Genomic DNA, 57671 nt, shown 5'->3' with positions numbered 1-57671 from the left:
CGAGGAAATCGTGGTGTCTGTTCCCAGTACAATCCCTTCATTATCACTGCCAGCAACGCCCCCTTGTCCCGTTCCAGTAAGGGAAATGTCACCATCAACACTGGACAGTGAAAAAAGAGCAGTTCGGATACCACGGATGATGCTAATACCGTCTCCCCCGGTTCCAGCCAGCGTGATGGTCGCAGCATTCACCCCGGTACCAGTCGAACTGATGTTGGCGTCGTAGAGATACAGGCCGTTGTGATTGTCTCCCGTTCCATCACCGCCTCCCTGGCCGGCCAGAGAGATTGCGCCATCAACGCTTTCAATTGAAGCGTCAATCAACAGGATCCCAGTTTGATAAGCAGCGGCCGTTCCTCCGGTTCCCTCCAGCGTGATCGTTCCTGCAGAGGCGCCGGTTGCAGTGGATTCGATGGAGGTTCCACCGTGCAAATAAATTCCATCCCCGTTTTCGCCATAACCGGTCAGTGAGAGATTCCCGGTCCCCGTGGACTGAATCGTCGCGTTGTTGGCATCGATGCCGATAAAGGTTCCCGCAGCGGTCCCGCCATTATTGGCCAGCAATGTGATACCCCCATCCACGGTGGTCAGGCTGCTGCCGGAATTGAGCAGGATGTTTTCACTGGCGGTCAGAGAAATCGCTCCTGTTGTAGAAGCAATCCCACTATTGACAGTGATGGTTTGCCCGCTGACGGTCAGGTCGTTGGCTCCCATGGTTGTTGTATTGGTCAGGAACGTCACATCATCGTCACTGTCGCCGGTAATGGTGAAGTCGGCTGCGTTCAGACTGTCGAGTCCGGTGACGTTAATCGCATCAGTGCCATTGCCGGAGTCGGTTAACAGGCTGACGACAGAAGCCGTGTTTGCAAACGTGATCGCAGCACCGAGAGTGGAATCAACGCTGGAGATGCCATCGCTGCTCGTGCCAGAGTCAGAGAGAGTGACCGTTTCCGCGGCACCCAGGAAATCGAACACCCGATTGGTGACATCCAGATTATCGGAGAGGGAGCTTGTGCTTGTGTAATTGATCAACTGACCGTCGATGGAAATGCTGCCGACTGTATTACTACTTAAGCTATGCGTCACGGTGGTCAGCGAACCGGCGTAGCTGCCCGATTCCAGTACAATCGAACCGCCATCGGCTTCGCCATCAAGGTTGATATCCCCTACCGGAAACGGCAGACCATTGCTGAGATCGACCGTGAATGTATCAGCGCCTGCACCACCGTTGATGTTGAGCTCTGCCACTTCCGTCAGCAGGTCGGAGAACGCGAGCGAAGCGCCGTTCCAGACTTCCAGCGTCACGCCATCTGCATTCATCTGCAACTGGAAATCATCGGCGCCTGCGGTACCGTTGATGTCAATAATTTGTGCTGTGAGAAGCGTCCGGTCTTCCAGAAGATCCACGGTTGTTGTAAGCCGGTTCTGTTGGATCGCCTGCCATTGTTTTCGCATAGCTCTACGAGTACGAGAATTGTAACGGGGACGACGACGGACACGAGAAACCAAAGCACTGAGCCAATTGGATATAAGCACGGTGAACTCCTCTCAACCGAATGTGAATCTGTTGTACCTGGTAAACAGGTTACAAATGTCTGGAAATGAGAATCAGTACATAAAAATCAGGGTCATTTACATCTGGGATGTGTTTACAGATAGCCCAATGAATTTCTGTATAATTCAAGAGGAGGAGAATACCGTACAAAACTCGGTACATCTATACAAAAATTAGAAAAACACAGAGATTTAAAAAACACAGCGAATCATCGTGGTCCCCAGTCTGTTTATGGCCCCATGGGCCTGTGGCTACCCTATACTGTGTAAGTTTCCTGTTGTGTCTGTCTCATCTTGAGAAGGTTGCGTTGCGGGGGAGAAAATAGTGCCAGGTGCGAAGGGTACATATAAAGGGGCAGTGCCATTCAGGTCAGGACTTTTAATATCGAATCCTGCGCCCTTTTAACCCAGTTGTAATCAGAGTCTCTATACGATCAGGCTGACACTTCGACGCCATCAATCATTCCATCGACTTCCACCAGCACGATGCCGAGTTCTTCGTTTTCGAGACCCACGTCGACCTGTTCAAAGAGGTCATTGGTACCATTAAGTTCGACAGTTACCTGCTGCAACGCGCGGTTGAGAAGCTGAATCTCGCCCAGGCGGACCTCCCGTGGCCTGAAAACAGAGATGTGAATGATTCGATTTTGTGAATCCACAGTGAGATGTACGTAGTCTTTGTCATAGGCATAGATCTCTTCGCTGTCCGGAAACCTCTTGAATATCTTAAATCCGCTCTGAGAAGATCGTCATAGTCTGCGGGGGTCTGCCCCAGACACAACGGACCCAGTGATTGACGGGGAGCGATCGTCCACATGAATGGTTCCAATCGGGTAAAAATATCGCTGTTTTTCATTCCTGGCAGAAAATATTTGACATCTTTGAGAACAGATCAGTAAACTTTGAATTAATCTTTTGTATATTAATAAACAAATGTTATAACTAGTGAGGTCTCTAGATTGTCTCCAATCCAGTTTATCACTGAATTCTTAGTGTGAAACGTCATTTTCCATTCTGACTATCAAATGTGATTTCTCGACGAATTCTCATTCACGGGTGTTTCACTCGTCTTAAAGGTTTAGGTATCGATACAGGTTTTTCCTCATTTTATCAAAGGATCGGGATCATGGTGCAGCAAAGAGCACGGGAACGTGGTTTTACGTTAATTGAGTTATTGGTTGTGATTGCCATTATTGCGATCTTGATTGCGCTGTTGCTGCCCGCCGTCCAGCAGGCGCGGGAAGCGGCCCGGAAAAGTGCCTGTAAGAATAACATGAAACAACTCGGTCTGGCCTTTCATAATTATCATGAAACGTTCAAACAATTTCCACTGCAACAGACCTGTTGCGGGCCGGCCGACTCTGGAACCCCTGCTCCGCAGACGTGGCGAATTCGACACAGCTGGACGGTACGGATTCTGCCTTATGTCGACCAGGCTCCTTTATACAATCAGATCAACTTCAGCACGGACGGCATGCATGGCACCAATCTTGCGCTGAAGAAAGAACGACTGAAGGTGGTTGAATGCCCGTCCGATCCGTTGATTCAGGATACCGATACCGGGGCCGATGATATCAGTGGCGAACAGAGAGGGCAGACCGACTACGCGATCTCAGCCGGTGGTCATCCCAACAATACTTCGACTACTCCGGGAACGTCTGGCGCGGCCTACGGGCAATTCGGCAGTATACCCAGGGTAAGAGATGTGCGTGGCATGTTCAGTCGCAGTGGTTACTCTGCCAGAATCAGTCAGGTGACCGACGGGACAACGAATACGATCATGATTGGTGAAGTCGTCGGCCCGCTCTGTCTCTGGCAGGATTGGGGTTATCAGAGCTGGGGCACGATGGCACACCCGATAAATTACCGAAACGAAGAATTGATTGCCGGGACAGTCAGTCGGGGTGATCACAGTGTCTGTATTGGGTTTCGCAGCCGACATGAAGGGGGCGCCTTCTTCACCATGGCCGATGGTAGTGTGCATTTTCTAAGCGAAAACATTGACGGCAATCTTTACCGGAATCTGGGAGATAAGGCCGATGGGAATCCGGTCGATGGATTTGGTGGTTAAGCAATCCGTCGCTGCAAACTGTCTACAACGAGATCGAGTTTGAAATTGAGAGGAGCAATATGACTGGTTTTTTGAACCAAATGCAGCGTTTCGTATTACTGGTATCGGGTATTCTGGTTTGCGGCTGTGGGGGAGGCGTGGATGATGCACCCGAAGTCGCACAAGTGAATGGATCAGTCATGTGGAATGGAAAACCCCTTGAAGAAGGGACGATTGCCTTTCATCCCGCTTCGGGCCGCTCTGCTTCAGGGGTGATTAAAGGGGGCGAGATTGTCGAAGTCACGACGACGACCAAAGGGGACGGCGCCCCCGTGGGTGAGAATCAAGTCACGATCTTTGCCACAAAGCCAGATCCCAAAGATCCCTCCGGGATGGGAAGCATCTCGTTGATTCCCGTGCGATACAATGATGTCAAAAAGTCCGGACTGAAAGCCACGATCAAACCGAATGAGGAAAATAAGGTTAACTTTGATCTGGTGAAGTAAGTAACGTAAGAAGAACAAAGGGGGCATGGTGATAATAAAATTCCTGCCCCTTTCAGCTTCCCTCTAAACCATCCACCTGAATGGAATGCGTGTTTTTTAGATCTTGTCCTGAAATTGCAAAACTACTAAACTTCAGTATCTCATTCAGATGAATGATCTCCTATCAAAACAGCACGTTTAAGCAGCCACCATTTTCTGATAGTGGTCAATATTAGAAGTTTCAAGGAGGGATGGCAGGCATCAACAAATTGACTTCGCAAACTCGATCGGTCCCCATTAAGTTGCCGATTGTTTTCATTTTCGGTTTCATCGTCCTCCTGCTCTCTCCGCTTTCGAAAAGTTGGGGCCAGCCGTGGAAGAACGGTCTTCGTCCGAATCAGATCATTCCTGAAAAAAAAGAGACTTCTAAGAAAACTTCGCCGGTTTCTGCGGGAAGTTCTGTGCCCACCCTGCCACGGAAAGTCAAATATGTGATGTATTCTCGGGGCAAGGTTCCCAGCGGAAACTCTGCACCCACGAAGTCGATCGATGATCTTCCACCGGAAAAAAGAAAGCGGTTTGATCAGGCTTACGAAAATTGGCAATCGGCCCTGAAATATGAGCGTGAGTTGGAGCATAAAATTCTGGAAGAGAATCAACTTCTTGGAACAGCTGTCAAGAAACTCCATCGTGAATTGTCGACGAGAGAATCTCAGCTCAGACAAGAAATAAGGAAATTGCCCTCCGGCTGGAACACAATTCTTCAGCCAAAGAATTCTCCAGAGAGACAGCGCTGGGTGATTGCCTTTCATCGAGCCAATCTAGGCAAGGTGTACCAGGAATTAGCAGAAGATGATTTATTTCGGCCCTTGCTTGCCTGGTGGGCCCAATTCGTATTCACTGATGAGAGGCTGAAATCATTTGTTTTTAAGGAAGACCTCAAAGGTTTGATTCTGGAGAATCAAAAAAACGATTCAACTCTTACAAACGAAGAATATTTAAAAGAACTTTTGGCAATGTATGAACGGCATAGCAACCGCCATGCGGAAGAGTTGCATGCTGCTCAAACAGACTTACAGGTCCCAGACGAGTTACCGAAGTTGCTGACGGATTTAACCAGAATCGATACACAGCATCTGATTTGTTCCACTTACAAACGGTTGAGTGTACCACCACCTGAGCTGGGTGTTGCCAAACAGAACACGGAACAGGTCGCTCAAACACTCACACTGATCTGGCCTCAATGGCATCTCTATCACAAAGCAGAATCACAGCGTTTATTAAAAGAACTTGACGAAAAAAATAAGCGACTTGCAAGAGAAAAATAAGAGACATAAAAAGACATAAAAAGGGGTCAGGGGTGAATGGCACTGCCGCTGTTTTTTGAGTTTGTGTTTGCGCAACGACTCCCGGGTGACGCAGTCACGGTTTTAATTTTCTGATTTTTTGCCAGTTCGCTGGAAATTGTGTTTGGCAAAACCTTTCCTGGCATTATGCTGCGTTCTGGCAAGACCTTCCTTGGGTTGGTGTGGGTAAAACATTTGACCAAGGAAGGTTCTATGCCATTTATATCAGCTTCCCATTCGAATGCAGCATCATTTTCTCTTTTCAAACGTTCGATGATGCAAAATGCTTCGCTTCCGCTATCTGATGTGATTGATGACCAGCGCTGGCAACAAACCTTTGATGAACACGAAATCAATTTTGGTTCCGGCGAGGATGACGTTTACACACCGGCAGTCACGCTCTGGGCATTAATTTCTCAGGTCTTCTTTTCCGGGGAGCAACGCAGCTGTAAAGCAGCTGTGATCCGTGTTGCCAACCTGTGTGCCGCGCTGGGCCGACAGATTTGCAGCACCAATACCGGTGCTTATTGTCGGGCACGACTCAAAATCCCGTTTATCGTCATTCGAGACATTGTCCAACAAATTGCCGCTGATGCGGAAGCGGCCTGTGATCAGAATCGTGTCCAGACCAGAGAGCAGTCGGCGGCACGCCTCAGTCCTTCCAGCATCGCTGATGTGAAATCACGGAGCACCGGCGGTCGCATTCTGCTGGTTGACGGCTTCACCATCACGGCCGCCGATACTCCTGAGAATCAGCGTGCCTATCCACAGAACCCGACTCAGAAACCGGGGCTCGGGTTCCCCGTTCTACGCTGCGTTTCTCTGATCTCGATGACAACCGGACTGCTGGTGGATCTAGTGAGCGGGCCTTACAGCGGAAAAGGCAGTGGCGAAACGGCCCTGTTCTGGCAAATGCGCGATGCACTCCGACCGGGAGATACCCTGGTGGCAGACTCGTATTACTGCACGTACTGGCTGGTGAGTGCGTGCCGTGCGCGGGGCGTGCAGATTCTGATGAAGAATCATCACCTGCGTGACGATCATCCCCAGAACGCGCGGCGGCTGAGCAAACGGGAGCGACTGGTGACCTGGTCACGACCATTGCAACGTCCTGCCTGGATGACCCGTCAGGAATTCTGGCAACAACCGCTGACGCTCACTCTGCGTCTGGTCGATGTGCAGATCAGTCAGCCGGGGTATCGCGCCAAAACGTTTACGATTGCCACCAGCATCACAGATCGGAAAGCATACCCGGCGCGCTGGATCGCCGCCGTGTATCAGAGCCGCTGGCTGATCGAACTGGATATTCGCAGCATCAAGTGTTCGCTGGGGATGGATATTCTGCGTGCGAAGTCTCCGGACATGGTGCTCACCGAACTCTGGTCGTGCCTGCTGGCGTATAATCTGATTCGGTTAAAAATGCTGCAAAGCAGTCTCTCAACAGACCGTGATCCGCGTTCCCTCTCGTTTGCCACCACGCAACAGATGCTGGCTGCCAGTTGGTTGTTGGGAGCCGTCACGAAGCTCACGGATGAGTTGGTTGCACTCGGACAACAGGTCCCCAGCAGCGAACGTGTGGGGCATCGCACTGGTCGAACAGAACCCAGAGCCAATAAACGCCGCACCAAAGTGCTGGCTTTGCTGAAGCAACCAAGATACCATTACCATCAACAACGGAAGGCAATCGTATGAACGCAAACTGTTACGCTACAATAGGCAGTGCCATTCGGTCCTGACCCCTTTTACTATTTCTAGACAGAGAGTAAGAGGGAGCAGCGACTGTTCCAGCCGGTGATTACTAAGGTCATTCTGTAGTGTACGCGTTGGATCAACTTTTGGGGGCATTCCACCGGCACAGATTCTTTTTTGCCTTTTGAATTTTCTACTATGTTGTACGGAATGTGTTGACGGTTAATCTGGTTCAGTGGGGCGAAGACTGACGATGGGGCACTTGGTCGAATTGCCGCCATGTGACCTTGGCGTAACCGTTTCAGCAAATACACGGTCTATCAATGACTGAACTGAATCGCTGCCGGGTTCAGCGTCGGCGGGTGTAGTGGGCTTCCGGGTGTTGCTTCAGCCATTGGTCTGGCAGCAGTTCTTCCAGGCGATCGGCGGCGTGATCGGTGATCCGCGTCAACACATCGCGCAGATAGGCAAACGGTTCCACTTCGTTTGCTTTGCAACTGGCCATCAGGCTGTAATGCACGGCGGCCGCCTGGCCGCCCCGGTCGCTGCCGACGAACAGATAATTCTTCCGGCCGAGGGCACAGGGACGCAAGGTGCGTTCGGCCAGGTTGTTGTCAATCGACAGGATGCCCTCGGTACAATACCGCGTAAACCCGGACCAGCGGCTTAACAGATATTGAATCGCCGCTGCCACCGGACTTTTCGGTAACAGACTGCGCGCGGTTTCCGTCAACCAGTCGCAGAACTTTTCCAGTATCGGTAGCGCCTGTTTCTGTCGCAACTGCCAGCGGCGTTTCCACCAGTGTTCGCAGTCCGCCGGCTGTGGCAGATCCGACTTCAACACGCCGGCTTCCCGTTCGATCGCGTATAACTGCTGGATAAACAATAATGCCCGGTGAGCGGCTTCCGGCTGCACCGTCCGCGCATCGTAAAACTTGCGTCGCGCATGCGCCCAGCACAAGACCTGGTGAATTCTGCCTGACCGGTACAGTTCTTCGTAGCCGGCATACGCGTCTGCCTGCAGATAACCGCAAAAGTGTTCTAAAAACGCCTGGGGACCGGCGCGTTCCCGGTTCGGGGTGAAATCATAGACCGAATACGGGTGCGCGACATCGCCACAGTAAACCCAGAACCGGCCGGTCCGCGTGCGGGAAAGCCGTTGGTCCTGGACGGGAATCGTCGTATCATCCGTATGTACGACGCTGGATTGCAAAACCCGGCTTTTCATCAGATCAATCAGCGGTTGCAGTAATTCTGCGGTTTCCAGGACCCAGCGGCTCATCGTGCTCCGCGAAAGCTGTACGCCATTCCGGCTGAGAATGGATTCATGACGATACAGGGGGAGATGATCTGAGTATTTCCCCACCAGGATCGTCGAGAGCAAGCCGGGGCCGGCGAAGCCTTTGGCAATCGGCCGGGCAGGAACTGGAGCCAGCGCCACATGCTCTTCACACTCCCGGCACGCGTATTTGAAACGTACGTGCTCGATCACTTTCAGGCTGGCAGGAATGAATTCTAACTGTTCGTGGCTGATTTCTCCGATCCGCTGCCGTGTCTGGTCGCAGCAGGGACAGCGTTTTTCCGATTCGGTCAGGTCATGCTCTACCCGTTCCCGAGGCAGATGATCGGGCAGCTTGTTACGGCCACCGCCACGACGGCGATGTGCGGAAACCGTCGTGGGAGGAGGTTCATCGTCCTCGGGCTCGGCCGCTTCCTCTGGAGTATCGGGTTCGTCAAACAGACTCATTTGATTGGGGGCGATCTTTTCAGAACGGGCGCCAAACCGCTGTCGCAGCAGCCGATCAATGAAATGTTTGAGTTGCTCGACTTCCCGCTGTTGCTCTCCCACGGTCTCACCCAACTGGTGAATCATATCATGGCAGGATTGGACGTCGTTCGGCAATGAGGATCGTTTCTGGTTCATGTTCCACGTCTTAACATAATCGTTGTCAGGCGGGAACTGTTTTTTTATGAAGTCGATACTTTTTCTGAAATCTGATAGCGTTTTCTGCGCTGCACGCTGGTCAGGTCGATGCCCTGCAGCAGGAGCCCCAGGTCGATTGAGGACAGTTGTAGGCCATGTGTGCCCTCCGGGCTGGAGAGACGCTGATATGTGCCCGCTTCCAGCCGTTTATACCAGATGGCCAGACCATCGTGGTCCCAGTACAGCAGCTTGATCCGATCCTGTTTTTTGTTGAGAAACACAAATAGTCCCCCGTCGAGTACGTTTTGCTGCAGGTAGACTTCGGTCATTCGCAGGAGGCCGTCAAAACTTTTGCGCATATCGGTGGGGACCGTGCAGAAATAAATGCGGGTGGGCAGATTCAGCATGCGCGCTGCTCCAGCGCGGCGAGCACGGTTTCGAGCGTGGTTTGATCACAGCCGTTTCCGACGCGAACCGAGGTGCCCTGTGAGAACACGATTTCAATCGGCGTGGCAGGGAGTTGGACTTCAACGGGCAGAAAGGAAGCTGCAGCGGTTGTCTCGGCATCCCGCTTTTTCAGTTCCCGTCGCCAGTAGTGGTAAGCTGGTTCGCTGAGTCCCTCACGCTGACAGAAGGCACGGATCGAGAGTCCGGACTGCAGTCGGTCAGAAAGGGTTTGTCGCCAGAACGCTTCACGGTTCGGGTTCCGTCGCTGGTCGGCACGCGGGGTTGGCTGGGATGCGGGCATCGCTTTCGCTCCTGAATATGCTGGTGGTTAAAACACATGCAGAATACGATACACGTCAAGGTGTATTTTGTGGGCCGGTTACCCTTGGCTGCGGTTCCTGTTCGGTCCGTTTATGACTGCACATCTTGAGGTGTTTTCGTTTATCAGGACGGATGCGAATTAAGAGACATCATCTGGTGTCGGGATTCCTGCGGAATGTTCATCTACGTCGGTTCTGGTGATATCGGGTAGGATTTGTGTGCTGGGTTTGTTTCTTTGATCTGGATTCTACCGGCGGCCGGGTCGCGTTTCTTAATTCGAACGGTTCTTACCAATGACGCACAACCGGGGCTAAGGCCCTGCGGCTAATTGGGCTTTCCTGTTGTCAAAGTCCTGAAGACAGGGGTAACAGCACGTCGACTCGTCCCTGTATCTGGAGAGAGTATCATGGTAGTAAAACGGATTTTTGCGAACTGCGTGGGAGAGTCAAGGGGGCGTTGCGTATTTTCTCCGGGAATGCCATTTGATCTCCTGGGATAGTCGTATCATGTTCTGGGAACGTCAAATGAAGCGTTGCGATGTCGTTTGAAAACGGAGGTGCATCGGAGCAGTGGTTGGGAAAATCGTGCTGAAACAAGTGGGTTTGATGGTGCTGATGATTTCAGTGGTTTGAAAAGGGGCACTGAACCCGTAGTGCTCACTCGCGCGCGCGACGCTATCTCCGCATGATGATCTTGATCTGCGCGATGCGGTCAAGTCGAAAATTGACAGTCGTGGGGTGGCGTCGTTTCCTGGATCAAAGCAGGGGAGTGGAGATGCTGGCGTCCTCGGGAAAGGCTGCGCCAAAAAGAAAAGCCTGCCGAGGGTAACACAGCTGGCAGGCATGGGGCACAACTCAAACCCATTTTCCGAAAGAGGGAAATAATGAAGTTTCAAACAGAAACCAACGCAGTCATTCAGATCAGCGTTGTGAAAAGAGTGTGATTCGATATCGTCACGAGAGTTTCTCTATCCATTTCTCTTGATAGGAAAAAGGGAATGCCACAAGACTGCCACAAATATTTTGGTCACTCATGAGTTTACATTTGCTATCGCAGGCCTGGATTAGTCTCTCTGACTACTATAATGCCGATAATTGTACTGGACTCACCACTTCGATCAGATGTGATATTGGGGATCTTGTTGCAAATATACATGGCGTTGCATCTCCATTTCGGGTAAAATCAGGCGGCCAGATTCAGTTTCTTGACCAGGCTCTGTGCGTATTGAAAATACACTTAAACGCTGATAGAAGCGGTTTTCAAACAACCAGACTTTCAAGAGGCCCGACTTTCAATAGGATTGTACGTTTCCCTTTGTGATTGGACAGACTGCTAATATGAACGATAAAATCAATCGCCGCCGATTCATTCTTCGGTCCTTTGCCGGATCTCTGGCTTTGCCTGGGCTGCCATCCCTGATGACGGGCTCACTGGCGGGGAATTCCGCGATTACTGAGTCTCGCGGGGCGGGTGCGGGGGCTCAACGGTTTGTCGCCGTCGGTAACTTGCTTGGTTTTCAACTGAAACATTTTTTTCCTGAGAAAACAGGCAAAGAGTATGAAGAGACGACGCTGCTCAAGCCTCTCGCAGCCAATCGAGATCAGCTGACGGTCTATCGCGGACTCGATCATGGACTTCGCGGCGGCCACTTTGCCGTGCATACGTTCCTGTCGGGCTTGCTTCATCACGAGTCCAAGAATCGGACAGACGGCAACGTTACCATCGATCAATTCATCGCGGATGAAGTCGGCAATCAGACACGCTTTCCGTCGCTCACGGTCGGGTCTGAAGGGGGGATCCATGGTGGCTGTCAGCTCTCATGGACCAAGTCAGGCGTGCGGGTTCCGCCGATCACCGGGCCTGCGGAATTGTTTGACCGATTGTTCATCGCGGATTCGAAACAGCTTCAGGCACAGAAAGTGAAAGAGAATTCACTGCAAGCGTCGATTCTTGATTCGATTCACGACGAAGCCCGCTCCCTTTCGAAACGAGTGAATAGTGAAGACAAGGCGAAACTCGATGAGTATTTCAGTTCCATTCGCGATGTCGAAAAACGTCTGAAGCTCCGCCAGGTCTGGTCTGATCAGCCCAAGCCGAAAGCACCCTTCGACAAGCCCGCCGATAAGAACACCGTTGAAGACCTGCCTATGCTCTACGAGTTGATCGCGCTGGCTTTGCAGACAGATTCAACACGGATTGCCACGCTGGAAATTGGCGGCAGCTTTTTGCCACAACACCTGGGTATCAATAAGTCCTACCATGGTCTTTCGCATCACGGTAACAACGAAGAGTCGGTTGGGCACCTGGTCACCCTTGAGCGATATCAAATCGAACAGTTTGGAAAATTCCTGACCCGTCTGGCTGGTATATCCGACGGTGAGCAGACGCTTCTCGATTCGACGGCGGTCCTGTTCGGCAGCGGCATGGGGAATGCAAATTCACACACCAACTCGGATTTACCCATCATTCTGGCTGGAGGCGGGTATGGGACTGGCGAATTTAAGAAAGCCCCCTCTAAAGGTCCGGGTAAGGTCCCATTGTGCAATCTCTTTCTGGATATCGCCCAGAGAATGGGGGTTGAGAAGGAATCGTTCGGAACGAGTACCGGAAGGTTCTCCTGAAGATGAATACACAGTTTATAGAGACTCTCAGTATGCGAGCATTTCGTGCCGTTTGCGGATTCGTTATCAGCGTTTCCGTGCTGCTGCCTTGCTCAGCAGAGGAAAAGCAGCACAAACACAATCCAACCGTCACCCGGCTTTTAAAGAAATACTGTCTTGATTGCCATGACGTCAAGACTGCGGATGGCGAGCGCGAGTTTGAAACGTTCTCGCTGCCGATCAAATCTGAGCAGCAGCTGATCACCGCTGATGGAATCATCGATCAGGTCACACTTCGGAAAATGCCACCTGAAGAATCGGACCAGCCGACCGACGAAGAGAGACTCGCTTTAATCGGTGCCTTGCGAGACAGTATTCAGGAAGCCCGTAGCCAGTTTGAAAGTACCGGGTCTCGCACCATAATGCGTCGCCTTTCCAATCGAGAATATGAAAATACTCTGGCCACTCTATTCGACCGTCGCGTCGACACTCTGGGATTAACCGCGGACTTCCCGAAAGAAGAGACCAGTCAGCATATGGACAATATCGGTGAGTCGCTGGTGACTTCCGGATTTCTGTTGGATCAGTATATTCAAGCAGCCTCCCGCCTGGTAGAAGCCCGTCTTGGAAAACCTGAAATGAAACCCAAGTCGTGGCACTTTAAAGACAACTTCAAGCAGTATGAAGAGCTGTCGGGCTCACATAAAAGTGTCTTCAAATATCGGTATCTCTGTCTCTACGAACAGCCCAACACAGACACGCGCCAAGGTGGTTATGGACACATCGAAGATTTCCTGGCGGGTGTGCCGACCTCAGGGCTGTATGACATTCAGGTTCAAGCGCAAGCGATGCACCGCGATACTCACTACGATCCAAAGATTTTTCGCATCGACTTTTCAGAACCATTTCAGTTGGCGGTTGTTCCCGGTGATGTGACGAAAGGCCATATCCATTATCCCCAGGCGATCGAACCGATCCTGGCAAGCACTGTTGTTCCGGATGACAAACCAGAGTGGTTAAAGTTTCGCGTCTGGCTGGAAGCAGGGCAGACACCGCGCTTCATTTTTCCGAACGGACCTTATGAGTCGCGGGCCTCTGTCATCGCACTTAACAAACGCTATAAAGATGAATTCAAAAATCCGGATACCGGTGTCAGACGGAAGGCGTTGCTTCGCGAGGGAAAGCTGCCTCATATCAGGATCGGCGAAATCAAAATCCATGGTCCAATTCCAGAACCAGCCGGCAGTAAAGAAGAGATCGCCGTGTTCGGGAAAGAGGGGTTTCAGGAAGACCATGCGCTGGAACAACTCTTTGCCTTTGCGAAAAAAGCCTATCGGCGTCCGTTGAACGAATCGGATCAACAACGGATCAAAGTGTTTTACGAACTGCGATTGTTCGAGTCAGCGACGCCACGCCAGGCGGCTCTCGACACACTCAAGACGATCCTTTGCTCTCCTTCGTTTTTATACCTCAGCGAGATCACTCCCGAGGATGAACGCGAGTTGCACCCGAATGATCTGGCGTCGCGACTTTCTTATGCCCTCTGGACAGCACCCCCTGATGCAGAGTTGTTCGCCGCGGCCGCCTCTGGACGCTTGAAGGAAAAGGATGAATTACAAAAGCAGATTCGACGTCTGCTGAAGGATTCGCGTTCTAATGAATTCGTCAATGGCTTTCTTGACAGCTGGCTCAATCTTCGCGCCATTGGCGACTTGCCTCCGCCGCGAAAGGCTGCGTGGGAGTACTACGCTCAGAACCTGCCTGAATCGATGAAACAGGAAGCACGATTGTTTTTTCGTTCACTGCTGGATGGGAACGGATCGGTGGAAAATTTTCTGGATGCTGACTACACCTTTGTTGACAAGAACCTGGCTAATCTCTACCGGTTACCAGAGAAAGACACGTTGCGACTGAAGGATGGTTTCAGGCGTGTCAAGCTCTCTGGCACGAAACGGCGTGGAGGGTTGTTAGGCATGGCTGGCGTGCTGACTGTCAGCGCCAATGGCGTGGATACATCTCCGGTAACGCGAGGTGTCTACGTTCTCGAAAATCTGCTTGGAACACCACCACCGCCTCCACCTGACGAAGTGCCTGCCATTGAATCTGATGTCAGTGGAGCAACGACGATTCGTGAGAGACTGGCAAAGCATAGCAAGGACAAGACGTGTTACGTGTGTCATCGAAACATCGATCCACACGGTCATGCACTTGAGTCATTTGACCCCATTGGCCGCTGGCGAGAAAAGTACCCTAAGCCCAAAGGAAAAGGAACTGGTCCAAAGGTGGATCCAACAGGCAAACTTCCTTCTGGCGAAACATTCACTGATTTTGCAAGCTTTAAGCATGTGCTGCTCGAAAGCCGTCTTGATCAGTTCACCCGCTGTCTTATTGAAAAGCTACTCACCTACTCAACCGGACGGCAGATGGAACGATCCGACCAGTACGAGATCGAAGACATACTTAAACGTGTTAAAGCCGAAGACTACGGCCTGCAGACAATCGTGCTCGAAGTCATGACTTCCCGAATCTTTCGATCGCGTTGAACTGGTTCGGCTGCAAATCGGGAATTCCTGCACAGGGTCAACAACGGGAATAGTGGGGGCACAAAAAACAAAGGCTCGCAAACTTTTTTTTACAAGAGGTTACGAGCCATCGTTCATTGGATGCGGAGAGAGGGGGATTCGAACCCCCGGTACCTTGCGGCACACCGGTTTTCGAGACCGGCACATTCGGCCACTCTGTCACCTCTCCGATGGAATCAAGTCTCTGTCTTGACTGCTTTTATTATGGTTGCCTTTCTTTATATAGACATCTGAGTCCAACGTCAAATTCGAAGGCGATGCGAATCTGGCTTTGTGATTCTTAATTCACTGGTATCAATTTCTAAAGTGGAAACAATGAATAGACATCTTTCTGCCGGTACGTGGCGTAGTAAAGTCAGTGGGGCTGCGTTATTCAATCTAGTCATTGATCCTGTCTCGAATTGAACAGTTGGAAATATCAACGATTCCCGGCATCTTTCTTGCAGAGTCCATCCCGCCGGGATATGCTGGTATTTATAGACATTTTCTGTAAAGAATGGTTCTCTCTCATCTTTGGAAAGTCACCTCTCACAGAAAATCCCAATCTGTCAGCGAACATTTAGTAAACGAAGTAGGTATAATGTATGCCGAGGTGTGTCCATTCTGTATGGCTTCTTTCGATTACGTGATTTCGTAGGTATAACTCCTTTCTTTCACGACCTTGGTTCATTCGTTCATTAGCGATGGAATTTATAATATGCGTCTATTCCATTTTGTTTCGATCGTAAGCCTGTTTACGATTCTGACTTTCGTTACTCCCACGTATGCAGAAGAGCAGTATCTCGAATTTATACAGGGGTTGCGAGACAAAAACTATCACGATATTGCTCTGGAATATCTGACTCAGATTGAATCTGACAAAGAAACGCCTAAAGAAATACGTGAACTGATTCCTTTTGAACGTGCCATGACGCTGATGATGTTCTCGCGAACTCAGAAGCTTCCGCAGGATCAGGAAGAAACGCTGAATCGGGCACTGGCACAGCTGGCACTATTCACAAAGCAGAGCCCCAATCACCCCAAGGCTGGAACGGCGAACACTGAACGGGGAAAAATTATTCTCGAGAAAGCAGAAGTTGAGATTCGTAAAGCGCAGACTTCTGATCTCGTCAAGAAAAAAGAGTATCAGGCAGCCGCCCGCAAATTAGTGGCGCAGGCACGCGCGATCTTTCAAAAAGCGTATAATCTACACGAAAAAACCTGGAAGTCGTTTCCCGCAACGTTTATTGACAAGCAGAAAGAGCCGGAAAAGTACGCGGCTCGTGCGCGAGCAGAAATACAATTCATGAGTGCCCAGCTTGATTTGGCACAATGTACCTATGAAGAAGCACAAGCCTACGATCGTGGCAGTGCTGACTTTAATCGCCTGCTCAAAAAAGCTTCAGAAGAATATGCCAAAATTCATGAACGTTATCGCAGCCAGGTGGGCGGTCTGTATGCGCGTATGTGGCAGGGAAAATGTTTTGAGGAGCAGGGAGAACTGGGACGAGCCTTGGGAATCTATAATGAACTGCTCGGTCACCCCGGAAAATCACAGCCCATCAAACAATTAAAAGACAATATTCTGCAGTTTCGACTGATCTGCCTGAATGATGACAAGAAAAAAGATTATCAACTGGTCATCAATGAAGCAGAGCAATGGTTAAAGGATAATCGTTCACGAAGTCGAACGGCAATCGGTCAGGGAATTACCTGGGAACTGGCACGTGCACAGGAAGCTCTGGCAAATACTGAGGGAGTGAAAAAAAGTGATCAGGAACGAATTCTTCGACAGGCGTTAACGAACGCTCGTTTTGTGAATGCCTTCCGCGGCAAATATCGTGATGTTTCCCGTCTGATGGTGGGGCGAATTAATGCCAGGCTGCAGGGGAACTCCGGAGGAGATCCCAAAGAATTCGAGACGGCATACGGTTTGGGGCAGGATCGCGTTAAACAGACCAAGGCATTGAAAGAGAAAGTCGCTGCAGCAAAAACTTCAGCGGATAAAAAGAAAGCACAAGTCGAACTCAATCAGTATATGGAAGAGACGGCGCGCCTTCTGAAAATTGCCCTGATACTCGCCGACGAAAAAACGGATCCGAAGGAGCTGGATCATGCACGATTTCTCTTGTGCTATACCTATTATAATTTGAGACGCAGTTATGAGTGTGCGATTCTTGGTGAATACATCGCGAATCATCATCACAAAGACAGCGCTCAGATTGCTCTGGATGCAGCGTATCTGGCTCTGGCAGGTTTTCTACAGGCTTACAACGATTCTCCCAAGGAGCAACGTTACGTTGATAACCAGCATATGGAAGCAATCTGCAATTTAATTGCCACCAAATGGCCTGACAGTGATCGTGCGAATGACGCTCGGATTCAACTGGGCAATATTTACAGCCAGACTGAACGGCCGGCGGAAGCAGCCAAATGGTATTCGCAGGTTCCCAAGACGGCACCTCAATATGTGGATGCCCAAATCAGAGCCGGTCAGGCGTACTGGAACAGTTATCTGACTGCAATGTCGCGTGCCTCAGATGCAAAACCGGAAGACGTGAATCAGTGGGAGAAGCTTGCTGAAAAGCACTTGAAGACCGGCATTGATGCGACACAAAAATCGATTCCACCCACCGCGAAGACTCCGGAAAATCTGACTGCAGCAAAAACATCGCTTGCACAAATCGCACTTAACAAAGGCAACTACCAGGAAGCGATTGATATTCTGACAAAAGATCCGCACTCTGTATTGAAGGCCATTCATCTGGCGAAAGGTAAAAAACGGCCTGCAAAAGGAGTTCAGAGCAGCGAATTTGCAAATCTGGTTTATCAGCTGCAACTGCGCGCGTATATTGGATTGCAACAGATTGATCTGGCTAGAAAAGCGATGAAACAGTTGGAAGAGTCGGCATCGGGATCGGGGGGAGAATCGATTACCGATATGTATCGCCAACTGGGTGAAAAAATTACGGAAGAAATCGAGCGTCTTAAATCAGCCGGTGATACGAAACGAATCGACGATGTTCGCAAGTCATTGGAAACGTTCCTGACGGATATCTTCAAACGTAAAGATCAGACGTATGGTTCACTGGTCTGGATTGGTGAAACCTATTATGGCATGGGCCAGGGCGCCAAGGAGAATCCGGAAGTCGCCCGAAAGTATTATGACAAAGCAGCCGCTGCATTTGAAGAAATTCAGAAACGACAAGACGCATCCGGCGATTTTATTCCGGGAAATTTCCAGGTTGGAATTACATTGCGTTTAGTGAATTGTAAAAGACAGCAAGGCGAATATGAAGAAGCTTTGAAATTGATTACGCCTGTGCTGAAAGAGAAGGATAAATCTCCAGAGGTGCAGTTTGAAGCGGCTTCTATTTTGCAGGACTGGGCCGGCAGCGGTCAGGGAGACTCACACAAAAAATACATGCAGGCGATCAATGGCATGGAGCTTGAAGGGGGCGCATTGATTCGAGGCTGGGCTTATCTGACTCGTATCCTTCAGTCTTCGATTGCTTCGACGGGACGCGATGATCTGAAGAAAATGTATTACGATACCCAGTACAATAAAATCGAGGCTCGTCGAAAATACGGAATTGCCATCAATGATTCCAAAGAACTGGAAAAAGCAAAATACGAGACCAATGTCTTTGGTCAAATTAGTGTTGATCTTCCCGACGATGTCTGGGAGCGGTTCAATAAGTTATATCGACAAATTCAGACCGACATGGGGGAAGATCCTGTTGATCTCGAACGACGTCAGACTGCTAGTGAGACTGTGGCTGCGAATGGTGCAAAGCAGCTGGATGCAGAGACACCTGCCAATACGCAGCAGAAAGTCGCACAACAGCCGGCAACGGAAGCACCGGCTCAAGGCGGCTCGAATACCATGTTATTTCTGGTTGTGATTCTATTGGGAATCGGTGGCGCTGCCGCGTTTTATTTCTTCGGGCTGAAGCCTGGGAAAAAAGCACGTCCTTCGTATCAACTTGCTTCGAACGTCACTATGCCTTCGGAGATACCCGCACCACCGGCTCCTAAACCGAGTCAGCCGGCTTCTGCGAAGTCTGCAAAGCCGAAAGCGGCTGTCGATAAGCCACGTACGAAAGCAGAACCTGAAAAAGAAAAACGGAAAAAGTCACCAGAACAAAGTGAGTCTGGTAAGGAAAAACGAAAATTAACACCGGAACAAATTGCAGCCCGTAAGGCTAAACTGGCGAAGATGTCTCCGGAAGAAATCGCGGCTCGCAAAGCAGCGATTGCCAAGAAAAAAGCCGCACAGGCGAAACAGCAAAAACAGTCACGACCTCGTCCAGATGGTGAATCCAAAGACGCCTGATTTTTAACAGGCCGTCAAAACCACCAATTATTGACGAGACTAATTATTGTTGAGGAGCAATAAACTGATGAAACGCCCGATCTGGTTAAGTTTGATTCTGCTGGCAGGTATGCAAATTCTGACAGTTTCCCATCTCGAAGCTGCCGATACGATTTATCAATATAACAGCAACAGCCCGCAGCTAGGTGATATCAAGGGATACACAAAAACCGAACTGACTTTGCAGCGGGGGTCAAAGAGCGTCAAAATTCCAGCAAACGAAGTTCAGCGTGTGCGCTGGGATGGTGAGCCTCCTCAATTGAATATTGCCCGGAATCAGGAACAGAACGGCAACTATGCCGCTGCCCTCGCAGAATATAAGAAGGCACAGTCCAGTGGCAGTGCCAACCTCAAAAAAGCTCTACAGTTTATGATTGCCCGTGCTACCGCAAAGAGTGCACAGTCAAATGCCGCTGATCTGGATAATGCAATTAAACTGCTTTCTGATTTCATCAAAGCGAATGGCGACCACTATCAGTTCTACGCGGCTACGAAATTACTGGGAGAAGCCTACCTCGCCAAGAAAGATTATGCAGCCGCTAACAAAGAGTTTGGAACCTTAGAGCGTTCTCCCTGGAAAGAGACCCAGATGAACGCCAAAAACCTGAAAGCGCGTGTTCTGTTGGCACAGGGAAATATCAAAGGTGCTTTGTCAGCCTTTGAAGCGGTTACCAAAATAGATGCCAAGTCGCCTGCAGAGCTGGCCAGTAAACGAGCCGCTCAATTAGGGAGTGCTTTGTGTCTGGAAAAAGAAGGAAAGCAAAAAGAAGCGATTACGGTTTTAGATCAGATTATTAAAACAGCCGATCCTCAGCAAACCGCACTTCTGGCAGAAACTTATTTACGCAAGGGAGACTGCTATCGGGAGTTGGGGGAGGCGAAGGAAGCATTGATTGCGTATCTGCACATTGATGTTCTTTTTCCATCTCAACCTGCGATTCACGCCGAGGCGTTATATCACTTATCCACATTATGGGGGAAGGTTCAAAAACCGGAACGTGGCGTCGAAGCACGTGCCGTCTTAGAGCAGCAATATCCCAATAGCGAATGGACCCAAAAAGCGGCAGGATCCTGAGAAATTGACGCGAATGTCAGATTGCTGGGCAGATTCGTTAAGTCTAGCCTTTACAATGCAATTTTGACCTATAAATAATAACGGGCACTTGAAAAAAGACTTCACAGTCCGAGAGCAAGAGATCCACGATTAACACTCCTTTCAGTAGACCGGAGACCACAACAATGATGATGGGGAATTCCTTGGAACGGAATCAGACTTCACTGGCATATCGTAGCCTGAGTATATTATTACTTTGCGCGGTCGTTTTTACGCCACTTGGTTTGAACACAAATAGCTGGGCTTATCAAGACGAAGCTGCACCCGCGACAGGTGAAGCACCTGCAGCCGGCGAGGCACCTCCGGCAGGCGAAGCACCAGCCGGGGAAGCGCCAGCGGGAGAGGAACCTGCAGCAGCACCTGCTGGAAATGGCGCTGCCCCACCAGCGGCGACCGAAAGTTTTCTCTCCTGGATGATCCGGGCATCTGGATTCTTCGGTTTGATTCTGCTGCTGCTCTCGTTTTTGATGGTTGCTCTGATCATGGCCAATGTACTTTCGATTCGTCGTGATAACCTGATGCCACCCGATTTGATTGGTGCCTTTGAAGAAAAGATTAACAACAAAGACTACCAGGGGGCCTACGAATTGGCAAAAAGTGATGATTCCTTTGTCGCCCGAGTTTTAGCAGCAGGACTGAGCAAGCTGAATCAAGGCTACGCAGAAGCTGTTGAAGGCATGCAGGAAGTCGGTGAAGATGAAAACATGGCGATGGAACACAAACTGAGCTATCTGGCGTTGATTGGTGCCATCGCTCCGATGATCGGTCTGATGGGAACTGTTTACGGTATGATTTTGAGTTTCCAGACTATTGCGAATTCGGCAACGTCTCCTAAGCCTTCGGAACTGGCAGACGGTATTTCCACCGCTCTGTTTACGACGTTGGAAGGTTTGACTGTTGCGATTCCCGCAATGATTTTTTATAGCCTGCTGCGAAACCGTGTTGCTCGTTTTTCACTGGAAGTCGGCATGATCAGCGAAAGTCTGATGAACCGATTCTCTTCGAGCAGTAAATAGCACATGCAACGATCAAACAGGTTTATCTCCTCAGTAGGCTGGGGGGGGAGCCTGTTTGAGAGGAGAGTATTTCAATGAAAATCAAATCTCAAAAGCCCGCAGTCGCCGATGTGGATATGACGCCGATGATTGATATTGTTTTTCAATTAATCGCGTTTTTCATGGTGATCACCAACTTTGAGCAGATCCAGGCAGACGAGCGAGTAAAGCTGCCTTCCGATTCGCTGGCTAAGCCACCAGAAGTCAAAGCCGCCGATCAACTTGTTTTGAACATTGGTTTTGAACGTAACGCCGCTGGTGAAATTATCGATCCTCAAGCGTATATTCTGTATAACGGTGAAAAAATTCCGGTCTTGAAGTTCGGGCCGAAGTTTGAACAGGAAGCACGTATTTACAAGCAGAAAAATCAGGACCCGAAAGATGTTCCTGTGATCTTGAGAGCAGATGCACTTGTAAAAACAGGGCAGATCCAGGATCTGATCAAGATTGCGCAGGAAAGTGGTTTTACAAAATTTGCCTTTAAGGCGACCCAGAAGACGCAATAGCGACGATTTTTGAAACATTCTGTAAACGTTACAGATTTCATTATTGCAGGATAGAATTCCTATGAAGTTACGCAGTTCAGGTCGAGATGCAGAAAAGATCGAGCCCCAGATGGCGCCGATGATCGATGTGGTTTTTCAGCTTTTGATCTTCTTCATGCTGACGTTGAATATTGTTGAACCGGAAGGGGATTTCAATGTCAACATGCCGATCACAGACAACTTGGCTCCTACTGAAAAAGATGATATTTTTCCATCGATTAAAGTTCGTCTGACCGCCAATGAAGATGGTTCACTGAATACGATTCGTCTAGGTCAGGTGAATCTCGGAAACGGGCCGAATGTTTTTTCTGGCTTGAACAATGAGATCCTGAAGATTATTGGCAGGCCAGGTAACCCGATTACCAAAGATATGGAGGTTGAAATCGAAGCAGATTATAACCTGCATTATGAGTATACTCTGAAGGCCGTCAGTGCCTGTACCGGCCGCCTCGACCCGTCGGGCAAACACATTATCCGTTACATCGAAAAGATCAAATTTGCTCCCCCGGTGGGTGGACCTACGGCGGGTAGCTAAAGCGAGTTTCCATTACCAAAATCAAGCTCACGGTTCTGCAGGACGGTGAGCTTTTTTTACGGGAATTGACAGAGCGATACTGGTTCTTCAAGATCCAGTAGGGTGGTAAGTGGAGTAGTCCTATGTCTACTTGCAATGAGCCCCGCCTGTTTTGCCCTGAAACATACTGTGCTTAGAATGTGTCCCAGAAGCTATTGGTATAAATACCGATGATACGACAAGCATTCCTGATTAAGTTCCAGAATCGGTTGATACCGATTCCTTTTCAGTGGCGAGAGCAATTTGGTTTGGGTATAGTGTACGATGATCCTTTTGCTCAATCAGAGCAAAGGTTTGTAATAAAAGCTGAGATTTTCAAAGTTGATTTAACTGAGAAATGAATGCTGCAATGTGTTGTGTGTTTGGGAGATCACACAATGATTTTGTTGCATCGGTACCTGTGAACGAAAGAGCCGTTGAGAAGTTGAGAACTTAAAGTTTCGGTGAAGGAATAGACGAGGTCCTGATCGAAAGTCCAATTTCTCAGAGGTATCAAATCGTAAATGGGTTGAACAAAAATGGTTCTGGAATGCACAGTTATTTCATTTTCTAATCTGTTCAATAGGTATTCTGAATTCGATCGTGGAGATCGATTCAGTCAAGCCTGAAACACCGAGATCAAAATCATTCCCAAACTCTCTGGATGTCTGACACCCTTTCCGGAGTACAGGAATGTTTCTGGATGATAAATCTGCCGAATCGGAAGATCTGTATTACGGTGAGTGTTAGCACAGTAGAGTCTATGGGAACAAATAACTAGAAGTTTTTCTTAGACTTAAAGTGTCATTTACAATGTTGTTAATCAGTATCCGAGTGCTTTACGCGTTTGTCTGCGCGGGAGCCATCGCCACCTATGTCAGTTCTAACCCGCCTAGCCCTGTTGACCAGTATCCACTGATCGCATTTGTACTGTTGATGATCTTTACTCAGGGTGTGACCTGTATGGATCTGCTCATCAGTCGCAAGCGAATTGAGGTCATGTCAGCCATTTATTTCGGGCTGTTGGTCGGTGTCCTGCTGAGTTATCTGTTGATTCAGGCACTGACGCCTGTCATCTCAAAAACACCCTGGGGTGAAGGTGTTGTGATGATTACCACGCTCACCCTGCCCTACCTGTGTATTTCTTTTCTGCTGCAAACGAAAGACGATTTCCGGTTTATCGTGCCTTACGTTGAGTTTTCGCGTGAACTGAAAGGGGGCCGACCTCTGGTACTCGATAGTAGCGCTCTCATCGATGGTCGAATTGCCGACGTCGTAGAAACCAAAATACTGGATTCTGAAATGGTCGTGCCCGACTTCATTCTGAAAGAAGTCCAGGATATCGCTGACAGTAGTGATAAAGTCCGGCGCGTTCGTGGCCGTCGTGGTCTGGATATTCTGTCTACGTTACAGAACAACCCGAATGTCGATATCTCGATGTACGATGCAAAAGAGTCTGATAAAGAGAAAGGTCTGACGGTAGACCAGCGTCTGGTGGTTGCTGCGAAGAAGCTGGGGGGGAAAGTCGTCACCAACGATTTTAACCTCAATAAAGTTGCCAGCGTACAGGGAGTGGATGTAATCAATCTGAACGATGTGGCCAACTCATTAAAGCCCCGTTATCTGCCGGGCGAGCATATCCAGTTAAAAATCATCAAGGAAGGAGAGTCGCAGGCACAAGGCGTCGGCTATCTGGATGATGGTACGATGGTCGTTTGTGAACAGGCCAATCATCTGGTCGGTCGTGATGTTGATGCGGTCGTGACCAGTGTGCTCCAGAGCAGCGCGGGACGTATGATTTTTGGTCGAGTCACTGATAGTCGGCAACTTTGATCAAAACGTTCCCGGAATAAACGGATTGGTGTTATGAATTCCCGGAAGACAAACCGAATCGGAATTGCCATTGTCGAACATCAACGGCAATTCCTGATTGGTGTTCGCCCCTCAGGCGTGGCTCTGGCTGGCTTTCACGAATTTCCCGGAGGAAAATGCCGGGCAGAAGAGACGGCTGAGGCATGTGCCGTCAGGGAGTGCAAGGAAGAGACCGGATTGGATGTTATTGCAGTCAATGAATTACTCTACGAAGAGCATGCCTATGATCATGCCGACGTGAAACTGCATTTCTGGTTATGCCGTCCCAAACAGTCTTTAACAGAACTCAAGGACTGTGACCTGAAGGGATTTCACTGGTTTCCTGTGGAATCACTGCCGGAATTGCAGTTCCCGGAAGCCAATGCGCGGCTCATTAAGCTTCTCGTAAGTTCTTACTCTGACTCTTGATTGCGTCTGGTATTGCATTCTGGCGCGTTTGGTTGTGCATGCATTCGATCACTAATATCAACCAATTTTGATTTAATTTGACATCCTTATGGAGTGGCCTAGACTTCATGAATGCTAAAGTCGGCTCTTTCTCACTTCAATCAGAATGCATGAACAGGTTCTTTCAACATGGGTTACTCAATCACTCAGGCGACCCCGAGTGACAATCAGGATGAGCTGTTGGCTTTGATTAATCGGAATTTTAAGAAGACCGATTCTCACTGGTTTAACTGGTCTCATCAGCAGAACCCGTTCGGCGAGAATTACTGCTGGTTAGCCAGAGAAGAAGCAGCCGGGCAACTGATCGGTTCTACCGGTCTATTGACTCGCCGCATGAACTATAACGGGCATCCCTTTGCTGTGGGGCAGGCCGAATCGATTAATATCGACAAAGAACATCGCTCTGCTCAGGCCGCGTTGAAACTGCAGCGCGCATTGATTTCACATTTACCCGATACGGATTTCAATTTTGTTTATGGCATGACCGATACTGCTTCAGCGATCTTCAAACGTTGCCGCTATAAAGAAGTAGGCACATTTCAACACTGGGTCAAGCCGATCCGTTGTGAGTACAAATTCAAAGAACGAATTCGTTCTACGATTTTACGGAAAAGTGTCTCGACTGTCATTGATCTGGCACTACGTGCTTATTCGTTGGAGTCACATACTTTTCTGTCTCACCGGAATATCGTCAATTATGACGCGCCCATCGATGAACGCTTTGAAACTCTATTCAATGAAAACTCCAAAGACATTGTGATGGTTGAGCGAACCCGCGAGTTTCTGGAATGGCGTTTTCGTCGAGAGCCCAGCACACGTTTTCATATCATGACTCTTGAAAATCGAGAACGGGAACTATTGGGGTACATGATTTACGTGTTGGGAGAGTCGGGACGCAGCGGTGACTACGCGGCGGGCATTCAGGACTTCTTTTATCGTGATTTGAAATCATTGAAACAAATGCTGGCTGCGTTTTGCCATCATAGTCGACAGATTGGTTTGGAATCGATCGTGATCAACTATTTTGGGCGGGAAGAGGTTTCCAGACTACTGTCACGTTTTGGATTCTTCCAACGACACTCAGACACCAAGGTATTTGTGTACGCCAATCCCAAATTCCAGGATTTCAAACTGGAATCAATTCTCGATCCGAATCGCTGGCACCTGACAAATGCCGAACTGCTTTCCTGACGCAACGGAGTCGTTTGCAGGAGGCTTCTATTGCGCTCCGTTATCCTGTCTCCGCTGCTCTCGCGTGATGATCTCAGCCGCCGACGCCGCATTGGTATGAAACTCTGCAGTGGCTAATGTCGGGATTCCGTATCCAAATCCTTTGAGCGGATTGAACCAGATTTGCTGACCCGTATAGGGATCCAGGCAATAGGTGTAACCGTCGACGGAAACAAAGAGCTGTTCATCGTCGACAAGAATTGAGACATAGTTTGAACGGCCTTTAGGGGCTTTCCAGTTCCAGAGTAACTCTCCTGTATCGCGATCCAAGGCAAGCACCCGTGAATTAAAACTGACGAACAGGAAGTCGGAAACCGAGCGTTGATCGCCTGCCTGAGATCGACCGTCTTTAAAATTTGGCTCGTCCAGAAATCCGCCACTCATTCAATACTCCTTGAACTTCAGGACTTGTGCTTTGTCAAGCTGGAAATGGAGGGTGGAGAGTGTTGTTTACGTGCTCCGTTGTCGCACTCTCGTGATATCCATTAACCCAAAATGAAAAATGACACTCCACTAGTCAATGGGGCGAATGATCGGTTTTGCAGCTGTTTTTTCTTTCTTCAGTTTGGCGGGCCCCAGCGAAGGGTCGATGGCAACAGCGCGTTCGAAATCTTTCGCTGCTTTTTTCAGTTCACCTTTTTTCTTGAACGATTTCGATCGCATCAGATATGCTTTTGCGACAATTGCATCAATACGTTTCGCCCGCTCGAAATCACGCAGTGCATGTTCCACATCGCCTCGTTTCATAAATGCATCCCCGCGAACTGAATAGGCTTCGGGGTTAGGCTCAATATTAATGGCCCGGGAGCACTCCTGGATGCAGCGATCAAGCTTATTTTCTTCCAGGTAAAGAGCACCGCGAATGTAATAGCCGTGCCCTGTATCCTGGGTCAGTTCAACAATTTTGGCGTAATCTTTCATCGCAGATTCGCGCATATCAGACTCCAGATAAAACTGAGCTCGCTCAAGAATTGCATTTGTGTCTTTCGGTGCCTTGGCAATCCGTTCGTTGATCAATGTCAGTTTTTGCAGCCAGACAATTTTTTCCGCATCTGCTTTTGCTTTTTTTGTATCTTCCAGTTTTTCGTAGGCCAGCATCCGCTGGCGATAAAATTTCAACTTCTGCGGACTCAATTCAATGGCTCTCGTAAAGTCGTCTGCTGCTTTGGCATACTCTTTTTGTTTCAGCCAGGCTAGCCCACGATTGTCATAAGCATTCAAATATTTGGGGTCCAGTTTGATGACCTGATTCAAAACCTCAAACGCTTTGTCGATTTCATTGAGATTCATCAAAGCAAATCCCAGGTTATTCATCGCATCAATGCTTTCAGGTTTGATTTGCAGTACCTGTTCGAAGTCGGCACGGGCCTCTTTCAGTTTTCCCGACGTCGCAAACAGTAAGCCCCGATTGTTATACGCCTGATGGTCTTTGGGGTTGAGTTCGATGGCTCTGGAGAAGTCCTGGATTGCCAGTTGGCCGCCGCCTCGCGTCATGAAAAAGAGTGCGCGCGTATAAAAATATTGCGCGTTCTTAGGGCTCATATCAATGGATTTGGTTAAATCTACAATGGCATTCGCGTCCTGCTTTAGATCGGCCCAGACACTGCCGCGGTGGAAATAGTATTTGGGATCTCGTGGATTCAGTTTAATAGCGGATGTAAACGCCTGTGTTGATTCCAGTAGCTTGCCTTGCTGCAGCAGTTTCATTCCCTGGTCGAAGAATTCCTCTGCCTTTTTCACAGTCGCTTCAGGAAGGGGAGCCTGATTCAAAGCGACCTGTGCTTTTGCTTCCGATGGCGCATTATTTTTTGTAGCCGTTTCGGACGCTTTCTGCTGGTCCTGTTGTTCGATGGCTGCTGTTTGCTTTGGCTTAACTTCTTTCTGAGAAGTTGGTTGCGCTTCGTTTCCGCATCCGTTTAACACACAGAAACCGAGAAGCATCCCTGCTATCAGACGATTCATTTTTCTTCCACCTACTATATGTACCCGCTAATTTTGCATAAAATGCATTAATTGCTTGAGGGCTTGTAAATCGACATCTAAATTCTGTCAATCCCAATAGACTTTTGGTGATTTTTCATGAATGGACGTTAAGCCCGGGATCTCATACAATTCGTGAGCTTCAACGCAGAGACGAACTTCATTTATTCCAGAGGAACAAACAACTTGCAGTTACCACGAAATCCAACCAGAGAAGTGAAGATTGGTGCAGTTGTCATTGGGAATGCCCACCCGATCGCCGTTCAGAGTATGACAGCGACCAAAACCAGTAATATTGATGCGACTGTGGCCCAGATCCACTCACTGGAACAGGCTGGAGCCGATATCGTGCGGATTGCCGTCGACAATAAACGGGAAGCGGCAGCATTGATCGAAATCCGCAAACAGACGAGTGTCCCTTTGACGGTTGATTTGCAGGAGAATTATCGGCTGGCAGAGGTCATCGCACCCTATGTCAATAAACTGCGCTATAATCCGGGGCACCTGTATCATCATGAACCGGAAAAACCCTGGCAGGAAAAGGTTCGCTTCATTGCTGAAGTTGCGAAAGCCAATGATTGTGCGCTACGGGTAGGCGTCAATTGTGGGTCGGTCGATCCGGCGAAACTGGAAAAGTATGATCCCGATGATTCCATTTCTCCTATGCTGGAAAGTGCGCTGGATCATTGTGAATTTCTGGAGTCTATTGACTTCACCCGTTTCTGTGTCTCTCTCAAGGATTCTGATCCCGCGAAAGTCATTGAAGTCAATACCCGTTTTGCTGCGCAACGTCCCGATATTCCACTTCACCTGGGAGTAACGGAAGCAGGCATGCCTCCTGATGGCGTCATCAAAACCAGAATGGCGTTTGAGCAATTGATCAGTAAAGGTATTGGGGATACGATTCGCGTTTCTCTGACAGTTCCCAATGATCGCAAGGGAGAGGAGATTGAAGCCGGACACACGATTCTGAATGATATTGCCGCCGGTCGCGTACGGACGGTTGTTGATTTTGACCAGAAAGGGTTGAACATCATCAGCTGTCCCAGTTGTTCGCGCGTCGAAAACGAAGTTTTCGTGGATCTGGCGGCTGATGTCAAAAAGATGACTGAGTATGCCAAAGATCATAAAATTACGATTGCCGTCATGGGCTGCCGGGTAAATGGCCCCGGAGAAACGGATGATGCCGACCTCGGCCTCTGGTGTGGCCCCAATTATGTCAATCTGAAAAAAGGGAGCGAATCGCTGGGCCGTTATTCCTATGATGAGATTCTGCCGCGGCTCAAAGGCGAACTTGATTCCCTGATCGAACAGCTGCCGACAAACGTCTAATCTCAGGCTATTTTAGAGCCACTTATTTACAGTTTTAGAGTGTCACTTTTTTAAGGCATGGATGTTAAGACATGGCCAACGCAAATTCTTCAATCGATCTGACTACGGCAACCATCCTGATTTTTGGAGCCTCAGGCGACTTAACGGCCCGCAAATTAATTCCTGCGTTGTATGATTTATGGAGTGAAGGGTTTCTGTCTGCCGACCTTCCGATCATTGGTCTCGCACGGCGTTCAAAAACGGACGAACAATTTCGTAACGAACAGCGCGATACGGTTGCGCAATTTACCCGTACCGGAACGGTGACCGATGAAAAATGGGCTACGTTTTCCAAACGGCTTTTTTATCGTGAAGTCGACATCACAGACGAAAGCGATCATGCGAAACTCAAAGATTCAATTGAAGCAGTAGAACGCGAAACCATTGGCGATATCATCACCAAACGGGTTGCCTATCTGGCGACAGCGCCCTCTTTATTTTATCCCGCGGTACAGGCATTGTCTCGGGCACAGATGGTGCCGCGTAATTCAGATGATGAGTGGTTGCGGGTTGTCATTGAAAAACCGTTTGGGCACGACCTGGAATCGGCGCAGCAGCTGAGCCAGCAGTTGAGTGAGCTGTTAACCGAAGACCAGATTTATCGCATTGATCATTATCTGGGGAAAGAAACGGTTCAGAATATTCTGTTATTCCGATTGAGCAATTCGATCTTTGAGCCGTTGCTGAATCGGAATCATGTTGATCACGTTCAGATTACAGTAGCGGAATCGCAGGGAATCGAGCACGGGCGAGGTGGCTATTATGATCGTTCGGGCGCCCTGCGGGATGTGTTACAAAATCACGTACTGCAATTGTTGTGTCTGATCGCGATGGAACCTCCCGCCTTGTTCAGCGGAGAGGAAATCCGCGACGAGAAATTGAAAGTATTGAAAACACTGGCACCCGGGACGAAAGGCCCTGTGTCTGAATGGGCGGTTGCTGGCCAGTATACCGCCGGGCAATCATTTGGGCAGGCGGTTCCCGGCTACAGAGAAGAAGAGAGAGTGCCCCCCGACTCCACACGGGAAACTTTTGTGGCGATGGAAGTCATGGTAGAGAACTGGCGTTGGGAAGGTGTGCCGTTTTATCTGCGAACAGGTAAACGCATGCCTGAACGCGTGAGCGAGATCGCCATTCAGTTTAAGCATCCGCCAATGAATCTGTTTACGACTGTGGAATGCGATGGTGATATCTGTTCGCTGGTGGAACGCAAACCGAACGAATTGATTTTCCGGATTCAGCCCAAAGAATCGATTTCCATGAAGTTCTCAACGAAACGGCCCGGCATGCAGTATCAGATCCAGCCGGTGACGATGGATTTTGCGTTTGAGGATGCCTACCATAAAAGTCTGCCTGAAGCGTACGAGCGGTTGCTGATGGATGTTTTGCGTGGCGATTCGACTCTATTTACTCGAAGCGATGAACTGGAAGCAGCCTGGAAGTTTGTCACACCAGTATTGGATGCGTGGGAAAAAGCGGATCATACTCCCGAGCCGTATTATGCCGGTACTTGGGGACCTGCCGCTGCAACCGCGCTGTTGAATAAATCAAATCGGCGCTGGCGTACGCCTGCTACCAGTAAAAAAGAATAAGACAACAATTTCGAGTTGATGTTTCTATGGCTGCTTGTCTGCATTCTGGAAGTTTTGCATGAGCCGCCGAAGCGGTTTGTGAACCAGCAGGTAAAACGCAATACCCAAGAGACCTCCCAGTGTGTCGGCCACCCAGTCATCGAGACTCGGCTCACGCTGCAGTATAGGAATTCCCTGTAGAAATTCATCCAGCATGCCGAACAGGCTGACTCCGACAAAGACGGCGATCAGCCGCTTAAGAGTCAGCTTATCCCATTTTAATGAGAGCCACCAGGTCAACAGAAAGGAAAGCCCCGCATACGCAATAAAGTGTATCGGGACGTCAGTGCCTTGGGGGAGTGTTCCCTTTTTTAGGGGGATGTGAGTCACGGTAAACAGCAAAAGCCAATACAGAATAAGCCCGGTGCGGATCAGCGTTTGATATCGATTCATAACATCCCTGAGATTCCGTTTTTCTCTCTATTCCTGTCAAGTATGAGCAGCGAACGGATCACGAGTCAGCTTTTAAACCGGATAAGGTGATTCCAGACGCGCGCCTGGGTGTGACTCAAGATAACTGGCTATACGATCTTTGCGGGAAATCGCTTCTGGAATAAAGTCGATCGCCTGTTCCAGGCGATCATTCGGTTCTGCACAACTGAAACGTAAAAATCCGTGTCCTGCGTCACCAAAACACTCACCACCCAGGCAGGCGATGCCAAACTTATCGTCGGCCCCTTCCAACAGATACAGGGCCAAGCCATGACTGGTGATGCCGAGTTCGTTGCAGACGGGCGCTACGTTGACAAACACGTAAAACGTGGCGTGGGGATCAAGGGCATGGAAGTTCTCGATCTGATTCAATTTGTTCGTTAGCAGAACCACTTTTTCGCGGAACTTCAGCATGACTTCATCGCGTTCTTTCGAATCGTTATTGAGCGCAGCCGCACCAGCTAACTGAACCAGAGGAGGTGTACAGGAAAGCGTGGTGTTGACCATTTTTCCGATGGAAGTTGCGACTTCTTCTGAAGCAACGCAGAAACCCAGACGCCAGCCACTCATGCTGTAGGATTTACTGAAGGTGTAAGCGGACACACATTGATCGATCATTCCCGGCTGTGCAAGAATCGAATGGTGTTTTCCCTGCCAGACCATATGGCAGTAGGGTTCGTCGCTGAAGACAGCAATATTTTTTCCGCGAATCAAGTCGGCGATGGCTTTCAGCTCGGACTCGGCAATGACCCCTCCCGTAGGATTGTGGGGCGAGTTCAGAAAGATTGCTTTCGGAGAGGGATCTTCGGCCAGGAATTTTTCGATGTCAGCCAGGTTTGGGCTGAAATTGTTTTCCTGTTTGAGATCGGAAAGCACCATGCGTGCGCCGCGGCGTTCGATGTTGGGTAGATAGGTCGGGAAATAGGGACTGAAAACCAGTACGCCATCACCGGGGTTCAAAAAGGCTTCACAGAAGAACTGCTCGAATACTTTGGCGCCCGGACCGACGACAATGTTTTCGGGTTTTGCGTCGACCTGAAATTCACGCGAGACAAAGTCGGCAGCCGCTTTACGGAACTCGGGAATTCCCGGGGATGCACAGTAGTGCGACTGATTATTTTGAATGGCTTCAATACCAGTAGATTTTGCGGAAGCAGTACTGTCAAACGGACTGTCTCCCACTTCGAGCTCAACAACATCTTTGCCTTCCGCTTTGAGTTGTTTGGCTACGGCCAGGACGCTGAATGCTGTTTCGACGGTAAGAGACTGAGCGAAATCGCTTAATGGTAAAGCCACGAAGGAATCCCCTTTGATGTTGAAGTTTTCTGGATGCACACTCGATGTAAACTACTTTATAAGGGCGTTCTGGTTTTGGAAACTGGACCAGCCCTCTTTCTCTAAAACACTCTTTATTTCGTGGAAATCGCCTGTGCCAGCGGACGCAAGACTTGATCAATGACATAATCTTTCATCAGCTGATCTGATCTTGCCTTCAGATCCAGCATGGTATCTTCGAGTTTTGTGTCGGCGGAAAGACTGCCATACTGTCTTAATGTGAAGAACACAGAAATCTGCTCATCCGGATAATCGTCGCGTCGTACCTGATAGGCGTTGGTGCGCGTTTCAATTTGCAATCGCGCCTGGCAACGACAGGAATCGTCCAGACTGAGTGTAATCGATGGTTCATAATTCAATGCCTGGGAGCCGGGAATCTGCAGCAGGCTGTCGATGGCCTGGTTTGATCCCAGTGCTTCAGCGACCAGCGCATCGTGATTTCCGCGATAGGAAAAGTCGAAGCCGACAATATAATCCAAAGCCTCACAGTCCAGCGGACTGACGGAGAGCATGTAGGGCACCAGTTCCAGCATCAGTTGATGTTGAGTTAAACAGTCGTCCGGATCCTTGGGATTGAAATACCCGCTGCAGACACGCTGTGATTCGAGGGACATCCATCGCTGTTGTCCGACTTCTTCTTTATCTTCTTCCAGAATGAAACCACCTTCTCCGCGGTTATAAAAATTCCGCATGGAGGGAAACGATTTTTGTACCCGTTCAAAAAAACTCAGAACGGTATCCCGAGAGGAAGGCAGTGTCATTTCCGTGCATAAATTGAGATTAGTAAAATAATCGTCAGACAACATACTGTATTCGTGCATATTCGCTCTATTAACTTGTAACCTGGTCTGTACAAATCCTAAAATGGACTGCCGTTAAATCTTCGTTTCGAGTCGAATCCATTCTATCGGAGAGTTTCAGATGGGTCAAAGAACTGTCGCTGCCCCCCAAATAATTGCAGATACAGGACATAAAGCCACTTTGGGGGACGTCTCCCCTGCAAAATTGTCCGTTTTCTCGACTGAAATTGGCTGGTGTGGGTTATTGGGCGCAAACACCAGGGTGGAACGGCTCAGCATGGGACACCCGTCTCAAGACGATGTTCGACAGACAGTCCGGCGACTCTGGGCAGAAGAACATGACGATATTGCGGATGAGATTGAAGAAGCCAACTGGTATCCAGAGTTACGTGAGCGTTTGCAGAATTATTTTCAAGGAGCGGTTGTCGACTTCCGGGACGTGAAGTTGAATCTCCCTCGGTTAACTGCATTTCAGAGTCGCGTCATCGGTGCTCTGAAGCAGATCGGTTATGGTGAACTGATTACCTATGGTGAGTTGGCTGCCAAGGCGGGCGCACCACGTGCTGCGCGTGCTGTGGGAACAGTGATGTCGTCAAATCGGATTCCCGTATTGATTCCCTGTCATCGTGTGATTGCCTCCGGGGGCAAGCTGGGGGGCTTCTCAGCACCTCAAGGGACTTCGCTCAAGCAGCATCTGTTAACAATGGAATCAGAGGCACAGCAATAACGCACGTAGCCCAGTCTACGATTTCATGAATGCTGGGTGGCTTTATTACTCAGGCAGATTTGCGCAACGCTGGTTCTGAAGTCGTAGTATGAGGCTGTGACGGTTGTGGCGTTGAAGCTCGCTTATTCTGGGATTTCTGTTGCTCAAGCATGGCTTGTTCAAACAGAAAGATTCTCTGGCCCAGCCGGTCAATACGACGGCTGACTGAGGTCGAAGCTTGTTCCATGCCGGCAGAGACGAGGGTAATTACACCTAGAAACAGCAACATCTGCCCGGCTGTGCTGATTAACCAGCCTGTGGAAGCATAGTTCGCAGGTCCGCCATAGTACCCCCACAGGACGAGCGTTGTTCCAATGGTCAGAACGGCGACACCACCATAGGCCATTAATTGGCCGACGAGCCCCAGCCAGTTCGGGCTCTGATCGTCTTCTTCAATCAGATCCTGGATATCACGGTAGTCTGAACGCAGTTGGGGAAAACTTGACGGTTGATACGCGACCGATTCCTCTGGCTCGAATGAATCATGGTGATTCGGTTCCTCTGCTGGGGCAGAAGCTTGCTCATTAACCTCAACAGGTGCGGTTCTCTGAGTTTGTTGTTCTGTGTGTGTTTCCAGGGAGGGCTGTGGAGTTGAACTCGGATGATGTTGTTCCGGCTGATCAAATAGGGATGAGCCTGTTTGTGGTCGGGGCTCCGATTTGGTGAGCGGCCCATATGGGTCCAGCATCTCACGGTTCGACCAGCGCGCCAGCAACTCGCGGGCTTCTTTGGTCTTATCGCTGATCCGCGCAGCAGATGTGCTTCCAAGGTCATTCCCACAGATTGCGCAATGAACTCGTTTTGAGTCTGTAGATACTTCTGCAGCCACATCGGACTGGCAACTTGTGCACCACATAAGGCACCTGATTTTTTTATAACTGGAGAGTAAGAGAGGACTTGAGAAATGTCGGGTAGTCTTTTTGTTTTGGAGAGAGTCCTGATTATCAATACTTGGCCAATTGATGCAATACCGGTTTATTAAGCCAGGCAGCACAATGAGCGTCTCCCAAATTTGATCTCTGTATGAGTGAAGATATGAGAAAAAGAGTGGGACTGTGAAATATACCACAGATTGAACTCAGCGATGCAGTAATACTTGACGTGTGACTCACAAGAAGCGAATTGGCAACGATCATACCGAGCTCAGTTTGGTCTTTGAGAGTCATGCGGGAAAAATGAACCAATCCCAAACCGTTAAACACAAAAATTTTTCAGGAGAAGTCGATGAAGTTAACCCGATTCGTAATGACCGCCGCCTTGCTGGCATCCCTTGCTTTTTTTAATCAGGGACTCGATGCCAAAGAAAAACAGAAGGCGAAACAAGCACCTGTTGCGCTTGATGGCAATTGTGCCGTCTGCCTGGTGAAAGGTCAGAAAGTTGTTAAAGGGAGCGCAGAACATTCCGTCGTATATGACGGCCAGACCTATCTGTTCCCTTCTGAGGAGGTTAAAAATGTGTTTGTCGCCAACCCGGCAAAGTATGTTCCCGCGTTGAACGGCGATTGCTCTGTCTGTTTTGCTCATCATGATGGCGTGCGTAATCCTGGTAAGATTGATCATGTGAGTTTTTATCAGGGACGGGTTTTCCTCTTCCCAAATACTCAGATCAAGTCTGTTTTTGATCAATCGCCACAGAAATATGCCGATGTAGATCTGGCTTGCGACGGGAAATGCATTGTGTGCAAAATCGATGGCGGGAAAGATGTTCCCGGCAAACCGGAATTCACCGCGATCTACAAAGGCAAGCGTTATCAGTTTCCTAGTGAAACTGTGATGCAGAAATTTCAGTCCAACCCTGCTAAATACGTCGGTAAAAAAGCAGGAGCTCAAAAAACAAGCAGCACAACAACTCCTGCCTCTCAACTGGTTTCTATTAAAGGGACAACCGGTTGTGCTGCCTGTGAATATGGCGTTCACCCCAAAAAAGATCCCAACACGTTAGGGCTGGCTGTAAAAAGCGGCGACGGCAAGATTTATGTGATCGAGGGGGCTCACGATTCACACCCCAGTCTTTACAAGAAGCGTTTTGAGAGTCTGAAGGTCAGCGTGAAAGGTAAGCAAATTGCACAACAAGGCAAATTTGTCTGGCTGGAACCGCAGTTCATTGAAAAGCTTCAGTAGCGGCTACAAAAAATCAGCCTGATACTCAAAATGTATCAGGCTGATTGATTGTGTTTTTAAATGACACCTGGCAGCAGTTTTGTTCCTCTCCCTTCCAACCTAAGTTGAGGAATGCTGTCAGGTGTTTGTTATTTCTGTAGCAGATAGTAGGAAGGGTTGGAAGAAAACCGATCCCGTTCTGCGGCGGAAGAGAAGAAGACCAGTTTTTCCCGATAGACGCCACCTGCATGTGGATCGCCTTCTACTGATTGGTTTTGATCCAGCTGGGATACACGGCAGTTCCCTTCAAAGGCAGGCCAATAGCGATCCGGATTGGAATCGAATTTCTGTTTGTGCTCGATCGAAGCAAAACAGATGTTACGTCCTTTAAATTCAGACGAAAATTCAGGTGCCCCTTCAACCAACTCTTGCTCGTCCAGCATGCTGACCAGGCAAATTCCCTTGAAGGCAAATTCCGTCGTCACCTTTTTTTCGCTCATCTTTTTGATAGGCTCTTTGGAACGAGGGGATGCTTCCTGTTCGTGAGTTGCCAGGCAAATTTTATTAAGATGCCCTTCCATTTCCGGAGCAGCAACATAGCCTGAAATCTTTTTCACGATCTTCAGTTGAGGAGTGATAATGGCAGTGGTAGGTAACCCGGCAACGCCGATGGCTTCGACGAGCTCGGCATTCTGATCAGCGTCAACACGAATCGGAATGAAACAGGAATTGACGTGTTTGATTACTTTTGGATCTTTGTAAGTCTCTTTTTCCATTTTGTGGCAGAACCCACACCAGGTCGCGCCAATTTGAATCAACATGGCCTTATTTTCAGCTCGTGCCTGTTGAGCTGCCTGTTTTAGATTGGTTCGCCAATGGATTTCTTCTCCCTGCACATATGAGGAGAGTGACTGTATGAAAATTAAACTGAGTGAGAAAACAAGATAGTGTCTGGCACGCATAATAATCCCTTATGAAATTGACCCAAAAGTCTTGCACGCTTTACGTATCGGTCTATTTTGATGCTATGTTCAGTTTGCAGGAATATTCTGGTTCATATTTTTGTAATTGATTTGAGGCTTGGAACGATTAGGAAAAACAGCCGATCAATTCCGCCGGCAAATTCTCCCTAAGTTCCCCGAATTGACGTGATGGTATTCAAAATGGATAGGAGGTATATCGCTCTAATGGTTTCACGCTTATTGCTGACGATTCAGCCCCCAGTTGTAATCGAGATACTTCACGGTCACATTCGGACTTTTCAAAAAAGATCGTGATGCTTCCGGGGCAAATTTAGCAATATAGCGAAGCTGTTCTGATTGCGTTGATCCGAAATCAGTCGCGAACCAGTCCAGGATGGAACTAAGATATACGGTTGTTTGAGTTGGCTTGATCTGAAAATGTTTATTGTGCTGAAAGAAATCGATGGCGTTGGCAGTTAATTGTGCATCAACTTTATCCGTTGTATAGGCTTCGTTTCTCAGCTTTGGACAGCCGATGGAAGCACAGACAATTGCAAAGTGAATACGGGGCTCATTCATCTTACGTAAAATTTCGTGTTCTATTTGGTTTAAAGAGTACTTTTTTCCGCCGACATTCAGGGGCAGATCATCCCAGATGTTAAATCCGAACACTTTCGCCGTATGGTTGCGAATGCTGGTTGTGGGATAAACCTGCATGATTCCTTCTAATGTCACGGCATTGTAGGCATTGATCCAGAAAGCGAGGCGAGCCTGTTTCGGTGCTACTGCACGCGGGTTTGCCCGACTGAGCAGCTTTAGATAATTCTGCAAGGCACGCCGATCTGTTTGCGATGCTTTCCACGCGCCATAATTAACCATGCCTTCTGTATCGACGTACTTTTTTAACAACCGGTCAAAGCTGCTGTGATCGATCTGTGACATAGAGAGCTGTTGGCCGGCAGGCCAGTGTTGCCCGATCACTTCTGCAGCTTCTCCACGATGACTTTGAGGCAGACTGAGCAACATGATTCCAAGTGCCCGCACGACTGACATTGAGAGCGATTTCAATCCTGACATGATTCCTGTGATCCTCCATGAATAAAGAATGCGGCTTGCGTCTGGATCTATTATCGAGTGTCCTGAATTTTGAATCTGTGAGTTAACGTACAACTCCTCTTGGTGCGGTTCTGTTTCAGGGGCAGCTACTATGCAAACCATAGAAAATCAAATGAGTTAACAATCGGAAATTGCTGCAAAAAGCTACGGAAATTTTGGTTGAAATTGAGAATCCGCAGTTTAAATTCTGCTGGAAATGTGAGATAACTCACAGAACACAAGGGAATCTCTGTTTAGTCTCATGCTGGAATTCAACCTTCATTAATCCTTTGATAGAAACTCTGAGGTAATCCATGAAACGGCCTGATATCAATCGACGCGATTTTAACCGACTGACCATTGCTGCGTTTGGCGGAATGGTGGCTGGTTCGATGACCGGTTGTCAAAAACCGGCCCCGCCTGCTCCCAAGACACCTGCTACAGACGCAGAAGCAGGCAGTTCGACCAAGGACGAGCATGACCATGATCATGCTGGAGATGCCGACAAGGATGTCAGCCTGCTGATGAAAGAGCCTCATGTCTGTCGTGGTCTCAATACCTGCAAAGGAACCTACGCCGGTGTGGAAAATGATTGTGCTGGTCTGGGAGCCTGTGCTACGGTGGCAGAACACGCCTGTGCCGGTTCGAATGAATGCAAAGGGCAAGGTGGCTGCGGTACAAACCCCGGCATGAACTCCTGCAAAGGAAAAGGATCTTGTCACATTCCATTGATGGAAGACGCCTGGAAACTGGCCCGCGCCGAGTTTGAAAAAGCAATGGAAAAAGCAGGCAAAAAAGTAGGTCCTGCTCCCGCTGCAAAAAAGGAATAACCTTTGATCCAAGACATCGAAGTCAGGCTCCTCTATCAACCCATTTGATAAGGAGCCTGTTTTTTCATGTCAGCCAGAATGCAATATCCCTGTGACCTTTCGGTAACCAGGTCGATCTCAGGATAGGAGTTGTCACTTATGTTGAAACCACGTCTCGGGTATGAAAATCTGGGTTTGGGAGTGGGCCTGCGAACCGTACACTTCTCTCACATTCTGGAACACCAGCCTGAAGTGGACTGGTTTGAAATTATTTCAGAGAACTTCATGGATTCGGCCGGTCGGCCCCGGAATGTGCTGGAGCAAATTGCCGAACGCTATCCGATCGTGATGCATGGCGTTTCTCTGTCGATTGGCAGCACCGATCCGTTGAACCGCGACTACTTGCAGAAGTTGAAAACACTGGCTGAGTCGGTCAAGGCGCGCTGGGTTTCCGACCATGTCTGCTGGACTGGAGTGGCGGGACGCAATACACACGATCTGTTACCCATCCCTTATAATGAGAGTACACTGGCTCATATTGTCAAACGCATTCAGACTGTGCAGGAAATACTTGAGCGACCTCTCGTTCTGGAAAATCCGAGTAGCTATCTCGAATTCCAGGATTCCACAATGAGCGAATCTGAATTTGTCTGTCGCATGGCCGAAGAAGCCGACTGCGGTTTATTGTTGGATGTGAATAACGTGTATGTTTCCAGCGTGAATCATGAATTTGATCCTGTAGAATACATCGAAGCTATCCCCGCTGAACGTATTGTGCAATGTCATCTCGCGGGGCACACGAATTGTGGGACACACTTAATTGATACACATAACGGACGGGTAATCGATCCCGTATGGAACCTGTTTCAGTTAATGCACCAGCGTACTGGTGGTGTCTCGACACTGCTTGAGTGGGACGCGGATATCCCACCGTTTCCTGACGTGCATCAGGAAGTTCTGAAAGCACGAAACTATATGGATGCGCATCTGCCGTCTAGCGAACCAGTCGCTTCAGAAGAGGTGGTTGCTGATACTTCTCCCACAGCGATTCCTCATCCGGCCTCATTTATAACGGCTGAATTCGAATGAACCGTCAATCACGCGATCTGGAACAGATTCAGCATTGGATGCAAACGGTAATCAGCTGGCCTGGCGGCGTCGAAGCCGGTATCTCCTCGGAGGCAGCACAAAGCAGTATTCCGCTGGACCCCGATGCGTTGGAAACTGTGATTACTTGTTCCAGTCAACTGACAAGTCTGGAACGAGTCGGAATCTATGCCAACGCTTACTATGCACGTCTGCTTGAATGTTTGAGCGAGGAGTATCCCGCTTTGGTGATAGCGATGGGGGCACAGGCATTCGGTGTATTTTGCATGGAGTATCTGCAGGCATATCCTTCTACCAGTTATACCCTCGGAGAGTTGGGAGCCCGGTTTCCGCAGTTTTTAAGAGAGCACAAACCTGCCGCAGAGCCAGGAGGAAACGCCGACTGGACCGATTTTCTGATTGAACTGGCAACTCTGGAACGCGTTTACAGTGAAGTCTTTGATGGCCCAGGCATCGAACAGGAAACGCTGTTGACACCAGAGACCTTAAATGCCATCGCGCCGGAAGACTGGCCTGGGCTAACGCTCAAGATGGCCCCCTGTTTTCGGCTGGTCGAATTTCAATATCCCGTCCACGAATTCATTACTGATGTCAGAAAGGGAGATACGCCAGCGATTCCTGAGCAGCAAACAACTTGTCTGGCAATTACACGCCGCAACTTTATTGTACGTCGCGAGGTGGTAACTCCCGCGGAGTATCTCCTGCTAACCCGTCTACAGGAGGGATGCCAGGTAGGAGAAGCAATCATGGATGTTGCCGAATCAGGCCTGATCGAACCGGACAAGTTAGGCCACCAGCTCCATCAGTGGTTCAAGCACTGGACCGCATCCGCCTTTTTTATTGATCTTTGCCAGGAAGGCTCCTGATTTGAGTTCCTGCTGACTCATAATTTCCTCTCTTACGTGCTTTTGCTCGTCGGCTCAAAGCGATTTCTGGATCAGGTAGATTTAAAAGTTCTGCCGTTTTCATTCAAAATCGCGCCTGTTGCGTAACATAGGATGTCCGGGTTGTATGCGTAAAAAATACATGCTGTATTTTACTCTTATTTCGAGTTTGGCAGGCGGTTTTTGTCAGAATTCTGGGGGCTTTTCCGTATTGACAGCGGCACCACTTAAACCGCCAACTCTCCCCGCATTGACACAAAATCAACTCGGAATTACAGTCCCGACTTAGAAATTGTGGTTCACGGAACAGGGGCCGTTTTTTTACTTTTTCAAATGAGTTGATCTGTTGGTTGGCTGTCAGGGAGGGCAGCGATATGAAAGGCATCATAATGTGTTGTGTCGCGATGCTGCCGGCGATTGAGATTTCAGGATGTACCCAGCAGACATCTTTACCTCCTGTTACGATCAATTCGCCCAGTCCGATGCCTGAATATCCGCCTGTGGCTGCGAAGCCTGTTCCTCCGGGAGCACCCCTGTTTACGACTCCACCGACCATTGCCATTGAACCGCAAAACCCCTGGAAACCTGAAGCAGAAGTACGTGACTGGGAATATATCGTGATTCATCATACTGCCTCCTCTAAAGGGAGTGTGGAGAGTATTCACGAATTACATAGCAAGAAAAAAGATAAATCCGGAAACTCATGGCTTGGGATTGGTTATCACTTCGTCATTGGAAATGGGAACGGGATGCCTGATGGGGCGATCGAGCCCACATTCCGCTGGCGCGAACAGATGCATGGGGCACATGCAGGAAATAATAAATACAACCAACAAGGAATCGGCGTTTGCCTGGTGGGGAATTTTGAAGAAGCCCCTCCCACGGAAGCGCAACTGGCAGCCGTCAAAAAACTGGTTGGCGTGCTCAAAGCAGAATACAAAATTACTGGTGAGAATGTACAAGGGCATCGCGATGTCAAAGCGACCGCGTGCCCTGGAAAATATTTTCCGATGAGCGAAGTAGCTGCTGCTGTAGACCTGCCTGTATACGGGGCGACCTCCCCACAAACGACAGTGCGGCCCGCAAAACTCGAGCTGGCTCAAGAATAAATCACTGTGACTCCCCCACATTTAAGACTTACCTCAGATTCAATCACTGAAAGTAAATACGACAATGGATTATACGCAGCGTCTTAAATGGATTGAAAATGGATTCAATGCCGACAGCCCGAAATTGCCTCCCTCTCTCCTGAAAGAGAGAATGACAGGAAACAGGGGCGCGTCTGAGGCTTTGATCAACTTACCGCTGAAGCATATTTCCCTGTTTCGCCCGGAGCATTATGAACCGGGATATGCCTATCCTCTCGTCATCTGGCTGCATCCTGATAGCGGTTCCGAACAGGCGCTACATGAGATCATGCCACAGATCAGTACACGCAACTATCTTGGACTTTCATTCCGTGCCCCTGCGATCAAACCACAGGCCCCATCCAAAGGCTATTACTGGCCCGACAGCCATCTCTTCGTAAAACAGTTTGCCGAACAGATCCAAGAGACCGTACAGGAGCTGTCTAAAGTTCTCCATATTCATGAGCAGCGGATTTATCTGGCAGGAACAGGCAGCGGTTGCTCGGTCGCCACGAAACTGTTGTTGCAGAAGCCTGACTTTTTTGCTGGAGCCGCCCTGTTTAAGGGATGCTTCGGTAAATCCGACTTTCAGAACGTCCCGAACGCCAATTTGAAAAACAAACGCATTCTGCTGGACCATTCCCTCGAAAATGCGTCAGCCGATGCAATCTCTGCTACCTGGGTTGCACGAATGTGGCAAAGCACAGGAGGTCAGATTCAGTCAGTCAATTCATTAAAAGCCGAGCTGAGTCAGGAAACCGAACAACTAGCGGCTCTGAATCGCTGGATTATGGAAGGCATCTCAACAGCCCGCCTTGTCTGAGTAGTTACTTTCTCGCGTAAAACAATGTACATGTACAGTGTTAGTTGCGACGATTAATCCGTTTATGCTGAAGTTTCCTGTTGTGACGCCCCTGATCAGGCCGATGAATAAAGTGGTATGCTGAATCTTTCAGAATCCATACGCTTTTAGACAGCCCAGGCTGGGCTGATCGCTTTATTCTACCGACTGGCAAGGAGAGAACTATGATGGTGCGGCGTCTCATGCTCGCAGGGTTGTTCCTGTTTGTGGTTGGGTTGGCCACGTCTACTTTTTCGCCTTCCGATGCAATGGCGGCTGGTCGAGGACAACCTACTGACTGGAAACGATTTTACTACTACCCCTACGTGTATTATCCCCAGAACTTCCAGAGACCACAGGGAAGCTACGATAATCTCTATTATCGGTATCCGGAAAATATGAGAATCCCGGTCTACAATCAGGATTGGCACAATTTCTATCCCAGTGAGCGTCCCTACCACAAAGGGAATCACTTTAAACTAGACGTATTTTAAGATCGCTTGCACAAACGTGTAAGGGACCATTTCAGAACGTACACTCTCTTTCTTTCGAAGGTGTATCTCCAATTGAGCGCGAGTTGCCTTTGAGCAACAATCAAGCCTGCGAGTCGACTCGCAGGCTTTTTTATTTTCCTCTGTCTCAATCATGAATCGTTCTCATTCGCCTTTCCACAATGGCCTCCCATTCTCTAAAATCGAGCGATCCCGATTCACCAACGTCTGCAATGCCTGTTTAATGGCTCTGCCATCCCAAGACTCTGACTTCTCATTCCAGATTGTGTGAACGCAGTATTTTTTATCTGGCAGCATCTGACCTATGTCCAATGAGAAAACGGAAGGCATTATTATCCGACTGGCTGATTTCAGCGAGTCCAGCAAAGTCATTACCTGGTTTACCCGGGATTTTGGTAAGACTGCGAGTTTGGCGAAAGGTGCGAAACGGCTGAAAAGTGCCTTCGAGGCTGCTATTGACTTGTTGGCCACTTGTCGGATAGTCTTCATCCGAAAATCTTCCGGCGGGCTCGATATTTTGACCGAAGCCCAACTCGTGAATCGTTTTCGCCCTTATCCTGGAAGTCTTTCCAACCTGTATGTGGGCTACTACATTGCCGAATTACTGGATGCTCTGACCGAGGAATACGATCCTCATCCCGAGTTATTCGATGCGGCGTATGCAGTATTGCTTGAACTACAGGAACATGATGATTTTCAGAAAGCGTTGATAAAATTTGAGTTAACCATGTTAAATGAGATCGGCCAACTTCCTCAGTTCGAGTACTGTGCTGGATGCAGTCAGGAATTAGGGCAGTCGGAATCTTATCTCTATGACGCCAATAACGGTGGATTGTATTGCCAGCATTGTGAACAACAGCGACACGGAAATGTGCGCGTCTCACGAGGCACAATGACGGTACTGCAAAAACTGTTAGACGAACATACACAACTATCCCAGCGATTGAACTTATCCCTTCAACAACAACGAGAGATTCGACAACTGCTGACCACAACCATGTCTCATATCCTGGGGCGCCGTCCCAAAATGGCACCCTACCTGCAACTATAAACACTTCATTTCCCTCAGGTGGAAGTCAGGGATGACCATGTCCACTTATAAATTACAAAATCAATGTCCCTCTGTGACTCGCAGCGCGTGCCTTTGCCTGGCTCTGGTGCTCTGCGGATTGCTGCCGGGCTGCGCGATGTTTGGCGAACGCTCTTCAGATTTCGCAGCATTGAAGCCTCCCTGGTCAAAAAAGAGCGTGACCGATGATCCTTCGATTGAAGGTGTTCACGGACCGATGCAGCGCGTCATGCAGACGGCACTCTGGAATAAGAAAAAGAACTCTACGTTTATTGAGCCAGCGGTAGGTGCAGCGGAATATAAGCAGGCCAATGAAAAATTCCAGGCGAAAGAATATAAAGCGGCTGAGAAGGAATTCAAAGCCATCGTCAAGAAATACAAAAATGATCCGATCAAAGAAGACGCTCAGTTTATGATCGCGGAATGTCAGTATGCACAGAAAAAATATTCCTGGGCTCAAGACAGCTACGATAAACTGCTGATTGATTTTCCCTCGACCCGGCATCTGGACCAGACAACCAAACGATTGTTTTCAATCGCCCGTTACTGGTTGCAGGAACCGTCGATTGTGAAAGGCAATGACATTCAACAGGTCAACCTGGAAGAACCTGGATCAGAAACACCGGAAATTCCCAGTGATGGTAAACAACGCAAATCGCGCTGGGCACTGGTTCCTAACTTTTTCGATCGTACGCGTCCTGTATTCGATACTGAGAACCGGGCACTGGAAGCACTCAAATCGATCTGGCTCCATGACCCGACTGGGCCTTTGGCAGATGATTCATTGATGCTGACTGCCAGCCACTATCTGAAAAAAGGGCGGTACATGGATGCCGACCGTACTTTCAGTCTACTGCGAGAAGAATATCCCAAAAGCCCTCATCTGGAAGACGCATTCAAGCTGGGCACACACGTGAAACTGATGTCCTATCAGGGACCCCAGTATGATGCGACCGTGCTGACGGATGCGGGAGACCTGAAAGAAACTACGATGCGTCTCTTCCCGAATGCAGAACAGGCACGACTCAAGGAAGAGCTGAAAAAAATTGAAAAGGCTAAAGCCAAGCGAGACTGGGAAACCGTTCAATATTGGATGCGTCGCGGTAAACCAAAATCAGCAGCCATTTATTGTAACCTGCTAATTGAAAATCACCCCACTTCTCAATTCTCCAATCAGGCGCGAGAATTACTGGCAGAACTGGGGGAAGAGAATACCAACCATCTTTGGGCAAATTATGCGACGCCGAAAAAGATGGTACAGCAGCAACCGGAGCCGAAACGATCATTCGTTCCAGGACTACCCGGGTTTGGAAAAGCGGATGAACCAACCCCGGCAAAAAGAAGACCAGCACCACCGGCGAGGCAGGAGCTGGAACCACCGGCTCGTTTGAAACTGGATGGATTTGGGGAGCCGATTCGTAAAATTCCGCTGGAAGAAGAATCGGAACCAGCAAGAATTAAACTATAAGTTACGTGATGACGTGGCAGAGACTCTGTTTTCTGTTGAATAAATACATGGTACGTATCGTGGTAAATTTGTTACTGCTGTTACTGCTGTCGATAGACCTGACAGGCTGTGGTTACACGGTCGGTAATTCTTATCAACAGGATGTGCAGACCGTTTACGTCCCCATTTTTGAAAATAATACTTTTCGTCGTGGATTCGAATATCAGCTGACCGAAGCCGTCCAGCAGAGAATTCAGTCTCGAACTCCCTTTCGTCTGGCGAAAGGCATCGAAGCTGATACCCGACTCAGCGGCAGGATTAAGCAGATTAATAAAAGCGTCTTAGGAACAACACAAAATAACGACCCACGAAACCTGAACCTGCAATTTGTCGTTGAGGTAACCTGGGAAGACATGCGAAGCGGACAAATTCTGTCTCAGCAGGAGGTACCGATCACTCCGGATGTGGTCAATTTAGTCTCTCAGGCTTCGTTTGCACCGGAAGTCGGGCAATCTTTGGCCACAGCGACCAAAACCGCCACAGACAGTTTAGCAAACCAGATTGTCCAATTAATGGAAGCTCCCTGGTAAACTGACATGACATAGACACAAACACGGATAGTCAGGAATTTTCTTTCCTGCTAAACTAAGACCACATGTGGTCGCAAGACATTTCAGAACGATCAATAACAAAATAACCCCCCACCTCACTAAATCAACCTATCTTCTTCAATAGCACGGATTGCTATCACATATCGGGCCTCAAGCCAGTGGATCTGGCTCGTCGATCAATCAGACCGGCAATTCAGGGAAGGATTTGGATTACAAATGAAATCGAAACTGGTTTTACAGCAAAGAGTGCTCGTTTTAACCTGCTGTACCGCATTGATGCTACTGCTGATGAACAACGAGTCACAGGCACAACTGGAACAACGGAAACCACGTCCCAATCCTGCAGATGCCGTCCTCAAGGTGCAACAGTTGCCTCCCGCGCTAGAACAGATTTTGAAGAATTGGGAAACCCATTCGAAAAAAATCGAAAAGCTGGAAGGCAACCATGTCCGGCTCTGGTATGACGATGTGTTTCAAATGGAAAAACGATCAGAAGGGAAGTTCTATTATGAACAGCCCGATAAAGGCCGCATCGATATCACCGGTATGGAAATCAAAAAAGGTGCGGTCAGTGACAAAAAGAATGCGGAAGGCAAGCCGTACCAGTTGAAGCCCGGTGAAAATGAACGCTGGATCTGTGATGGGGCGAGAATATTTTCCATCAATGAAGATGAAAAGTCTTATGAAGTTTACCCGATTCCTTTGGGCCGTCGCGGTGAGAACATCATGGAAGGCCCCCTCCCCTTCCTGTTTGGAATGCCGGCTGAGACCGCTAAAAAACGTTATTTTCTGCAGTTAGTGGCTAACTCTCCAGAACAGATCGTCATCGCCGTCAAGCCCCGTCGTCGTGCTGATGCGGCGAACTATAGAGAAGCAAAAGTGATATTAAATCCTAAGACCTATCTACCAAACGCAGTACTGCTGGTTCATCCTGGGGGAAACCAGTCTACCGTATATGTGTTTAAGAATGTGGTAGCCAATAAAAGCAGGGGAATCATCACCAAAATATGGGGCAATGATCCATTTAAACCCGACTTGGATGACTATCAACTGCAGGGGAAAGTCGCTGCGGTAGCGCAAGGGCCGAATCCCCCACAAGTGGCTTTCAAAGTACCTTCCACGATCGGCAGAGATTATAAGGCAGCGCAAAAAATATTAATTCAGATGGGTTTTAAACCAGAAGTCCATCCGGGGAATCCTGCACAAAATCCGGGAGAGCGCAAGTATCACGTCTATCGACAGAAGCCACAGCCCGGAACAGCAGCCAAAAAAGGTGACACCATTCATCTTCTGTTATATACAGATCCGAATGCAGCGAAAAATTAATTATAGCTGAATTACAGAGACGCGGGACCTTTAAGGCTCCTGGGATTCGTCCCAGGAGCCTTAATTATTTCGAGCACGCATCGCACGCTGGATATCCATGCGTGCGGAATCTTTTTTGAGCTTCTCACGTTTGTCGTGCAGCTTGCGACCTTTGGCAATTCCCAGTTTCACTTTCACTAACCCGCGCGTGAAATAGACGGTTAACGGAATCAGTGTCAGACTGGATTTTTCGCTTTGTTCTGCAAATTTCTTGATCTCAGATTTTTTCATCAACAACTTGCGGGGACGTCGGGACTGATGATTCATTGTGTTGGCCTGAGGATACAGGGCAATATCACAATTATAGAGCCAGACTTCGCCATCCTGCATTCGCGCAAAACCTTCTTCAATGGAAATCTTGTTTGCGCGAATACTTTTGACTTCGCTGCCCGCCAGCACAATGCCGCAGTCCAGCGTATCCAGAATCTCGTAGTTGTGCCGCGCTTTACGATTCTGGCAAACAGTGCGCGAATTTGGGTCTTCCTTCGACGCTTTCTTTTTTCCTTTTTTACCCATTGCCAAAATCTCCAACCGGCAATATGCCGGGACTACAGCTTCAATTCTTTAACGCTCACTGATTTGAATAAAACAGGGGCTAACACAGTTCACCGTTCAGAACCGACACGTCTTCCAGCGGGAAGGTTCAGTTGAAAAGCGACCCTAATGACTCTCTGGTCTTACCTGCACCTGAAGTGCTCCCAGCATGCGGGTAATCTGTTTTTCTTTCTTGGAAATGAAAGGTACATTGTCCAGCACTATCGCGCGAGGCTCATTGCGGGGATGCAGCACCAGCCGACCTGATCGTAACAGGATGTACTCAAAAATATCGCTGATCTCTTTATCAATTTTCAAATTCGGTGCCGAAAACCGTTCCAGATCACTTAAAAAACCATGGTGATGCAGCAACTCATTGCCTTTGACTTCCCAGTAGTCAAAACGCACACTGATTCCCACGCCGACAAAAATCAATCCCAGGATGCCGGAGAACATCCAATACATTTGGGAATTAGCCCAGGGACGTAGACTTTTCAAAAAATTAGTCAGGGCAGGCACAATGTCAGGATTGAATCGCAGTAGCATCCAGATCCCCATAAAGATCGCCACACCCAGAAAGAACAGTGTCAGTGATGTGGTGCGCGGGAAGTCAAACGCCAGCACCGTGATATTCAATCCAAACACGACCAGGAAAATCAAAGCCATGACTTCCGCCATGTGCTCGCGGTTACCGCCAATGTGGGCAGATTCTCCTGCAATCGACATGAAGATCGCAGCCACAATCGACATGATCAATGTTGGATAGAGAAAGACAATTTTGGGATACGAAATCAAATAGATACTGGATGGCGTATCATTATCAGAACCTGGATTGGTTTCCTGCTCTTTGCTTGTGTTGGAATCATCGGCCATTATCGAATCCCTTATCTGTAATCGCGTGTTGACGAAATTGTATTCCAGGCACATTCCGGACTCTGAATCTTATGAAACGGACTTCTAACGGAAATGGATCACAAAACCAGTGACAAATTTAAGAATTAGAAGTGATTTCCGCGATGGCATCGAAAGACACAAATCGTTTCTGGAATTCAGATTAACTCTTTGTCAGTCACAGCGGCCTGAACGGCAATAGTAGACGTGATCAAACAGGACTTCAAGCCTGATACCAGTCTGGAGCGTCACTTCGAACCCGGAAACAGAGCAATCCAAACGTTGCTTTCAGCCTGTGCTCACTTAACAATGGCACGGTGCGCTTGTGTCCTAAAGTAGCGAAGGTATCTGAAAATCGGTCTATTTTGTATAAAATATATAAAGAAAAATATATATAATATATGAAAATCAAAAGTAAGGACTTATCAGGCTTTCGGTTCCGTGGTAAATATTAATGTATGAGAAAACGACTATTTCAAATAATTCGTGCTACTTCCGTCTTCGGGCTTGGTTTTCTGCTGCTGATTGCTGCGCCGTTATTACCTGCCGCCGACAAGGTAGATTACTTAAAAGAGATCAAACCGATCTTTGCTGAGAAGTGTTATGCCTGTCATAGCTCGCTCAAGCAGGAAGCCGAGTTACGCCTGGAAACGCGCGAACTTATGCTGAACGGAGGCGACAGCGGTTCGGTTCTCAAGCCGGGCAAACCAGCACAGAGCCTGATACTCGAGCGGATTCTCGCCAAAGAAGACGAACAAATGCCGCCGCCGGAAGAAGGTTCCCGGCTGACGGATCATGAAATTACTTTGATCAAAGCCTGGATCGCACAAGGGGCTATCACACCAAAAGAAGAAATCCCCGGCAGTCCTAAAGATCACTGGGCGTTTCAGCCACCGGTCAAAGCAAAGATACCGGGTGATTCTACAACGCAAAATCCGATCGATGCCTTTCTGGAAGCACAGCGACAGAAACAGGGTATTGTCACTGTAAGTCCTGCATCCAAACGGGTCTTATTACGTCGTGTTTATATCGATCTGATCGGTTTGCCGCCTACCCAGGAAGAGCTACGGAATTTTGTGAATGATTCTGACAAGGACGCATATCAAAAAGTCGTACGCAAACTGTTAGCAAGTCCTCAGCATGGTGAACGTTGGGGGCGGCACTGGATGGATATCTGGAGATATACTGACTGGTACGGCTTAGGCAAACAGCTTCGCTATAGTCAGAAACATATCTGGCATTGGCGTGACTGGATTGTCGAGTCCTTAAATCGTGATAGCAGTTATGCCGAGATGGTACAGGACATGTTGGCCGCCGATGAACTCAAGCCGACCGATCATGAAGCCCTGCGTGCCACCGGATTTCTGGCGCGGCATTACTATCTGTTCAACCGCACGACCTGGCTCGACAGTACTCTGGAACATACATCCAAGGCGTTCCTGGGGCTGACTATGAATTGTGCCAAATGTCACGATCACAAATACGATCCGTTGACGCATCAGGATTATTATCAGATGCGGGCGATTTTCGAACCGTATCAGGTTCGCCTGGATGCGCTACCTGGCGAGACCAATCTGGAGAAAAACGGTTTGCCCCGCATCTTTGATGCACATGCTGACGCGAAAACCTATCTGCATATTCGCGGTAACGAAAAAGAGCCTGATGAAAGTCAGGAAATGCAGCCGGCTCCCCCTGAGCTGTTTACCTTCGATGTCTTCAAAGTCTCTCAGGTCAATTTGCCCCCCGAGGCACATCATCCCGGGATTCGGGATTTTGTACTCAAGGATCAACTCAAAGCGGCAGACGTCAAGATCGCGACTGCTGAGAAATCAGCGCAGCAGGCAAAACAACAGCTGGCGAAGCTGGAACAGGCGGCACAAACCGAACTGGTTCAGCAGAAGAATCCGATTAAAGTACTCCCGTTTCTGATAGATGATTTCAAGACTGCCCAACCAGAACTCTGGACGATGGGACCCGGTCAATGGGCCTTTCAGGAAGGGAAGCTGATTCAGACCAAAACCGGTTACGGCCGCGCCTACCTGCGTACGAAACAGGACCATCCACAAAATTTCAAAGCGACCTTCAAATTCAAAACGACGGGCGGCGACAAATGGCGTTCGGTCGGGTTGGCCTTTGATGTCACCGAGAAACGGGAGAAGATGATTTATCTGAGCGCGGTACAGCCGGGCTCGAAGTTGCAGGTTTCCTATAACGAAGGTTCCAAATCAGTTTATCCTGCCGAAGCACGGCATGGATGTGAAGTCAATCTGAACGAGCCCTACGAACTCGAAATTAAGGTTCGAGACCAACTGGTCAATGTCGCCTTGAATGGTGAGCATGCGATTTCCTATCGCCTGCCGCTCCAGCGCGAGTCCGGAAAAATTGATCTGCTGGCGTTCGATGCGGCGGCTGAATTCGAGATGATCAATGTCAGTTCGCTGTCAGCTGATGAAGAGATGATTGAAGGCAAACAGACTATGAAACCGTCGTTAGCTCTGGCGAAAGCAAAGTCCAAAGCAGCCACACTCTCATTGCAAACAGCACAGCTTTCAAAAGCGGCACTGCAAACTGCCTTCGCAGCCGATAAGGCTCAATACGCAAAACTCCCAGAAGCGAAACAGACAGAATTAACACAGGCTGCCGCTTTGGCAGCTCGGAAATATGAACTGGCACAAGCAGAAGAGAAGCTGGCGAAAGCCGAAGAGAAGTTAGAAGCAGCAACTGGTGCCGCAAAGAAAAAAGTCGAAAAAGAAATTGCGGCTGCGAAAAAACAGCTCGCAACGGCAAAGCAGGCGCTGAATAATCCGGGCGAGAAATACACGCGCGTGCGGGCATCACTCAAAGCACTTGAAGGACCGGCTGAAAAAGAGGCTTCCCGATTGCAGCCCTATCCCCAAACCAGCACGGGACGTCGTGCCGCGTTTGCCCGTTGGGTAACACATCGTCAGAATCCATTGACGGCCCGCGTCGCTGTGAATCATATCTGGTTACGGCACTTTGGTCAGCCATTGGTAGAGGATGTTACCGATTTCGGACTGCGTTCCAAACAGCCGTTGCAGCATCACTTGTTGGACTGGCTCGCAGTGGAGTTCATGGAACACAACTGGAGTATGAAACATCTGCATGAGTTGATGACCACTTCCAAGGCCTACCAACTCAGTAGTTCCACAATTGGTGCCGATCAGCGAACACAGAAGAAAGATTCGGAGAACCATTACTACTGGCGACATAATATAGTGCGGATGGAATCTGAAATCATTCGAGACAGCCTGCTCCATCTGGCTGGCGAGCTCGATCTGACCAGAGGGGGGCCGACCATTGATCCGGCGAAAAACCCCGACAGTAAACGCCGCAGTATGTATTTTACGACGTCTCGTGATGCTAAGGATAAGTTCCTCAGTATGTTTGATGCCGCAGATATCTTTGCCTGCTATCGTCGCAATGAAAGCGTGGTGCCTCAACAGGCATTAGCACTGGCCAACAGCAAGGTCTCTTTGCAGATGGCGCGGAAAATCAGCGAGCAGATTCGTAAAGCACATCCCGAACTCAGTGATCAAGAATTTGTTAAACATGCCTATGAGAAAATTCTATGTGTAGAACCCACGCCTCAGGAACTGGCAATTTGTCTGACTGCATTGACTGAAACACAGTCTGTATTGAAAACGGCAAAAAACAAGAATTCCGTTTGGCGATCCCGGGAAAACCTGGTTCACGCCTTACTCAACCATAACGATTTCATCACGATACGATGAAGGTGCGTCATGAATATACAAAATGATTTTCAGAATTCCTCCAGCGGTCTGCCACGTCGCAATTTCCTCACGAGTCTGAGCTCCGGGCTTGCTGGGATTTCACTGGCTTCGCTGTTGCAGGATGAAGAGCGTGCCCAGGGGGCAACGGCACACGTTCCCCCCAATGGAAAAGCGCATTTTCCTCCCAAAGCAAAAAGTGTGATCTGGTTGTTCATGCGGGGGGGCGTCAGTCATATGGAAAGCTTCGACCCCAAGCCAATGCTGACCAAATATGCGGGGAAATCGATCAGCGAAACCCCCTGGAAGAGCGTGCAGGAATCGGAAAAATTGAAACGGGTCCGCGTAGTCGTCGTGAACGACGCCAACGGACAGCAGCGGAACAAGGTGTATCCACTGCAGGTCGGTTATAAAAAATATGGTGAGAGCGGGATCGAAGTCAGTGATTGGTTCCCACATATCGGCGGCTGTGTAGATGACATCTCCATTGTACGTTCCATGTGGACAACCGATGATAATCACGGCGCGCAGGTTCAGTTCCATTCCGGCCGTCACATGCTGGATGGGCGAGTGCCGACGATTGGGGCCTGGGTCAATTATGGACTCGGATCACTGAATCAGAATTTGCCGCAGTTTATCAACATGGGGCCGCGTTATTTTGATGTAAGAGACGGGCATTACCTCGGCCCCGCTTACGATTCGGTTCCTTTGAAAGTGGACCCGAAGAACCCCCTGCCTTACGCTAAGCCGGAACTGGATTTGAGTGACGCAGAACAGAAAATTGAGTTCTCACTCATCAATCAGTTGAACCGTCTAAATGCGGAAAAGTATCCAAACGACAGCACGCTTCAAGCCCGAATGAAATCATACGAACTGGCTTTTCGTATGCAGACAGCGGTGCCTGAAGTCATCCAGTTCGACCAGGAAACCAAAGAGACACAGGATCTCTATGGCTTGAATAATCCCGCGACGAAGCCGTTTGGTATGCAGCTTCTGGCCGCGCGCCGGTTTGTCGAGAAAGGCGTGCGGTTCATTCAGATTATGCACGGTTCAGGAGCCGCCGGTGCTTGGGATTCGCATTCTAATCTGAAAGCAAGTCACTCCAAGCTGGCAATGCAGGTCGATCAACCGGCGGCTGGTTTGTTAAAAGACTTGAAACGCAGAGGTCTCTTGAAAGATACGATTGTTGTGTTCGCAACCGAATTCGGTCGGACCCCCGGTTCGCAAGGGAGTAACGGCCGCGATCACCATCCGTACGGCTTTTCCATCTGGATGGCCGGCGGTGGTCTTAAGGGCGGAGTTGCGCATGGCACGACCGATGAACTCGGCTTCCATGCAGAAGAAAATCCCCATTATGTGACCGATGTGCATGCCACGTTGATGAAACAGCTGGGGCTGAATGCCCGGCGTCTGGAAGTACCCGGCCATAAACGAATTGAAATGGACTTCGGTCATCCAATTGATGGTATTATCGCCTAGCCCGAATTTATTCTGAAGTGAATGTTTCGGTTTCGTTGAATGCGGTCTGCTCTGTATAATGAATCTTTGTGACACCAATTTCACAGATGGATTCTCTTTACCATACAGCAGATGCGAAAGGCTTCTCCATGTTTCGGCTCAAATGTCTTGTTCTGGCTCTGATTCCGTTCCTGTTCCTGATCGGGAAAGAATCCGCTTCGGCGAAAACGTACCGGGTCTATTTTCTGGGTGGCCAGTCCAATATGGACGGTTACGGATATGTCAAAGATCTGCCCCAGGATCTCAAGCAGCCGGATTCGGGAGTGATGATTTTTCACGCGAACCCGGCTCCCGATGGTGTGCCCGTGGATGGTCGTGGTATCTGGGCTCCTTTACAACCGGGGCATGGAGCCGGCTTTAAATCGGATGGGAAAGCGAATACTTATTCCAACCGTTTTGGTGCTGAACTGACATTTGCAAAAACACTCAAAGAACTCGCACCGGAAGAAAATTTCGCCTTGATCAAAATTTCGCGGGGCGGGACTTCCATTGCCGTCGAGGCGGCAGGGAATTTCGGTTGCTGGGATCCTGATTTCGAAAAAGGGAGCGGCAAAGGACAAGGCATCAATCAATATGATCATTTTCTGGCAGGCATGAAGCGGGCACTGCAGACGCGGGATATTGATCAGGACGGCGAAGCAGATACCCTGGTTCCCGCGGGCATTGTCTGGATGCAGGGAGAGAGTGACGCCTACTACTCCGAAGAAATTGCCCGGCAGTATGAAGCCAACCTGAAGCGGCTGATGGACTTAATTCGCGCGACGATGTTGACAGATGACCTGCCTGTGGTGATTGGCCGCATTTCGGATTCAGGCGATAATCCGGAGGGAAAGGTCTGGAAGTATGGCGAGATCGTGCGAGCCGGTCAGGCGGCGTTCGTAGAAAAAGACAAACGTGCAGCGCTCGTGACGAGTACCGATGGTTATGGTTATTCAGATCGTTGGCACTATAATTCAGAAGGTTATCTGGATTTAGGCAGGAAATTTGCCCAGGCCCTATGGAAACTCCCTCAGGAATAATACTATTCTGCAGAGAGTGATCAGTGTCTCCTTTGTGTTCTTCGATAGAAATTGTGATTTAGGTATCAAAATGAAACCGGAACTTCTTTCACCGGCCGGCACGCGCAAGGCCATGCAGTATGCGTATGCATTCGGAGCGGATGCCGTTTATGCTGGACAGCCCCGCTACAGTCTGCGTGTTCGCGAAAATGAATTCAACAAACTGGAAGTGATGGCGGAAGCCGTCGAAGAAGCACACAGGCTAGGCAAGAAGTTTTATATCGCCAGTAACATCGCGCCGCACAACTTGAAGGTGCGCAGTTACCTGAAGAACATGGAGCCGGTAATCGACATGAAACCGGATGCCTTGATCATGTCCGATCCGGGACTGATCATGATGGTCCGGGAACGTTGGCCTGACGTTCCCATCCATTTGTCCGTCCAGGCGAACGCCGTCAATTATGCCACAGTCAAGTTCTGGCAGAAATTTGGCCTGACGCGCATTATTCTTTCCCGAGAACTCTCCATCAAAGAGGTTGCTGAAATTCAGGAAGAGTGTCCTGATATGGAACTGGAAGTCTTCGTGCATGGAGCACTCTGCATTGCCTATTCCGGGCGGTGTCTACTGTCTGGGTATATGAATCATCGGGATTCGAATCAGGGAAACTGCACCAATGCGTGTCGCTGGGACTACAAAGTCAATGAAGCCGTCCAGACACTGGAAGGGGATATCGTCCTCAAAAATCCTCCCCCGCCGAAAAGTCAACAACAACTGCCGATTGTGGATCAGGTCTTTCTGCTGGAAGAACCACAGCGACCTGGCGAGTATATGCCTGCTTACGAGGATGAGCATGGTACCTACATTATGAATTCCAAAGACCTGCGCGCAGTGCAGCATGTAAAAACTTTCAGCGACATGGGCATCAGCTCGCTGAAAATTGAAGGACGTACCAAATCCTTCTTTTATGCCGCCCGCACCGCACAGGTTTATCGCAAAGCCATTGATGATGCTGCCGCGGGTATTGAATTCAATGACAATTTACTGGAGATGCTCGACAGCCTTTCTAATCGTGGTTACACGGAGGGTTTCTTCCAGCGACATGCCTCGGAAAGTATGCAGAATTATGAGCATGGTCGTTCAATGGCCAATCAGCAGCAGTTTGTCGGCGATATCATTGATCGTGACGAGGACGGTTTGATAGTGGATGTCAAAAACAAGTTCGGCCTGAACGATGAACTGGAATTGATGACCCCTGCCGGCAATACCGTCTTTCAATTGAAAGCATTGCTAGACAAGAAATCGGCGTCGGTCGATGTCGCGCCCGGAAGCGGGCATGTCGTCAAGATCCCGATTAGCGAGAATCAGCTTGAGGACAGCGCGGGACAACTCAGTGATTACGATCAGCAGTTTGCGTTACTTATGAAATCGGTCAGGACGCCCGCCCAAACCTCTCTGGCTTAGCGAATGTGCTATTTACCGGCAGTCGCAACGGTCAGTTCATTCTTGACCTTGCGCACGCCCGGTTCCAGCATCGCCAGAAACTCGACCAGTTTCTTAGCACCCGCAGT

At 49.0% G+C, this 57671-nt stretch carries 48 protein-coding genes and 1 tRNA gene (2 of these 49 cut by a window edge); 32 read left to right on the top strand and 17 right to left on the bottom strand.

Translation table 11 applies throughout. The features are described from left to right. Both Enr17x_RS25175 and Enr17x_RS25170 read right to left on the bottom strand, forming a co-directional pair. On the bottom strand, positions 1-1536 hold the start of the coding sequence (locus tag Enr17x_RS25175; protein WP_145312537.1) for a Calx-beta domain-containing protein. Its footprint begins 31926 nt before the window's first position; only the first 1536 of its 33462 coding nucleotides appear in the window; it begins with the start codon at positions 1534-1536; its stop codon lies beyond the left edge, outside the window. A 452-nt stretch (positions 1537-1988) separates the two neighbouring features. Next, on the bottom strand, positions 1989-2213 hold the full coding sequence (locus Enr17x_RS25170) for a hypothetical protein (protein ID WP_145312535.1): 225 nt from the start codon (positions 2211-2213) through the stop codon (positions 1989-1991). A 467-nt stretch (positions 2214-2680) separates the two neighbouring features. On the opposite strand from Enr17x_RS25170, the gene Enr17x_RS25165 reads away from it, so the two are divergent. The 4 genes from Enr17x_RS25165 to Enr17x_RS25150 all read left to right on the top strand — a co-directional run bounded on the left by Enr17x_RS25165 (position 2681) and on the right by Enr17x_RS25150 (position 7127). Further along, on the top strand, positions 2681-3625 hold the full coding sequence (locus Enr17x_RS25165; protein WP_145312533.1) for a DUF1559 domain-containing protein: 945 nt from the start codon (positions 2681-2683) through the stop codon (positions 3623-3625). Between the two features lie 59 nt (positions 3626-3684). Continuing rightward, positions 3685-4110 (top strand): hypothetical protein, encoded by a 426-nt coding sequence (locus tag Enr17x_RS25160; RefSeq protein WP_145312531.1) that lies wholly within the window; start codon positions 3685-3687, stop codon positions 4108-4110. A gap of 230 nt (positions 4111-4340) precedes the next feature. Next, positions 4341-5417 carry a hypothetical protein gene (locus Enr17x_RS25155; protein WP_145312529.1) on the top strand — a complete coding sequence of 359 codons (1077 nt, stop codon included), beginning with the start codon at positions 4341-4343 and terminating at the stop codon, positions 5415-5417. A 231-nt stretch (positions 5418-5648) separates the two neighbouring features. Then, positions 5649-7127 (top strand): IS4 family transposase, encoded by a 1479-nt coding sequence (locus Enr17x_RS25150; protein WP_145312527.1) that lies wholly within the window; start codon positions 5649-5651, stop codon positions 7125-7127. 346 nt (positions 7128-7473) lie between these two features. On the opposite strand, the gene tnpC is transcribed toward Enr17x_RS25150, so the two are convergent. From tnpC to tnpA, 3 genes are read right to left on the bottom strand one after another with little or no spacing between them, the layout of a single operon-like run. Next, the gene (gene tnpC / locus Enr17x_RS25145) at positions 7474-9048 is read right to left on the bottom strand and encodes an IS66 family transposase (RefSeq protein WP_232100793.1); all 1575 of its coding nucleotides are present in this window, start codon (positions 9046-9048) and stop codon (positions 7474-7476) included. Between the two features lie 44 nt (positions 9049-9092). Next, positions 9093-9455: an IS66 family insertion sequence element accessory protein TnpB gene (tnpB, locus tag Enr17x_RS25140; protein ID WP_145305628.1), complete on the bottom strand. Its 363-nt coding sequence runs from the start codon at positions 9453-9455 to the stop codon at positions 9093-9095. Further along, positions 9449-9796: an IS66 family insertion sequence element accessory protein TnpA gene (gene tnpA, locus Enr17x_RS25135; protein WP_145305627.1), complete on the bottom strand. Its 348-nt coding sequence runs from the start codon at positions 9794-9796 to the stop codon at positions 9449-9451. Before tnpA ends, tnpB begins: the two co-directional genes overlap by 7 nt. A gap of 1357 nt (positions 9797-11153) precedes the next feature. Here tnpA and Enr17x_RS25130 point away from each other — a divergent pair. Beyond that, positions 11154-12437: a DUF1552 domain-containing protein gene (locus Enr17x_RS25130; protein ID WP_145312524.1), complete on the top strand. Its 1284-nt coding sequence runs from the start codon at positions 11154-11156 to the stop codon at positions 12435-12437. A 32-nt stretch (positions 12438-12469) separates the two neighbouring features. Beyond that, complete coding sequence (locus Enr17x_RS25125; protein ID WP_232100852.1) at positions 12470-14959, top strand: DUF1592 domain-containing protein; 2490 nt, start codon at positions 12470-12472, stop codon at positions 14957-14959. Positions 14960-15082: 123 nt separating this feature from the next. Here Enr17x_RS25125 and Enr17x_RS25120 read toward each other — a convergent pair. Next, positions 15083-15167 (bottom strand) — tRNA-Ser (locus tag Enr17x_RS25120). Positions 15168-15695: 528 nt separating this feature from the next. Here Enr17x_RS25120 and Enr17x_RS25115 point away from each other — a divergent pair. From Enr17x_RS25115 to Enr17x_RS25080, 8 genes are all read left to right on the top strand, one after another. Continuing rightward, entirely contained in the window at positions 15696-19313 is a 3618-nt protein-coding gene (locus Enr17x_RS25115) for a DUF4366 domain-containing protein (RefSeq protein WP_145312520.1), read from the top strand. Positions 19314-19380: 67 nt separating this feature from the next. Further along, entirely contained in the window at positions 19381-20427 is a 1047-nt protein-coding gene (locus tag Enr17x_RS25110) for a tetratricopeptide repeat protein (protein WP_145312518.1), read from the top strand. Between the two features lie 182 nt (positions 20428-20609). Further along, positions 20610-21482: a MotA/TolQ/ExbB proton channel family protein gene (locus tag Enr17x_RS25105; protein ID WP_232100851.1), complete on the top strand. Its 873-nt coding sequence runs from the start codon at positions 20610-20612 to the stop codon at positions 21480-21482. Positions 21483-21556: 74 nt separating this feature from the next. Beyond that, complete coding sequence (locus Enr17x_RS25100; RefSeq protein ID WP_145312515.1) at positions 21557-22027, top strand: ExbD/TolR family protein; 471 nt, start codon at positions 21557-21559, stop codon at positions 22025-22027. A gap of 61 nt (positions 22028-22088) precedes the next feature. Beyond that, the gene (locus Enr17x_RS25095) at positions 22089-22601 is read left to right on the top strand and encodes an ExbD/TolR family protein (protein WP_145312513.1); all 513 of its coding nucleotides are present in this window, start codon (positions 22089-22091) and stop codon (positions 22599-22601) included. Between the two features lie 831 nt (positions 22602-23432). After that, positions 23433-24452, top strand: coding sequence for a PIN/TRAM domain-containing protein (locus Enr17x_RS25090; protein WP_145312511.1), 1020 nt, complete (start codon positions 23433-23435; stop codon positions 24450-24452). 33 nt (positions 24453-24485) lie between these two features. Beyond that, on the top strand, positions 24486-24899 hold the full coding sequence (locus tag Enr17x_RS25085; protein WP_145312509.1) for a (deoxy)nucleoside triphosphate pyrophosphohydrolase: 414 nt from the start codon (positions 24486-24488) through the stop codon (positions 24897-24899). Between the two features lie 168 nt (positions 24900-25067). Next, complete coding sequence (locus Enr17x_RS25080) at positions 25068-26129, top strand: GNAT family N-acetyltransferase (RefSeq protein ID WP_145312506.1); 1062 nt, start codon at positions 25068-25070, stop codon at positions 26127-26129. Between the two features lie 27 nt (positions 26130-26156). Here Enr17x_RS25080 and Enr17x_RS25075 read toward each other — a convergent pair whose 3' ends face one another. Both Enr17x_RS25075 and Enr17x_RS25070 read right to left on the bottom strand, forming a co-directional pair. Continuing rightward, positions 26157-26552, bottom strand: a complete 396-nt coding sequence (locus Enr17x_RS25075; protein WP_145312504.1) for an outer membrane protein assembly factor BamB family protein — start codon at positions 26550-26552, stop codon at positions 26157-26159. Positions 26553-26681: 129 nt separating this feature from the next. Then, positions 26682-28130 carry a tetratricopeptide repeat protein gene (locus Enr17x_RS25070; RefSeq protein WP_145312502.1) on the bottom strand — a complete coding sequence of 483 codons (1449 nt, stop codon included), beginning with the start codon at positions 28128-28130 and terminating at the stop codon, positions 26682-26684. A gap of 204 nt (positions 28131-28334) precedes the next feature. Here Enr17x_RS25070 and ispG point away from each other — a divergent pair, with 204 nt between their 5' ends. Then, a complete protein-coding gene (gene ispG / locus Enr17x_RS25065) occupies positions 28335-29480 on the top strand; it encodes a (E)-4-hydroxy-3-methylbut-2-enyl-diphosphate synthase (RefSeq protein WP_145312500.1) in 1146 nt (381 codons plus the stop codon). 71 nt (positions 29481-29551) lie between these two features. Next, complete coding sequence (gene zwf, locus Enr17x_RS25060; RefSeq protein WP_145312498.1) at positions 29552-31111, top strand: glucose-6-phosphate dehydrogenase; 1560 nt, start codon at positions 29552-29554, stop codon at positions 31109-31111. 24 nt (positions 31112-31135) lie between these two features. Here the strand turns inward: zwf and Enr17x_RS25055 are convergent, their stop codons facing one another. From Enr17x_RS25055 to Enr17x_RS25045, 3 genes are all read right to left on the bottom strand, one after another. After that, on the bottom strand, positions 31136-31543 hold the full coding sequence (locus Enr17x_RS25055; RefSeq protein WP_145312496.1) for a VanZ family protein: 408 nt from the start codon (positions 31541-31543) through the stop codon (positions 31136-31138). Positions 31544-31615: 72 nt separating this feature from the next. Then, complete coding sequence (locus Enr17x_RS25050; RefSeq protein WP_145312494.1) at positions 31616-32878, bottom strand: pyridoxal phosphate-dependent aminotransferase; 1263 nt, start codon at positions 32876-32878, stop codon at positions 31616-31618. Between the two features lie 113 nt (positions 32879-32991). Continuing rightward, positions 32992-33738, bottom strand: a complete 747-nt coding sequence (locus Enr17x_RS25045; RefSeq protein WP_232100850.1) for a hypothetical protein — start codon at positions 33736-33738, stop codon at positions 32992-32994. A 100-nt stretch (positions 33739-33838) separates the two neighbouring features. Here Enr17x_RS25045 and Enr17x_RS25040 point away from each other — a divergent pair, with 100 nt between their 5' ends. Continuing rightward, complete coding sequence (locus Enr17x_RS25040; RefSeq protein ID WP_145312492.1) at positions 33839-34444, top strand: methylated-DNA--[protein]-cysteine S-methyltransferase; 606 nt, start codon at positions 33839-33841, stop codon at positions 34442-34444. 49 nt (positions 34445-34493) lie between these two features. On the opposite strand, the gene Enr17x_RS25035 is transcribed toward Enr17x_RS25040, so the two are convergent. Continuing rightward, positions 34494-35339, bottom strand: a complete 846-nt coding sequence (locus Enr17x_RS25035) for a hypothetical protein (protein WP_145312490.1) — start codon at positions 35337-35339, stop codon at positions 34494-34496. A 368-nt stretch (positions 35340-35707) separates the two neighbouring features. Between Enr17x_RS25035 and Enr17x_RS25030 the strand changes: the two genes are divergently transcribed. Continuing rightward, complete coding sequence (locus Enr17x_RS25030) at positions 35708-36604, top strand: YHS domain-containing protein (RefSeq protein ID WP_145312488.1); 897 nt, start codon at positions 35708-35710, stop codon at positions 36602-36604. Between the two features lie 128 nt (positions 36605-36732). On the opposite strand, the gene Enr17x_RS25025 is transcribed toward Enr17x_RS25030, so the two are convergent. Both Enr17x_RS25025 and Enr17x_RS25020 read right to left on the bottom strand, forming a co-directional pair. Further along, entirely contained in the window at positions 36733-37545 is an 813-nt protein-coding gene (locus tag Enr17x_RS25025; protein ID WP_145312487.1) for a DUF255 domain-containing protein, read from the bottom strand. Positions 37546-37782: 237 nt separating this feature from the next. After that, positions 37783-38622 carry a DUF547 domain-containing protein gene (locus Enr17x_RS25020; RefSeq protein WP_145312485.1) on the bottom strand — a complete coding sequence of 280 codons (840 nt, stop codon included), beginning with the start codon at positions 38620-38622 and terminating at the stop codon, positions 37783-37785. Between the two features lie 332 nt (positions 38623-38954). Here Enr17x_RS25020 and Enr17x_RS25015 point away from each other — a divergent pair, with 332 nt between their 5' ends. From Enr17x_RS25015 to Enr17x_RS24970, 10 genes are all read left to right on the top strand, one after another. Next, entirely contained in the window at positions 38955-39470 is a 516-nt protein-coding gene (locus tag Enr17x_RS25015; RefSeq protein ID WP_145312483.1) for a hypothetical protein, read from the top strand. A gap of 138 nt (positions 39471-39608) precedes the next feature. Next, entirely contained in the window at positions 39609-40538 is a 930-nt protein-coding gene (gene bufB, locus Enr17x_RS25010; protein WP_145312481.1) for an MNIO family bufferin maturase, read from the top strand. Next, positions 40535-41422, top strand: coding sequence for an HvfC/BufC family peptide modification chaperone (locus tag Enr17x_RS25005; protein ID WP_145312479.1), 888 nt, complete (start codon positions 40535-40537; stop codon positions 41420-41422). The genes bufB and Enr17x_RS25005 overlap by 4 nt, the downstream gene beginning before the upstream one ends. A 392-nt stretch (positions 41423-41814) precedes the next feature. Beyond that, on the top strand, positions 41815-42549 hold the full coding sequence (locus tag Enr17x_RS25000; protein ID WP_232100849.1) for a peptidoglycan recognition protein family protein: 735 nt from the start codon (positions 41815-41817) through the stop codon (positions 42547-42549). A gap of 64 nt (positions 42550-42613) precedes the next feature. Next, positions 42614-43390, top strand: a complete 777-nt coding sequence (locus tag Enr17x_RS24995; protein WP_145312477.1) for an alpha/beta hydrolase — start codon at positions 42614-42616, stop codon at positions 43388-43390. Positions 43391-43593: 203 nt separating this feature from the next. Beyond that, a complete protein-coding gene (locus Enr17x_RS24990) occupies positions 43594-43902 on the top strand; it encodes a hypothetical protein (protein ID WP_232100848.1) in 309 nt (102 codons plus the stop codon). A 322-nt stretch (positions 43903-44224) separates the two neighbouring features. Next, positions 44225-44971, top strand: coding sequence for a DNA repair protein RecO (gene recO, locus Enr17x_RS24985; protein ID WP_145312474.1), 747 nt, complete (start codon positions 44225-44227; stop codon positions 44969-44971). Between the two features lie 37 nt (positions 44972-45008). Next, entirely contained in the window at positions 45009-46457 is a 1449-nt protein-coding gene (gene bamD, locus Enr17x_RS24980; protein ID WP_198000788.1) for an outer membrane protein assembly factor BamD, read from the top strand. 59 nt (positions 46458-46516) lie between these two features. Continuing rightward, positions 46517-47026, top strand: a complete 510-nt coding sequence (gene lptE, locus Enr17x_RS24975; RefSeq protein WP_232100847.1) for an LPS assembly lipoprotein LptE — start codon at positions 46517-46519, stop codon at positions 47024-47026. Positions 47027-47263: 237 nt separating this feature from the next. Then, positions 47264-48373, top strand: a complete 1110-nt coding sequence (locus tag Enr17x_RS24970) for a PASTA domain-containing protein (RefSeq protein ID WP_145312469.1) — start codon at positions 47264-47266, stop codon at positions 48371-48373. A 60-nt stretch (positions 48374-48433) separates the two neighbouring features. On the opposite strand, the gene smpB is transcribed toward Enr17x_RS24970, so the two are convergent. After that, on the bottom strand, positions 48434-48928 hold the full coding sequence (gene smpB, locus Enr17x_RS24965; protein WP_145312467.1) for an SsrA-binding protein SmpB: 495 nt from the start codon (positions 48926-48928) through the stop codon (positions 48434-48436). A gap of 144 nt (positions 48929-49072) precedes the next feature. Further along, complete coding sequence (locus tag Enr17x_RS24960) at positions 49073-49819, bottom strand: sulfite exporter TauE/SafE family protein (protein WP_145312465.1); 747 nt, start codon at positions 49817-49819, stop codon at positions 49073-49075. A 476-nt stretch (positions 49820-50295) separates the two neighbouring features. On the opposite strand from Enr17x_RS24960, the gene Enr17x_RS24955 reads away from it, so the two are divergent. The 4 genes from Enr17x_RS24955 to trhP all read left to right on the top strand — a co-directional run bounded on the left by Enr17x_RS24955 (position 50296) and on the right by trhP (position 57564). Further along, positions 50296-53589, top strand: coding sequence for a PSD1 and planctomycete cytochrome C domain-containing protein (locus tag Enr17x_RS24955; RefSeq protein WP_145312463.1), 3294 nt, complete (start codon positions 50296-50298; stop codon positions 53587-53589). Between the two features lie 9 nt (positions 53590-53598). After that, entirely contained in the window at positions 53599-55065 is a 1467-nt protein-coding gene (locus tag Enr17x_RS24950; RefSeq protein ID WP_145312461.1) for a DUF1501 domain-containing protein, read from the top strand. A gap of 128 nt (positions 55066-55193) precedes the next feature. Then, positions 55194-56123, top strand: a complete 930-nt coding sequence (locus tag Enr17x_RS24945; RefSeq protein WP_232100846.1) for a sialate O-acetylesterase — start codon at positions 55194-55196, stop codon at positions 56121-56123. Positions 56124-56193: 70 nt separating this feature from the next. After that, positions 56194-57564 (top strand): prephenate-dependent tRNA uridine(34) hydroxylase TrhP, encoded by a 1371-nt coding sequence (gene trhP, locus Enr17x_RS24940; protein ID WP_145312459.1) that lies wholly within the window; start codon positions 56194-56196, stop codon positions 57562-57564. An 8-nt stretch (positions 57565-57572) separates the two neighbouring features. Here trhP and Enr17x_RS24935 read toward each other — a convergent pair whose 3' ends face one another. Then, positions 57573-57671, bottom strand: partial view of a BON domain-containing protein gene (locus Enr17x_RS24935; RefSeq protein WP_198000787.1) — the final stretch only. Its footprint extends 576 nt past the window's final position; the window shows 99 of its 675 coding nt (coding positions 577-675); its start codon lies off the right edge, out of view; its stop codon occupies positions 57573-57575.

Origin of the sequence: Gimesia fumaroli, from assembly GCF_007754425.1 — a bacterium.
Classification (GTDB): domain Bacteria; phylum Planctomycetota; class Planctomycetia; order Planctomycetales; family Planctomycetaceae; genus Gimesia; species Gimesia fumaroli.
Note: the sequence above shows the minus strand (reverse complement) of the source record. Positions and strands in the feature narration are given on the sequence as shown.

What these genes read in the sequence shown, in the direction of transcription:
- Enr17x_RS25165 (WP_145312533.1), top strand. Translation starts at nt 2,681, where the DNA reads ATGGTGCAGCAAAGAGCACGGGAACGTGGTTTTACGTTAATTGAGTTA.
- Enr17x_RS25160 (WP_145312531.1), top strand. Translation starts at nt 3,685, where the DNA reads ATGACTGGTTTTTTGAACCAAATGCAGCGTTTCGTATTACTGGTATCG.
- Enr17x_RS25155 (WP_145312529.1), top strand. Translation starts at nt 4,341, where the DNA reads ATGGCAGGCATCAACAAATTGACTTCGCAAACTCGATCGGTCCCCATT.
- Enr17x_RS25150 (WP_145312527.1), top strand. Translation starts at nt 5,649, where the DNA reads ATGCCATTTATATCAGCTTCCCATTCGAATGCAGCATCATTTTCTCTT.
- tnpC (WP_232100793.1), bottom strand. Translation starts at nt 9,048, where the DNA reads ATGAACCAGAAACGATCCTCATTGCCGAACGACGTCCAATCCTGCCAT.
- tnpB (WP_145305628.1), bottom strand. Translation starts at nt 9,455, where the DNA reads ATGCTGAATCTGCCCACCCGCATTTATTTCTGCACGGTCCCCACCGAT.
- tnpA (WP_145305627.1), bottom strand. Translation starts at nt 9,796, where the DNA reads ATGCCCGCATCCCAGCCAACCCCGCGTGCCGACCAGCGACGGAACCCG.
- Enr17x_RS25130 (WP_145312524.1), top strand. Translation starts at nt 11,154, where the DNA reads ATGAACGATAAAATCAATCGCCGCCGATTCATTCTTCGGTCCTTTGCC.
- Enr17x_RS25125 (WP_232100852.1), top strand. Translation starts at nt 12,470, where the DNA reads ATGCGAGCATTTCGTGCCGTTTGCGGATTCGTTATCAGCGTTTCCGTG.
- Enr17x_RS25115 (WP_145312520.1), top strand. Translation starts at nt 15,696, where the DNA reads ATGCGTCTATTCCATTTTGTTTCGATCGTAAGCCTGTTTACGATTCTG.
- Enr17x_RS25110 (WP_145312518.1), top strand. Translation starts at nt 19,381, where the DNA reads ATGAAACGCCCGATCTGGTTAAGTTTGATTCTGCTGGCAGGTATGCAA.
- Enr17x_RS25100 (WP_145312515.1), top strand. Translation starts at nt 21,557, where the DNA reads ATGAAAATCAAATCTCAAAAGCCCGCAGTCGCCGATGTGGATATGACG.
- Enr17x_RS25095 (WP_145312513.1), top strand. Translation starts at nt 22,089, where the DNA reads ATGAAGTTACGCAGTTCAGGTCGAGATGCAGAAAAGATCGAGCCCCAG.
- Enr17x_RS25090 (WP_145312511.1), top strand. Translation starts at nt 23,433, where the DNA reads ATGTTGTTAATCAGTATCCGAGTGCTTTACGCGTTTGTCTGCGCGGGA.
- Enr17x_RS25085 (WP_145312509.1), top strand. Translation starts at nt 24,486, where the DNA reads ATGAATTCCCGGAAGACAAACCGAATCGGAATTGCCATTGTCGAACAT.
- Enr17x_RS25080 (WP_145312506.1), top strand. Translation starts at nt 25,068, where the DNA reads ATGGGTTACTCAATCACTCAGGCGACCCCGAGTGACAATCAGGATGAG.
- Enr17x_RS25075 (WP_145312504.1), bottom strand. Translation starts at nt 26,552, where the DNA reads ATGAGTGGCGGATTTCTGGACGAGCCAAATTTTAAAGACGGTCGATCT.
- Enr17x_RS25070 (WP_145312502.1), bottom strand. Translation starts at nt 28,130, where the DNA reads ATGAATCGTCTGATAGCAGGGATGCTTCTCGGTTTCTGTGTGTTAAAC.
- zwf (WP_145312498.1), top strand. Translation starts at nt 29,552, where the DNA reads ATGGCCAACGCAAATTCTTCAATCGATCTGACTACGGCAACCATCCTG.
- Enr17x_RS25055 (WP_145312496.1), bottom strand. Translation starts at nt 31,543, where the DNA reads ATGAATCGATATCAAACGCTGATCCGCACCGGGCTTATTCTGTATTGG.
- Enr17x_RS25045 (WP_232100850.1), bottom strand. Translation starts at nt 33,738, where the DNA reads ATGCACGAATACAGTATGTTGTCTGACGATTATTTTACTAATCTCAAT.
- Enr17x_RS25040 (WP_145312492.1), top strand. Translation starts at nt 33,839, where the DNA reads ATGGGTCAAAGAACTGTCGCTGCCCCCCAAATAATTGCAGATACAGGA.
- Enr17x_RS25035 (WP_145312490.1), bottom strand. Translation starts at nt 35,339, where the DNA reads ATGTGGTGCACAAGTTGCCAGTCCGATGTGGCTGCAGAAGTATCTACA.
- Enr17x_RS25030 (WP_145312488.1), top strand. Translation starts at nt 35,708, where the DNA reads ATGAAGTTAACCCGATTCGTAATGACCGCCGCCTTGCTGGCATCCCTT.
- Enr17x_RS25025 (WP_145312487.1), bottom strand. Translation starts at nt 37,545, where the DNA reads ATGCGTGCCAGACACTATCTTGTTTTCTCACTCAGTTTAATTTTCATA.
- Enr17x_RS25020 (WP_145312485.1), bottom strand. Translation starts at nt 38,622, where the DNA reads ATGTCAGGATTGAAATCGCTCTCAATGTCAGTCGTGCGGGCACTTGGA.
- Enr17x_RS25015 (WP_145312483.1), top strand. Translation starts at nt 38,955, where the DNA reads ATGAAACGGCCTGATATCAATCGACGCGATTTTAACCGACTGACCATT.
- bufB (WP_145312481.1), top strand. Translation starts at nt 39,609, where the DNA reads ATGTTGAAACCACGTCTCGGGTATGAAAATCTGGGTTTGGGAGTGGGC.
- Enr17x_RS25005 (WP_145312479.1), top strand. Translation starts at nt 40,535, where the DNA reads ATGAACCGTCAATCACGCGATCTGGAACAGATTCAGCATTGGATGCAA.
- Enr17x_RS25000 (WP_232100849.1), top strand. Translation starts at nt 41,815, where the DNA reads ATGAAAGGCATCATAATGTGTTGTGTCGCGATGCTGCCGGCGATTGAG.
- Enr17x_RS24995 (WP_145312477.1), top strand. Translation starts at nt 42,614, where the DNA reads ATGGATTATACGCAGCGTCTTAAATGGATTGAAAATGGATTCAATGCC.
- Enr17x_RS24990 (WP_232100848.1), top strand. Translation starts at nt 43,594, where the DNA reads ATGATGGTGCGGCGTCTCATGCTCGCAGGGTTGTTCCTGTTTGTGGTT.
- recO (WP_145312474.1), top strand. Translation starts at nt 44,225, where the DNA reads ATGTCCAATGAGAAAACGGAAGGCATTATTATCCGACTGGCTGATTTC.
- bamD (WP_198000788.1), top strand. Translation starts at nt 45,009, where the DNA reads ATGTCCACTTATAAATTACAAAATCAATGTCCCTCTGTGACTCGCAGC.
- Enr17x_RS24970 (WP_145312469.1), top strand. Translation starts at nt 47,264, where the DNA reads ATGAAATCGAAACTGGTTTTACAGCAAAGAGTGCTCGTTTTAACCTGC.
- smpB (WP_145312467.1), bottom strand. Translation starts at nt 48,928, where the DNA reads ATGGGTAAAAAAGGAAAAAAGAAAGCGTCGAAGGAAGACCCAAATTCG.
- Enr17x_RS24960 (WP_145312465.1), bottom strand. Translation starts at nt 49,819, where the DNA reads ATGGCCGATGATTCCAACACAAGCAAAGAGCAGGAAACCAATCCAGGT.
- Enr17x_RS24955 (WP_145312463.1), top strand. Translation starts at nt 50,296, where the DNA reads ATGAGAAAACGACTATTTCAAATAATTCGTGCTACTTCCGTCTTCGGG.
- Enr17x_RS24950 (WP_145312461.1), top strand. Translation starts at nt 53,599, where the DNA reads ATGAATATACAAAATGATTTTCAGAATTCCTCCAGCGGTCTGCCACGT.
- Enr17x_RS24945 (WP_232100846.1), top strand. Translation starts at nt 55,194, where the DNA reads ATGTTTCGGCTCAAATGTCTTGTTCTGGCTCTGATTCCGTTCCTGTTC.
- trhP (WP_145312459.1), top strand. Translation starts at nt 56,194, where the DNA reads ATGAAACCGGAACTTCTTTCACCGGCCGGCACGCGCAAGGCCATGCAG.